The 57,671-nt window shown below is 52.1% G+C and carries 49 protein-coding genes (2 of these 49 running past the window's edge); 22 read left to right on the forward strand and 27 right to left on the reverse strand.

Annotation, left to right across the window (positions count from 1 at the left end):
• The 11 genes in view from cobM to cysG are tightly spaced (at most 17 nt apart) and all read left to right on the forward strand, a layout consistent with a single transcriptional unit that may run on beyond the window.
• On the forward strand, nt 1–633 hold the 3' portion of the coding sequence (gene cobM / locus A1355_RS14540) for a precorrin-4 C(11)-methyltransferase (protein WP_064029373.1). Its footprint begins 177 nt before the window's first position; the window shows 633 of its 810 coding nt (coding positions 178–810); the start codon falls outside the window, past its left edge; the stop codon is at nt 631–633.
• A gap of 2 nt (nt 634–635) precedes the next feature.
• A complete protein-coding gene (locus A1355_RS14545) occupies nt 636–1,457 on the forward strand; it encodes a sirohydrochlorin chelatase (protein ID WP_197471814.1) in 822 nt (273 codons plus the stop codon).
• A 6-nt stretch (nt 1,458–1,463) separates the two neighbouring features.
• Entirely contained in the window at nt 1,464–2,132 is a 669-nt protein-coding gene (locus A1355_RS14550) for a precorrin-8X methylmutase (RefSeq protein ID WP_064029377.1), read from the forward strand.
• Between the two features lie 4 nt (nt 2,133–2,136).
• Nucleotides 2,137–3,240: a cobalt-precorrin-5B (C(1))-methyltransferase gene (locus A1355_RS14555; RefSeq protein WP_231883678.1), complete on the forward strand. Its 1,104-nt coding sequence runs from the start codon at nt 2,137–2,139 to the stop codon at nt 3,238–3,240.
• Between the two features lie 2 nt (nt 3,241–3,242).
• Entirely contained in the window at nt 3,243–4,550 is a 1,308-nt protein-coding gene (locus A1355_RS14560; protein ID WP_064029379.1) for a bifunctional cobalt-precorrin-7 (C(5))-methyltransferase/cobalt-precorrin-6B (C(15))-methyltransferase, read from the forward strand.
• Nucleotides 4,540–5,316 carry a precorrin-2 C(20)-methyltransferase gene (cobI, locus tag A1355_RS14565; protein ID WP_064029381.1) on the forward strand — a complete coding sequence of 259 codons (777 nt, stop codon included), beginning with the start codon at nt 4,540–4,542 and terminating at the stop codon, nt 5,314–5,316. Before A1355_RS14560 ends, cobI begins: the two co-directional genes overlap by 11 nt.
• On the forward strand, nt 5,309–6,046 hold the full coding sequence (locus tag A1355_RS14570; protein ID WP_064029383.1) for a cobalamin biosynthesis central domain-containing protein: 738 nt from the start codon (nt 5,309–5,311) through the stop codon (nt 6,044–6,046). The genes cobI and A1355_RS14570 overlap by 8 nt, the downstream gene beginning before the upstream one ends.
• 4 nt (nt 6,047–6,050) lie before the next feature.
• A complete protein-coding gene (locus A1355_RS14575) occupies nt 6,051–6,443 on the forward strand; it encodes a cobalamin biosynthesis protein (RefSeq protein WP_064029385.1) in 393 nt (130 codons plus the stop codon).
• Nucleotides 6,440–7,801: a precorrin-3B C(17)-methyltransferase gene (cobJ, locus tag A1355_RS14580; RefSeq protein WP_064029386.1), complete on the forward strand. Its 1,362-nt coding sequence runs from the start codon at nt 6,440–6,442 to the stop codon at nt 7,799–7,801. The genes A1355_RS14575 and cobJ overlap by 4 nt, the downstream gene beginning before the upstream one ends.
• Nucleotides 7,794–8,153: a (2Fe-2S) ferredoxin domain-containing protein gene (locus A1355_RS14585; protein ID WP_064029388.1), complete on the forward strand. Its 360-nt coding sequence runs from the start codon at nt 7,794–7,796 to the stop codon at nt 8,151–8,153. The genes cobJ and A1355_RS14585 overlap by 8 nt, the downstream gene beginning before the upstream one ends.
• 17 nt (nt 8,154–8,170) lie before the next feature.
• Nucleotides 8,171–9,559: a siroheme synthase CysG gene (gene cysG, locus A1355_RS14590; RefSeq protein ID WP_064029579.1), complete on the forward strand. Its 1,389-nt coding sequence runs from the start codon at nt 8,171–8,173 to the stop codon at nt 9,557–9,559.
• A gap of 145 nt (nt 9,560–9,704) precedes the next feature.
• On the opposite strand, the gene A1355_RS14595 is transcribed toward cysG, so the two are convergent.
• The 7 genes from A1355_RS14595 to A1355_RS14625 all read right to left on the reverse strand — a co-directional run bounded on the left by A1355_RS14595 (nt 9,705) and on the right by A1355_RS14625 (nt 15,882).
• A complete protein-coding gene (locus A1355_RS14595; protein ID WP_064029390.1) occupies nt 9,705–10,214 on the reverse strand; it encodes a hypothetical protein in 510 nt (169 codons plus the stop codon).
• Nucleotides 10,215–10,217: 3 nt separating this feature from the next.
• Entirely contained in the window at nt 10,218–10,613 is a 396-nt protein-coding gene (locus A1355_RS14600) for a hypothetical protein (protein ID WP_064029392.1), read from the reverse strand.
• Between the two features lie 286 nt (nt 10,614–10,899).
• Complete coding sequence (locus A1355_RS14605) at nt 10,900–12,102, reverse strand: hypothetical protein (RefSeq protein WP_082885561.1); 1,203 nt, start codon at nt 12,100–12,102, stop codon at nt 10,900–10,902.
• Nucleotides 12,099–12,548 (reverse strand): ATP-binding protein, encoded by a 450-nt coding sequence (locus A1355_RS14610; protein ID WP_064029396.1) that lies wholly within the window; start codon nt 12,546–12,548, stop codon nt 12,099–12,101. The genes A1355_RS14605 and A1355_RS14610 overlap by 4 nt, the downstream gene beginning before the upstream one ends.
• A 142-nt stretch (nt 12,549–12,690) precedes the next feature.
• Complete coding sequence (locus A1355_RS14615; protein WP_064029398.1) at nt 12,691–14,454, reverse strand: DUF4942 domain-containing protein; 1,764 nt, start codon at nt 14,452–14,454, stop codon at nt 12,691–12,693.
• 114 nt (nt 14,455–14,568) lie between these two features.
• Nucleotides 14,569–15,066, reverse strand: a complete 498-nt coding sequence (locus A1355_RS14620; protein ID WP_064029400.1) for a hypothetical protein — start codon at nt 15,064–15,066, stop codon at nt 14,569–14,571.
• Between the two features lie 147 nt (nt 15,067–15,213).
• On the reverse strand, nt 15,214–15,882 hold the full coding sequence (locus A1355_RS14625) for a hypothetical protein (RefSeq protein WP_231883682.1): 669 nt from the start codon (nt 15,880–15,882) through the stop codon (nt 15,214–15,216).
• Nucleotides 15,883–16,120: 238 nt separating this feature from the next.
• On the opposite strand from A1355_RS14625, the gene A1355_RS14630 reads away from it, so the two are divergent.
• Nucleotides 16,121–16,417, forward strand: coding sequence for a hypothetical protein (locus tag A1355_RS14630; RefSeq protein ID WP_231883679.1), 297 nt, complete (start codon nt 16,121–16,123; stop codon nt 16,415–16,417).
• Here the strand turns inward: A1355_RS14630 and A1355_RS14635 are convergent.
• The 10 genes from A1355_RS14635 to ssb all read right to left on the reverse strand — a co-directional run bounded on the left by A1355_RS14635 (nt 16,395) and on the right by ssb (nt 25,959).
• Nucleotides 16,395–16,928 carry a hypothetical protein gene (locus A1355_RS14635; protein ID WP_064029404.1) on the reverse strand — a complete coding sequence of 178 codons (534 nt, stop codon included), beginning with the start codon at nt 16,926–16,928 and terminating at the stop codon, nt 16,395–16,397. The two genes, A1355_RS14630 and A1355_RS14635, sit on opposite strands and share 23 nt — an antisense overlap.
• Nucleotides 16,929–17,281: 353 nt before the next feature.
• The gene (locus tag A1355_RS14640; RefSeq protein ID WP_064029406.1) at nt 17,282–19,084 is read right to left on the reverse strand and encodes a VWA domain-containing protein; all 1,803 of its coding nucleotides are present in this window, start codon (nt 19,082–19,084) and stop codon (nt 17,282–17,284) included.
• 84 nt (nt 19,085–19,168) lie between these two features.
• Nucleotides 19,169–20,356, reverse strand: coding sequence for a DUF3150 domain-containing protein (locus A1355_RS14645; protein ID WP_064029408.1), 1,188 nt, complete (start codon nt 20,354–20,356; stop codon nt 19,169–19,171).
• A gap of 121 nt (nt 20,357–20,477) precedes the next feature.
• The gene (locus tag A1355_RS14650) at nt 20,478–21,230 is read right to left on the reverse strand and encodes a hypothetical protein (RefSeq protein WP_064029410.1); all 753 of its coding nucleotides are present in this window, start codon (nt 21,228–21,230) and stop codon (nt 20,478–20,480) included.
• A 2-nt stretch (nt 21,231–21,232) separates the two neighbouring features.
• The gene (locus tag A1355_RS14655) at nt 21,233–22,174 is read right to left on the reverse strand and encodes an AAA family ATPase (protein ID WP_064029412.1); all 942 of its coding nucleotides are present in this window, start codon (nt 22,172–22,174) and stop codon (nt 21,233–21,235) included.
• 109 nt (nt 22,175–22,283) lie between these two features.
• Nucleotides 22,284–22,496, reverse strand: a complete 213-nt coding sequence (locus tag A1355_RS14660; protein ID WP_064029414.1) for a hypothetical protein — start codon at nt 22,494–22,496, stop codon at nt 22,284–22,286.
• 341 nt (nt 22,497–22,837) lie between these two features.
• The gene (locus tag A1355_RS14665; RefSeq protein WP_064029416.1) at nt 22,838–23,839 is read right to left on the reverse strand and encodes a YqaJ viral recombinase family protein; all 1,002 of its coding nucleotides are present in this window, start codon (nt 23,837–23,839) and stop codon (nt 22,838–22,840) included.
• On the reverse strand, nt 23,836–24,171 hold the full coding sequence (locus A1355_RS14670; RefSeq protein ID WP_064029418.1) for a hypothetical protein: 336 nt from the start codon (nt 24,169–24,171) through the stop codon (nt 23,836–23,838). The genes A1355_RS14665 and A1355_RS14670 overlap by 4 nt, the downstream gene beginning before the upstream one ends.
• A 94-nt stretch (nt 24,172–24,265) precedes the next feature.
• The gene (gene bet, locus A1355_RS14675) at nt 24,266–25,315 is read right to left on the reverse strand and encodes a phage recombination protein Bet (RefSeq protein WP_064029420.1); all 1,050 of its coding nucleotides are present in this window, start codon (nt 25,313–25,315) and stop codon (nt 24,266–24,268) included.
• 143 nt (nt 25,316–25,458) lie between these two features.
• Nucleotides 25,459–25,959: a single-stranded DNA-binding protein gene (ssb, locus tag A1355_RS14680; RefSeq protein WP_064029422.1), complete on the reverse strand. Its 501-nt coding sequence runs from the start codon at nt 25,957–25,959 to the stop codon at nt 25,459–25,461.
• A gap of 342 nt (nt 25,960–26,301) precedes the next feature.
• Between ssb and A1355_RS14685 the strand changes: the two genes are divergently transcribed.
• The 9 genes from A1355_RS14685 (at nt 26,302) to A1355_RS14725 (ending at nt 45,560) form a co-directional block, all read left to right on the forward strand.
• A complete protein-coding gene (locus A1355_RS14685) occupies nt 26,302–26,934 on the forward strand; it encodes a hypothetical protein (protein WP_064029425.1) in 633 nt (210 codons plus the stop codon).
• 156 nt (nt 26,935–27,090) lie between these two features.
• Nucleotides 27,091–27,996 (forward strand): DUF4007 family protein, encoded by a 906-nt coding sequence (locus tag A1355_RS14690; RefSeq protein ID WP_064029427.1) that lies wholly within the window; start codon nt 27,091–27,093, stop codon nt 27,994–27,996.
• A gap of 9 nt (nt 27,997–28,005) precedes the next feature.
• Nucleotides 28,006–31,497, forward strand: coding sequence for a hypothetical protein (locus tag A1355_RS14695; protein ID WP_064029429.1), 3,492 nt, complete (start codon nt 28,006–28,008; stop codon nt 31,495–31,497).
• Nucleotides 31,494–32,297 (forward strand): phosphoadenosine phosphosulfate reductase family protein, encoded by an 804-nt coding sequence (locus A1355_RS14700; protein WP_064029431.1) that lies wholly within the window; start codon nt 31,494–31,496, stop codon nt 32,295–32,297. The genes A1355_RS14695 and A1355_RS14700 overlap by 4 nt, the downstream gene beginning before the upstream one ends.
• Before the next feature lie 818 nt (nt 32,298–33,115).
• Complete coding sequence (locus A1355_RS25750) at nt 33,116–34,240, forward strand: hypothetical protein (RefSeq protein WP_197471815.1); 1,125 nt, start codon at nt 33,116–33,118, stop codon at nt 34,238–34,240.
• Entirely contained in the window at nt 34,237–35,757 is a 1,521-nt protein-coding gene (locus tag A1355_RS14710; RefSeq protein WP_064029436.1) for a hypothetical protein, read from the forward strand. The genes A1355_RS25750 and A1355_RS14710 overlap by 4 nt, the downstream gene beginning before the upstream one ends.
• Entirely contained in the window at nt 35,757–41,174 is a 5,418-nt protein-coding gene (locus A1355_RS14715) for an FtsK/SpoIIIE domain-containing protein (RefSeq protein WP_064029438.1), read from the forward strand. Before A1355_RS14710 ends, A1355_RS14715 begins: the two co-directional genes overlap by 1 nt.
• A gap of 49 nt (nt 41,175–41,223) precedes the next feature.
• Nucleotides 41,224–43,620 (forward strand): sensor histidine kinase, encoded by a 2,397-nt coding sequence (locus A1355_RS14720; protein ID WP_064029440.1) that lies wholly within the window; start codon nt 41,224–41,226, stop codon nt 43,618–43,620.
• Nucleotides 43,617–45,560 (forward strand): hypothetical protein, encoded by a 1,944-nt coding sequence (locus A1355_RS14725; protein ID WP_064029442.1) that lies wholly within the window; start codon nt 43,617–43,619, stop codon nt 45,558–45,560. The genes A1355_RS14720 and A1355_RS14725 overlap by 4 nt, the downstream gene beginning before the upstream one ends.
• Before the next feature lie 14 nt (nt 45,561–45,574).
• On the opposite strand, the gene A1355_RS14730 is transcribed toward A1355_RS14725, so the two are convergent.
• Nucleotides 45,575–48,142: a DNA phosphorothioation-associated putative methyltransferase gene (locus A1355_RS14730; RefSeq protein WP_064029444.1), complete on the reverse strand. Its 2,568-nt coding sequence runs from the start codon at nt 48,140–48,142 to the stop codon at nt 45,575–45,577.
• A 195-nt stretch (nt 48,143–48,337) separates the two neighbouring features.
• Here A1355_RS14730 and A1355_RS14735 point away from each other — a divergent pair, with 195 nt between their 5' ends.
• On the forward strand, nt 48,338–48,610 hold the full coding sequence (locus A1355_RS14735) for an HU family DNA-binding protein (RefSeq protein WP_064029446.1): 273 nt from the start codon (nt 48,338–48,340) through the stop codon (nt 48,608–48,610).
• Nucleotides 48,611–48,626: 16 nt separating this feature from the next.
• Here A1355_RS14735 and traN read toward each other — a convergent pair whose 3' ends face one another.
• The 9 genes from traN to A1355_RS14780 all read right to left on the reverse strand — a co-directional run.
• Nucleotides 48,627–51,410 carry a conjugal transfer mating pair stabilization protein TraN gene (traN, locus tag A1355_RS14740; protein WP_064029448.1) on the reverse strand — a complete coding sequence of 928 codons (2,784 nt, stop codon included), beginning with the start codon at nt 51,408–51,410 and terminating at the stop codon, nt 48,627–48,629.
• Complete coding sequence (locus tag A1355_RS14745; RefSeq protein ID WP_064029450.1) at nt 51,410–52,441, reverse strand: TraU family protein; 1,032 nt, start codon at nt 52,439–52,441, stop codon at nt 51,410–51,412. Before A1355_RS14745 ends, traN begins: the two co-directional genes overlap by 1 nt.
• Nucleotides 52,438–53,586 (reverse strand): TrbC family F-type conjugative pilus assembly protein, encoded by a 1,149-nt coding sequence (locus A1355_RS14750; protein ID WP_419866218.1) that lies wholly within the window; start codon nt 53,584–53,586, stop codon nt 52,438–52,440. The genes A1355_RS14745 and A1355_RS14750 overlap by 4 nt, the downstream gene beginning before the upstream one ends.
• Nucleotides 53,587–53,614: 28 nt before the next feature.
• Nucleotides 53,615–54,133: a signal peptidase I gene (gene lepB, locus A1355_RS14755; protein WP_064029584.1), complete on the reverse strand. Its 519-nt coding sequence runs from the start codon at nt 54,131–54,133 to the stop codon at nt 53,615–53,617.
• Nucleotides 54,134–54,137: 4 nt separating this feature from the next.
• A complete protein-coding gene (locus A1355_RS14760; protein WP_064029455.1) occupies nt 54,138–54,455 on the reverse strand; it encodes a hypothetical protein in 318 nt (105 codons plus the stop codon).
• Nucleotides 54,445–56,859, reverse strand: a complete 2,415-nt coding sequence (gene traC / locus A1355_RS14765; RefSeq protein WP_064029457.1) for a type IV secretion system protein TraC — start codon at nt 56,857–56,859, stop codon at nt 54,445–54,447. The genes A1355_RS14760 and traC overlap by 11 nt, the downstream gene beginning before the upstream one ends.
• The gene (locus tag A1355_RS14770; RefSeq protein ID WP_064029459.1) at nt 56,856–57,113 is read right to left on the reverse strand and encodes an RRXRR domain-containing protein; all 258 of its coding nucleotides are present in this window, start codon (nt 57,111–57,113) and stop codon (nt 56,856–56,858) included. Before A1355_RS14770 ends, traC begins: the two co-directional genes overlap by 4 nt.
• Nucleotides 57,114–57,124: 11 nt before the next feature.
• Nucleotides 57,125–57,424: a TraA family conjugative transfer protein gene (gene traA / locus A1355_RS14775; protein WP_020482839.1), complete on the reverse strand. Its 300-nt coding sequence runs from the start codon at nt 57,422–57,424 to the stop codon at nt 57,125–57,127.
• Between the two features lie 131 nt (nt 57,425–57,555).
• A protein-coding gene (locus A1355_RS14780; protein ID WP_157197902.1) for a TraV family lipoprotein crosses the window boundary here: on the reverse strand, nt 57,556–57,671 show its end. Its footprint extends 391 nt past the window's final position; the window shows 116 of its 507 coding nt (coding positions 392–507); its start codon lies off the right edge, out of view; its stop codon occupies nt 57,556–57,558.

A 57,671-nucleotide genomic window follows, 5' to 3' on the forward strand; every position in this document is an offset into this window, starting at 1 on the left:
GATTCCAAAGACATGACCCTGGAGCAGATTAGCGACTGGCTCATCGCACAAGCTAGGCCCGGAAAAATAGTGATTCGCTTGCAAACCGGCGACCCTGGTTTGTATGGTGCGTTGATTGAAATGGTGCAACCACTGGATGCCGCCAACATTGCCGTCGAAGTGGTGCCGGGCGTGTCGTCGGCGTTCGCGGCTATGGCCTGCGCGGTGGAAAGCCTGAGCTTACCGGAAGTCACGCAAACCGTGATTTTGACCCGCGTCGAAGGCCGCACGCCGATGCCGGAGGGTGAATCCCTGCAGGAACTGGCCAGCCATCACACCACGCTGTGCCTGTTTTTATCGATTACCTTGTTGCCCACGATCGAACGCGAATTAAAAGCCGCCGGTTGGGCGGATGATGCCCCGGTCTTGGTGGTCCACAAAGCCAGCTGGCCGGGCGAGCAGCAAATCATCCGCGGCACCTTGGCCGACATTCGCCAACGCTGCCGCGATGCCAAAATCAACAGTCAGGCCATGATCGTCATCAGCCCCACCTTGGGCGCGCGGCACTGGCCATCGTTAAAAAAATCCAAACTTTATGATGCCGGTTTTACCCATCGTTTTCGCCGCGCCGAGCGGCTTCAGTCTCAGGAATAAGCATGACAACCACCGTCCTTCTGGTTGGCCACGGTTCGCGTAATCAGGCCGGTAACGATGAAATTCAAGCATTTCAACAACAGTGGCAAGCCCAACACCCCGATTGGCGCATCGAATTGTGCTACATCGAACTGGCCGACGTGCTGCTGGATGAAGGACTCAGCCGCGCCGCGCAAGGCTCGGAGCGGGTGATCGTGGTGCCGCTGATCATCAGCGCAGCTGGGCATGTGAAGATGGAGATTCCCGAGCATATAGAGGCCGCCCGCGAACGATTCCCCGGCGTCGAATTCATCTACGCGCCACATCTGGGCAGCAACGAAACCCTGCTGGCCATTCTGCAAAAACAGCTCAAAACCGCACTCAAATCTCTGGCGATGCCTGATCCGAAAACCACCGGCGTGATCATATTAGGCCGTGGCTCCTCCGACAAAGTGGCCAACGGCGAACTGGCAAAACTGGCGCGCTGGCTGTTCGAGGCCACCGAGCATGAACTGGTCGACATTGCCTTTACCGGCATTACCCATCCGCGCCTGGAAACCGCCGTGCAACGCCAAGTGCGACTGGGCATGACGCAGATTGCGATTTTGCCGTATTACCTGTTTACCGGCCTGCTGATTGAGCGTATTGCCAAACAGGTTGAGCGTTTGCAAAGCCAATATCCGCAGATTGCATTCGGTGCCGGTACTTATTTTGGTTTCGACCCGGCGATTTTTAAATTGCTGGATCAACGTGTTACTGAAGCCTGCGACCCGGTCGCGCCAAAAATGCTGGAATGCGATGGCTGCCAGTACCGTGAACACGCTGAACACCACCATCATCACTGAGCCGCCATGAGCCAAAATAGCCAGACCGAACAACTCACCCAGGCTGGGCAACAGATCGAGCACGATTCTTTTGCCATCGTCGACCGCGAAGTCGGCGAGCACTATTATTCCGATGACCAATGGCAAGTGGTGCGACGCATGATTCACGCCACCGCCGATTTTGAATTCAATGGCCTGACCGAGTTTTCCGCGCAGGCGGTTGAAGGCGGTATTCAAGCGATTTTAAACGGTGCGCCAATCATCGCCGACGTGGAAATGATTTGTGTCGGCCTGTCGCAGCCGCGTCTGGCGCACTTTGGCATTAGCGCCCGCCAGTTTATCGCCGACGCGGATGTCATAGCCGCGGCCAAACAAGTCAATAGCACCCGCGCGGTGCAAGCTATGCGAAAAGCGCAGCGCCTGAGTTTAATCGATGGAGGCATCGTCGCCGTCGGCAACGCCCCCACCGCCTTGCTGGAAGTGTTGCGGATGATCAAGGAAGACGGCATCAAACCGGCGCTGATCGTCGGCATGCCGGTCGGTTTTGTTTCTGCTGCCGAATCCAAGGATTTACTCGCCGAATTACACGATCTGCCCTGGATCATCACCCGCGGCCGCAAGGGTGGCTCGACACTGGTGGTGGCGGCCATACATGCCTTGCTGAGTCTGGCGGAAACCCGGCAGAAAGACGCCTGACAACATGGCAATGCCCGAACGCAAACCCAAAGGTACCCGTAAGGGTTACACCACCGGCGCCTGTTCGGCGGCAGCGGCGCGGGCGGCCGTGCAGGGTTTGCTGAATGGTCGCGTGCCGGACACTATCGACTGCGTGCTGCCCAATGGACAAGACGTGGCGTTCAAAGTCGAAGAAAGCTTCGTACAGAACGATAGAGCACATGCTGTCATTGAAAAAGATGCCGGTGACGATCCGGATTGTACCCATCACGCTCGGCTGACGGCGGATGTGATTTGGATAGAACAACCGGACACTATCGTATTGCAAGGTGGCGAAGGCATCGGCCAGATCACCCGTCCCGGTTTGGGGCTTGAGGTTGGCGGCCCGGCCATCAATCCGGTTCCGCGCAAAAATATCGAAGATAACATCCGCTTGATCGCCGGCGAAGCCTTAAAAACCAGAGGCTTTCAGGTGACCCTCTCCGTACCGGGCGGCGAAGAGATGGCAAAAAAAACCCTGAACTATCGTTTGGGCATCATCGGCGGCATTTCGATTTTAGGCACCACCGGCATCGTGCATCCGTATTCCACGGCGGCGTTTCGGGCCAGCGTGGTGCAAGGCGTGGAAGTGGCGGCCAATCAGGGTCAGGCTAGCGTGGTGCTGACCACCGGCGGCCGCACCGAGAAATTCGTGATGCGCGAATTGCCCGAGCTGGATGAAAGCTGTTTCGTGCAAATGGGCGACTTTCTAACACCCGCACTGGACGCCGCCGCTCGTTGCGGGATTCGGAACATCATCATCGGCGGCATGGTCGGCAAGCTGACCAAAATGGCCCAGGGTGAAATCATTACTCATGCCGGTCGCGCCCCAGTCGATGTGGAACTGGTCGCCGATATTGCCCGAAGCATCGGTGCGCCGGACGATGTGTGCGACGCCATCGCCGCCCAGGAAACCGCTCGCTACGCCTCCGAATGCATGGCCGAGTTGGGGTTGGAATACGAATTTCATGTCGAACTGGCTAACCGAGTCATCGCCACCTTGGAAAACCGTTATCCCGGCCGTTTTCACATCAGTGTTCTGGTGTGTGATTTCGATGGCAACAAACTGGCCGAAGCCGGAAGGAATTGATCATGCAAGCGATGTGCAGTTTTATCGGCGTACTCGACAACGGCGTCGCCAGCCTGAGCCAGGAGGCCTTGCAGGTATTACGCGAAGCCAAGCATGTCATCGCCGGTAGCCGTCTGCTGGCAACGCTGGCTGATGACATCATTGAAGCTAGACACTACGACTTAACCGGGCAACTCAAACAAGTGCCGGACTGGATCAATGCCGCGTTGGCACGCAATGAAGCGGTCGCGGTACTGGCCACTGGTGACCCCTTGTGTCACGGCATCGCCGGGTTTCTGGCCGGCAAACTGGAATCCAGCCGTGTGCGTATCCTGCCCAATCTGAGCACCCTGCAATTGGCCTTTGCCGAGTTGAAATTGTCTTGGCAAGCCGCCGCTATCGCTTCGATCCACAGTAAGGATGCCGGTGAATGGCTGCGCGGGGCCACGCCGGAGCATGGCTTGTACGAATTGGCTCAGCGCTGCCGCCAACACGATTTGCTGGCGATATTGACCAGCCCGGACAACACCCCGGCGCGTATCGCCCGCTTATTGCAAATCGAAGGCTTGGCCGATGTGTTCGAAATGGCGATTGCCGAAGCCCTAAAGCAACCGGAACAGCGCGTCAGCGCCTGGCTGACCATCGCTGAGGTGGCCCAAAACAGCTATCGAGATCCCAACGTAGTCATTCTGAAACGCAAAGCGGCTGTGCCCGCACCGGTACTGTTCGGGGTCAGCGACGACAGCTTTCAGCAGCGCAAGCCTGAAAAAGGTCTGATCACCAAACGCGAAGTGAGGGCGGTATCGCTTGCCCGCATGCAGCTGACAAGAAGCAGTATTGTCTGGGACATCGGCGCCGGCTCCGGCTCGGTGGGTCTGGAGGCCGCGCGCTTGTGTCCGGACGGGCATGTATTTGCCATCGAAAAAAACGCCGATGATATTGCTAATGTGGAACAGAATCAGGCTTCCTGGGGCATCAACAATTACAGCTTCGTGCAGGGCAAGGCGCCGCAATTTCTCGACACCTGGCGCGATCCGGATGCGGTATTCATCGGCGGTTCCGGCGGGGAATTGGCCGAACTGATCGCCTTGTGTTTAGGGCGTTTGCGCCCGGCGGGTTGGCTGGTGATGAATTTCGTCACGCTGGAGAACCTGTCCACCGCCGTCGAGACCCTGAAACAGCTCGGCGCAGACTGGGACGTCTGCCAGATTCAAGCTTCCCGTAGTAGCCCGATTCTGGCCATGCATCGCATGCAGGCCGAAAATCCAGTGTGGATCGTATCGGCCACTCATCCTTTACAGCCCAAAACCTGCGGTCAAGATGAACACTAAACTCGGCACCCTCTACGGCGTTTCCCTTGGTCCAGGCGATCCTGGGCTCATTACTCGCCGCGCCTGGGATTTACTGACCGGTCCGGGCCATTGGACTTATCCGGTGCGCAAAAAAAACAGCGACAGTTATGCCTTGGACATAGCCTTGCGCGCCGGCCTGGAACTGCGTGCCGAACATAGCGAGCTGCATTTTCCGATGACTCACGATGCCGAGATTCTGGCCCGTTACTGGCTGGATGCAGCACAAACCGTGTTGGCAATATTACAACGCGGCGAGGATGTGTTGTTTCTGGTGGAGGGCGATGCATCAACCTATTCCACCTTCGGCCATTTGCAACGCAGTGTTCGTGCCTTACAGCCGGAAGTTACAGTCGAAGTAGTGCCGGGGGTGTCGTCATTTCATGCCGCTGCGGCGCGCAGTGGCGAACCGTTGGCGGATGTCGATGACACCATCGCCATAGTACCGGCGGGATATGGTATCGCGCAGATCGAGCGCATGCTGAGCGACTTCGATACCTTGGTGTTGCTCAAGGTCAAACCGCTGCTGGACGACATCATCGATCTGTTGCGCCGCCGCGATTTGCTGGCTCATGGCTGGTTCGTGGAAAAAGCCGGGGCGCCGGAAGAACGCATGGTGCACGACATCGCCAGCCTTGAGGGGCAAAAGGTCAATTATCTGTCGTTACTGATCATCAAAAACCCAGGCCGTCAGCGCAGCGAAATGCAACGCGGTTGCCGCAAGAAAAAGGACTCAATCGATGAATGAAGTGCGTGTCGCGCTGGTGGCGATTACCAAACACGGCGCCGGGATTGCCACTCGCCTGGCGCCACAACTCCCCGAAGCGGAGGTGGTGGTGTCGGAGAAACAAGCCAAGCATTTGGGTGATTTTGCCAATCCGCGCCGGGTCTATCAGGGGGCATTGAGCGCGCAAATCGGTGAGTTGTTCGCATCCTACGACCAAATTATTTTTCTGGTGTCGCTGGGTGCGGTGGTACGGCTGATTGCGCCGCATCTTAAATCCAAGGATGAAGATCCCGGTGTGCTGGTGATAGACGATGCCGCCGAATTCGTGATTCCGGTGCTATCCGGCCATGTCGGCGGTGCCAATGCTTATGCCCAAAAAGTCGCCGCGTTGCTAAATGCCACGCCGGTGCTGACCACCGCATCGGATGTGGGCAAAACCATTCCGGTGGACATTTTGGGCCGCGAACTGGGCTGGCAAGTGGAAGCCCCTAAGATTAACATCACGCGTGTGTCAGCGGACGTGGTCAATCAACTGCCGATTGCCTTCGTGCAAGAAGCCGGTAGTTCAAATTGGTGGACGCGGCCATCGCCGTTACCGGCCAATATTCATCTGTTCCAGCGCTTTGAGGACGTCAACACTGAACAATACCGGTCGATTCTATGGGTCACACACCGGGCAATCGATCCGGCTGTTTGGCAACAACTGGCTGAGCGACTGGTGGTGTATAGGCCGCCCAGGGATCAAGCGTAAGCGTATGAAAGTCATGATTGGCATGGGTTGCGACCGCAATGCCAGCCTGGAAACCTTACGGCAAGCCTTGGCTCAGGCTTTGTGGCAATGCGGGCTGGACGTGTCAGCGGTAGCCGGTTTGGCCAGCATCGACAAAAAAAACGACGAAGCAGCCCTGTTACAACTGGCCCAACTACACCGTTGGCCGCTGTATTTTTACCCGGCTGAGGCATTGGCCAGCATCCCGGTACTGAATCCATCCGAGGTGGTCATGAAATACATGGGTACACCGGCGGTGGCGGAAGCGGCGGCACTGAAAGCGGCCAATGCCGAGCTGACGAATTTACTGGTCGAGAAACATAAATATTGCGGTGTGGACGGCAAGAACGCCACCGTTTCGATAGCGAGAATTAAATGACAAAAGCAGGCAAAATTTTACTGGTGGGTATCGGCCCCGGCGCGCATGAGCACATGACTGCTCGCGCTCGCCAAGCGATTGCGGAAGCGGATGTGGTGATTGGTTACAGCACCTACATCAAACTGGTGCAAGACTTGCTCGATGGCAAGGAAGTCATCAAAAAAGGCATGACCGAAGAACTGGATCGTAGTATCGAAGCTTATGAACATGCCAAGCAGGGCAAGATCGTCGCTATGGTGTCGTCCGGCGACATCGGCGTTTACGGCATGGCCGGACCCACTTATGAACTGCTGCTGGACAGTGGTTGGACGCCGGATGATCCGATTCAGGTGGAAGTGGTGCCCGGTAGTACCGCGTTGTCGAGTTGCGCATCCCTGGTCGGGGCGCCGCTGACCCATGATTTTTGTTCGATCTCGCTGTCCGACTTGTTGACGCCCTGGCCGGTGATCGCCCGCCGCCTGGAAAGCGCTGCGCGCGGGGATTTCGTGGTGGCTTTGTATAACCCGAAAAGCGGTCGCCGCACGCAGCATATCGTCGAAGCGCAAACTATATTGCTGCGTCATCGTAGCCCGGACACGCCGGTTGCCATCGTTAAATCCGGTTATCGTGCTCGGCAACACATCCAGCTTGTTCGCTTGGTGGAGATGGCCGATTGCGACATCGGCATGTTGACCACGGTCTTGGTCGGCAACAGCAGCACCTTCGTCCGTGCAGGGTTGATGGTGACGCCGCGCGGCTATGCCAATAAATATGACGCCATGACCGGCGAAACCCGCGCAGGCGAACAGGCAGGTCGTTCGCTGAGCATGGGCTTGGAGGGCTGGAAAGGTTGTGTGCGGCAATATTTGCGCGACACGCCCAAGGTGACATTGCAACAGGCCGCAGCATACTTCGCGCAACCGCTGGCGGACATTCTCGATGCCGTCAGCCAGTCCACGCCGGGCGACCAAGCCGGCCTGTTCTGCGCGCAACGGGCAATCCCGGACAGCCATAATCGTTTGCTGGAATCATTCCAGGCTTGGGGCAAATTACGCGCCGTGGTGCGCAGCGAAGCGGGCGCCGTAGCGGAATTGCTGATCAACGCTGCCGATTTGCAAAGCAAAAACGGCTGGATGAGTATCGTCAACGACGCTTTTCATTTTCACATCGACTGGCGCAAGGCCCAGCAGATCTGGTTTGTGAGCCGACAGAATCAAGCCTATGGCATTCAGGTACTCGATCAACACGGCGACGCCTTATTCAACTTATGGTTAGTCGCTGACGAAGCAGGCTTCGACAGCACAGCCCTACAACATTACCGCGATGACCGAGCGCAATTTAGCGCCCCAACTGTTCTGGAACCTACCCACCATGACTGATAACATCATCCCCATGCCGGAAAAACCCAAAATGGGTGACTACAAACGCCACTTGCTGGTGTGTACCGGCCCCCGCTGCACCGAAAATGGCGAAGCGCAGGCCTTGTTCGAAACCCTGGGGGAGAAATTTAAAGCGGCCGGCATTGATAAAGGCGAACTCAGGGTTAAGCGCACCCGCACCCACTGTTTCGCCACCTGCAAATCCGGCCCCATCCTATGCGTGCAACCCGATGGTATCTGGTATTACAACGTCAATGAAACCAATTTACAGCGCATCATTGATGAGCATTTGGTGGGCGGTCGACCTGTCGAAGAGCTGATTTATCATCAAAGTACTTGCTCGGTTCCATAGCAGTAAAACAAAGCGTTATGGATTATTTTCCTCTTTTCTTAAAAGTTAAAGACCAAACGTGTTTGGTGGTAGGCGCTGGCGAAATTGCGGCGCGAAAAATTGAATTACTGCTCCGGGCTGGAGCCAACATCGTCGTTGTTGCTATGGAAATTGGTAGCGCGGTAGCCGCTATGCAACAGTCAAATCAAATCGTTATCCGTCAAAAAGCATTTACGCATGAGGATATCGACGGCATGGGACTCGTGGTTTCCGCTACCAATTGCCGCTCCACGAATGTAGAGATCTCCAAGTTGGCGAATCAGCGGAAAATCCCCGTTAATGTGGTTGATGATCCGGCGTTATGTTCCTTTATATTCCCGGCCATTATTGATCGTTCGCCCCTACTTGTCGCCATATCCTCAAGTGGTGTATCGCCCGTATTAACGCGACTTTTACGGGCTAGGGTGGAAAGTGCCATTCCGGCATCGTTTGGCCTGTTGGTGCAATTGGCTGAAAAATTCAAATTATTGGTCAAACAACGCATTCCACAACCGAGTCAGCGTAGAGTTTTCTGGGAAAAGATTTTACAAGGGCCTGTGGCTGAATTAGTTTTTGTAGGCAAGCAGAGCGAAGCGGAAGAACTGCTGCGGTCGCAGCTGCAGCAGCCTGACCCTACAGTAAATGAGGGTGAAGTGTATTTAATAGGTGCCGGTCCTGGCGACCCCGATTTATTAACGTTTAAAGCCTTGCGTCTGCTGCAGCAGGCAGACGTTATTGTTTATGACAGGCTGGTTTCTATAGAAGTGCTCGATATGGCCCGACGAGACGCCGAGAAAATCTATGTCGGCAAACAGAGGGATAACCATAGCCTACCGCAGGAGTCGATTAATCAACTGTTAATTGATTTAGCCCTGGCCGGCAAACGGGTAGCCCGATTAAAGGGGGGCGATCCTTTTATCTTTGGTCGTGGGGGTGAAGAAATCGAGTCCTTTATACAACTAGGGATCAGCTTTCAGGTTGTGCCTGGCATTACTGCAGCGGCAGGCTGTGCCAGCTATGCGGGCATTCCGCTGACCCATCGCGATCATGCTCAATCCTGCACATTTGTCACCGGCCACTTAAAAGACGGCAGTATCAATCTCGACTGGCAGCAATTATCTCGTCCCAATCAAACCATTGTGATTTATATGGGACTGGCTGAATTGGCAACCATCTGCCGATCGCTGATCGAGTACGGTTGTCCGGCCAATCACCCCATTGCCGTCATTCAGGAAGGCACGACCCGAAACCAGCGGGTTTTAACCGGAACAATAGCGGATATGCCCAGTCGTGTGGAACAGGCCGAGATGACGCCGCCGACGCTGATTATTATCGGTTCGGTAGTTACACTTCATCAACAATTGGACTGGTTTCAGCGTTCGGACTAATTCACAAGTGGAGGTTAGCATTACCCGAAACTGAGGCTTTTTGGTAAACAGTCTCATTAGGATTAGTTCTGTGGCACAATAAAAAATTATTAAAACGAGCCAATCAACAGACGATAGCGGGTTTATGTTCAAGAACTGACGAAAATCAACCTCGGAGGCGGTGGAGCGGATTTGCATCCAGGTTCCCAGGGCGGTTCGCGATTGTTGCCAGAGATTGGAAATCCCCCACGAGCGTTTCAGATTGTGGAACAAGGGTTCTATCCACCAGCGACGGGCGTAAAACTCGACCATCGCTTCGATCTGACAGTTCGGTTTCAGTCACCAACAACAGGCGCGGCTTTGCCCAGGATTGTTTTTTGTCGTCGTAAAACTCGCACCAGCCGGCCCGCACCTGTGCTCCTTTCAGGAAGCGGGCCAAGGCTAGCGCCGAACGTATTCGCAGTTTTTGCCGTTTGCCATAGATGGTCAGCGACAACTCAATCGCCGGCAAGGTGGTGATCGCCTCCGCCGTCAGGCGTTGGCCATACTTCCGCGGTCGGCCACGACCAGACCTGCCGGACATGTCGGGCGGCAAAAACAAGGCGGGATCGATGCGGGCTTGGGTAATGACCTGGATGCCACGGCTGAGCAACGGCAAAACCAAACGACCGCGCATGAACTATGAGTCGCATAACAACCGTGTCGGCACCGTCAGTGTTGGTGCCAAGACCCGCAGCAAGGCTAATGCGAGGGGCAGCTTGTTACGACTGCCGGTGTCTGACACCAAACGCGAAAAAATCTGCAGCACCAACTTAGCCTTGTTGTGACCCAAGACGCTGACGCTAAGCGTCACCCAACATTGTGCCTGCACGAAATCAGGGCGACTGGTTTTGTGCGCATGATCGTGGCGCACCGCCAGTGTATCGTCGATCACCAAGTTCAGGGTTTGCACCGGCAACACTAGGCAGGCGCGCAGCAATCTGATGAAGTTCGCCCGCGAACGCGGCGGCACGACGGGAAGCAAGGCGGAAATCCATTGGGACAGAAAATGGCTACTACGCAGAGAAAAGGACATGAAGCGAACCCGGAGCAAATAAATGCTCCATGGGCCGCCACTCGACAGTCTATCAATGGGTCGTCGAGTGGCGGCCGCGCGGGTTAGGTACTATATTAACTACTTTTTTACGCTACGTGAAAAAGCCATGCACAAAAAAGCCGCCGACCCTAATGGATCTGGCGGCTGAATGTCTAAAGTTGATTTTTCACTATACATGAATGGAGCTTTAATTTGATTTCATTTGCGGTGATGAAGGAGAGCGCATTATTCGGCTGGATAATGCGCTAATATAAAAGTGACTTAGCTACCTATCAGTTGCAGGTGTTTGTGCTTGAACGGATTGAGCCGCTGGATACGCCATTACCGAAGCCAGTTTACCTTGCTGATCCAACTCCACCACGAATGCTTTACCGTACAGTGCAGGACAGCCGCAAAAATCCGGTAACAAGCGTTGCATGGCATTGGCCGGATCGCTGGCGGTATTGGCCACCACAAAGGCGATGAAGGCATCCGAATCGCTTTCAAAGGTCGATTCCTGAAATTCATCGTATTCGCTTCTGAAGCTGGCCATTTGTTGCAACACCTGATCCGAGCAATCGCCCTTGGGCACAATGATGTCATCAGCGTTTTCCTGGCCTTGGTAGCAAGCTTCATCTGTGATTTCAACAAGATCCTGTCCAAGCCGGATTCGGTAAGCCTCGCAAAAACGCACGTAGACCCAACACCAATCACCTTGGAATTGAGCCTGATGGCTTTCATTGACCGTTTCTATTACCAGTTCTTCATCATTGAGATGCCGAACCAGTGAATGAAGCCAATGGTCTTCATCCAACGTACCGTGGTAGAGCAAATAATCCCGACTCCAGGCAAACATAAAACGCGCAGCGCCGTCTTGCTTGATGTCATCATCAATCGAGACGATACCGCGAGCCGCTATGTCTGCACGAGTCATGGCTTTTTCCGGTCGCTGCTCAAAGCTACCAAAAACTTCGGTATCGCAAACTGGATAAGCAATGATTTCGCGCAAGGCTTCTGGCGGTACTACTGGCACATCGTTGAGTAGCTTCAACAGCTCCCAATGCCGCAGTATTTCATAAAAACCTACGAAATCTTCCGCAGACTGAGTGGCTTTCATCTGGATAAGCCGCTGTTCGATGGTTTGCGCCAGAACGGCTTTAACCAGTTTGATGACATCTGCTTCATCCACCAATTTGTCACGATCCGGCAAGCGGGCGTGAAAACGAGAAGAGTCCAGATGAATAATATGGCGATGCGATGTGTAGCTATGCGAAGAATAAATGGGCAAACCTTGCAGATAAATATCGAACTCATATTGCGCCCCATTGGGTTGGTCCATACCATGCAGATAGATTGCGCCAATCTCGGTTTCCACAAAGGTCAATCCGCAATCCAGCGCGCATGAGCGTTCAAGTAATTGATCGTTGAACAGCACTGGAATGGGGAAACCGAGTACCAAACGCTTTAGAGTCGTGGTAATTTGCCTCATGTCCATATCCACATCCTGCAAGGTAGTGTGATGCCGTTCCAATCTTGGACTGGTGTGATCGTCACCGGCTTAAATGCCAAAATGTGGTCGGTTTCGACGTCAATCGAGCCACTTTTACTAATGACGCTGATTTTCCGACAGGCAAACAGTGCCGATAAAAATCCGATTCCAAACGGATGGTCATGGGCAACCACGTCTGCATCCCAACCGGATTCGGCGACTGTCAGTAGTGTTGCAATCGAGTCGATGCCGCAGCCATCATCCAAAACCTGTAGCGTTTTGGTTTCAGAACAATAGTTAATCACCACCATGGCGGCATGGGCCCGGCGAGCATTTTGGATGAGCTCGCCGAGCACCGTGGTTTTGTTGGTGAAACTGAAGCGTAGACTTTTGACCAAGTTGGCTTGGTTCACTTTCATCGCGACTTCGTTAGTTTGTGTTTTCATGTGTTATATCCGGGTATAAAAAAAGCCCCGAGAACATGAAACAGACTACCCCCTTGGGGAGAACTGTTCATCTCCCCAAGGCGGGTGATACTGGGTTGACCAGTGATTATGTAAGCGTATTGCTTGAGGTTTTGTGCCCTGGCTATGAAGCTAAGGCCAAATTACTGTCAGGCAGACCATCCCAGTCCAATTGTCGGACACAGCCTTGATCGTTATCCAACAAGCTGTCGGGATCGATGCCTCGGCTGGCCAACACGCTGCTCATCGCCTGGGTTAACAGACGCTGGCCTTGTTCCCGTTCCGACGCGCCGCCGTGGTTGATGGCCCAATAGGGATTGAAACGGTAATTCCGACCCTCCAGTTTGGATTGCTTTTTCACTTCGGCATGAAACGCCTTATCGAAGCGTTCCGCTTGTTCGAACTGCTGCCAGAAACCTTGTCCGGCTTGCGTATCCACAGGCGGCAACCAGCGGCGCTGGCGACCGACCCAACGGTTCATCCGATCGATCAAGATTTTGCTTTTCGGAAAAAAGTGGATGGTGCCAACGCCCGGATAATAGCGAACGTCAAAATAACTTCCACCGATCCGTTGCCCGACCCGAAGCGCGTGAAAATGCTGCCGAAACACCGACACCAAACTGACCTTGGCTTCGGTCTTACCATCGAGCAAGGCAAACACCTTGTCGAAGTCGGCCAGCAGCCGTTCCGACTCCCAGTTCAAACCGTTTTGGTAAGAGCTGACACCATGGCCCGGCAGAATGAAGCGCGTGGTCTTGATCCGCATACCCAACGTGCGATGTTTATCATTGGATTTCCAGCCCATGTAAAACACCGCGTTATCGCTGTAATAGCGGGTGATCAAATCAAACACATCGCACACCATGCTCAGTTGAATTTCACCTTGCTGATCGATGATGCCCTGCAAAAAGCCGTAGATATTCGGCACGGTAAATTCCAAGGACTTGACCGTTTCAAAATCCGACTCCAAGCGTTTCTGCGCCGTCGTTGACAAGCGCGACGTCACCTGCGTAGAGCGTAAAATGCTGGCCCAGGCCCGATTCTTCAGATCGTGATAGCGTTTGAACAGCATCCGCTTGACCGCATCCGATGACGAGTCGTCTTCACTGCCGATACCTCCACCGCTTAGTTCGCCGAGCGTTTTACCCAGCATGGACCGATAGCGGCTGGCACGGGCTTCACTGACCACGCCCTGTCGCGCTGCTTCGACCGCTGCATTGAACATCAACACCGCGTTATCGATGAAGGCATTCGGCAAGGCCAACTCATGTGGCAGTTGAAACTCGCCCACTAAATCGTCGGCCTCCCGCCTATCCTGGCGCAAATCGTCCAGAATATTGCCGAGGATGTCCTGTTCGAACGTCGAAGTTTTTTTCAACCAGACCAGGGCCACGTCGACCGGCGTTTTGCGTTCGGCATCCTCGCCGGCGAACATTTCTTGCAGAAACTCGACCTCGCCGTGCTGCTCGATCAACCGTAATAACAACTGGCGTTCTTTCGAAAACGGATTGCGCACGGTTTCGGCATTGAGAATGGCGACGATTTCACCGTCGAATAAAATCTCCCAAGCCTTCAACACGTGTTTGGCGCCTTCGGCAAACGGCGGATTCATGATGATGTGCGAATAGACACTGCCGCTTTGAAACTGCAGAAAATCCATCCCCACCACCGCGTAGCCTTCATCGCGCAGAACCGCATGTTTGCGGATATCGATTTCAATGCAATCGATCGGCAAACGTTTACCGTACTGGTATGGCCCTGGACGAAGCAAATGTCCTTCGCCTGCTGAAGGCTCTAATACCCGAGCGAATTGCTGGTTCTTGAACATCGCCCAAGCTTTACGGCTCAATGCTTCTGGCGTGGGGTAATATTGATAAGGGTCTGTCATGGTGTACTCCAAAGAATCCCCTGACGACCGATTTATCCCTGGCGGGATAGAATCATCCCGCAGGGGTAAAATAAAAAATCTCGGTTTAACCGAGTGTCGAAATCAAACGGCGCCTCAGATCAACGCAAATCGTTTGCCTTGAATGAAGTCCTGATACTGCCGGGCTTCGGTTTTTACTTTGAACCGGGCATGCACGACACCGTCGATCCAGATTTCCCAAGGCAAGCGGTTAAGCTCGCCTTTCACCAGTTCTACTGTGCCAACCCGAAAATCATCGTGTTGGTAAAGTACCTGGCGGGGACTGTCTACACGAACGATGCAGTGATCCAGTAATGCCGGACCGCCGATGTCACCGGGTTCGATCAATAGCGGCACTTTGATGGTGCCAGTTGACCTACCAATCCAGCCAATGACATCGTGCTCATCAAGCCAGGACTGACCGGTGATTGGATCGCCGTAATACAACCGGATTTTGCGTTGGCTATGGCAAAGTTGTTCCAACAGCTCGACTACTGGTTTCGGTGTATCTGCGTGATAACAGGTGCCCGACGGCAAACGCTGATATTGGATGCGATGACCCGTGCCGAAAGTGTGCTCAAAGATTTGTGTCATGATGTTGTCCTCAAAAAAAACGGAAACATCACGAATCCCCAGTGGGAATAGGACATTCCCGTTTTGGTGGATAAAATTGAGCGCCGCATCGAATGACTTGGCTAACTCAGGCTTTTACGAAATGCGCGTCTGAACAACGCGCGCTATTTAGGATTTGTTTTCCAGGGCTGTTTTTCCCAAGGCTTGCAATGCCACAGGAATCAACGGATCCAGATTTTCCCAGTCGACACTACCGCCGTTGGCTTTGCCTTGTTGATAGGCTTCAACCAATCCCCGGCAAACCCGCATGGCCGCTTGCTCTTTCTTCAATTGCCGTACCGAATGATCCGGTTCCGGCCATTGTTCAACTGCAACGCATTCCCAGAGCAGGCTTTCGTCGCCTGATTCATGGTATTCATCGGACAATAACGGCATGGCGACAGTGTCATCCCAAATAGTGGCATCGTTGAATGCCTGTTCGGCAATTTGTTGTGCCGCTTCGGGACTATCCGCTGTTATGCCTACCGAAACGCGATGGACATAATCAATTTCATACGAAACAACAAAGAGTCGATTCATGCCTTTCGCCGGTACCTTGGCTAAGGAGGGGGCTTCGACCGGCGAGCCGGTTTCCGCCGATCCACAATCGATCAATGAGCTTTCATAAGGCTCGATCTCCTTGTTGCAGTGCGGGCAGCGATCGTTACAGGCGCAATCCCATTCATCCTCCCATTCGGTTTGGCAGTAGGGACAACGGTAATGATTCAGATAGCGAACCGTGCTGGTTTCCGCCTGGATTGCGCTAACGTTTGGCTGAGTGATTAATGTCATGGTCATTTCCTCCAAAAAATCGCAGGAACGACCACCCGGCAGGATGGGGTTCCCGCAGGGTTAAAATCGCTGGTCAAAGCCAAAAATTGGCCCATGCAGCGGGGTTGAATTCACACAAAAATCGGTATATTGTGGCTAAAACTCATTAAAAAGCAGAGAAATAGCCATGTTTGACGATATTTTGCGCATTTTTGATTTCCTCAGTCCAAAGCAGACTGAGAGCACGCAACCAGTACGAAAATCGATGGCAATACCACTCGATCCCAGACTGAATGCGTTAAATCTTTGCAAAACCATTTTGACCAAGTTGGATGCCGCGGAAGCCGATGTTTTGCAAAACATCAACGATCCGAAGCGAGCCTGGGAGTTGTTGAGCAACATCCGACAATTGCGACGGGAAACCTTTGAGGATATCCAATCGCTGTTGCCGGAGGGCTTTCGTTTCGACGAACCCAAGGTTGACTTGGCTAAGCCGGTACGCACCGTGATGACGCAAAACGGCGCGACGCTTGCGGTATTCAATGGCGGACAGACTCACTGACCGGCACCGATAAACCATTTCCTTTCAGAGCAGCCCGTAGTTGGGAGACCTGATGCGGAATTTTTTGGGTTGCTGCGTCAGTGACCGCAACCGACTGCTTTTTCGAGCGCCGAGGCTTTTTCATCTCGGGCTCGGGACTGTCGATCACTGGTTTGATCTTCAATAATTCCCGTTCCAGCTTAGCGATTTGAATATTCGCCTCATAGATCTCGATGGTTTTTAACTTAGCCTGTAATTGCGCTTCCAGTCGAACAGCCTCACGATTGACACCGTGATTGCGCGTCTGAATTTCCTGGCGCACCGAATCTGACATCGCCAACCAATCCACTTCATGACGGAACTGGGGCAAGATCACCGGTAATCGGTTTCGGGCTAGGCGCTTTGCACGATGGCTGTGAAACGTTTGAGACGCATGTTTCAATGCGCCCAGCAGTTGCAAAGCTGTTGCCCAAATCACCCGCAAGGCGAGGATAAACATAGCCAGTAGGATGATGCCGAAAATAAAGTTCATTGAAGTTCCCCTTTGAAAATTTAAGAAAACACTTCGAATGAACAGCGCCCAGTCGGGCGATGGTCGCCCGAAGTGGGATGAATTGCAGACAATTTGCCAGGGCAAACTGCGATTAACATCGGGCTTAACGCACCCGACACGATCACGGCTTAACGTGCTCGCCGTCTAAAGACGGAACGCCGACCGAAGTCGGATTCAGCATTCTTTGAAAAGAACGCATGAAATGTCTGTTTGTCGAATGGGCTCCAGGAAGTGAGTACATTCGACAAACTAAGGCTGAAATCAGCTACCCATAGCCACAATCCAAGGCATTAAGCCAAGGATTGGGCTACGGATAATTGACTGGCCGAGATTTAAGCCGCCAACAACACCGCTTTCGAGAGTTCGAACAATTGTGCTCTCAGCTCTGATAGATCGTTAATGGTGATGGCAATCGGGAATAGATGACTGACATCCAGTCCCAAACCAATGCCCACCGTTTCGATACCGCTGTCCCGGCAGCGCTGCAAAATATCCAGCGTGCTCAGCGTATCGTTGGGTTGACCATCGGTCATAACCATCAGCACTTTGCGCGGTTCTCGACAACGCAATAGCGACGCAGCACCAAACCAAATCGCTTCGGTCATCGGCGTACTGCCGGTGGCTGCCAGCGAAAAGGCACCGGTGCGGACATTCACCCGTTGACCATGCTCCAGCAACTGGAACACCGAATCATCCTGATGCCCGGGAAACGCAGTGACGCCAGGATTAACCCCCGGAATACCTTCAAAGGCCAACGCCAGCGCCAAAGTGGCTTCCAACGCAATCGGCATTCGCGATCCATTCGGTTGTCCTTGGCTATCGGTCACCTGATAACCCATGCTTTCGGATTTATCCAGTAACAGATGAATCGCGGTATTGGGTGCTGCTTTGACCTGCTTACGCTGAAACACCTTGGTTTCGCCAAGCGGCAAGCGGTGTAAGCGCTTGCCATCCATCCGCCGTCCACGACAGGCGTGTTGCGAGCGGTTGAGGTTTTGCGATTGCACCAAGCCTTGCAAGGCGGCGCGGATTTTCCCCGATTCGCTTTGCACCTTACGGAGCAAAAATGCACCGGCTCGATCGTCCATAGGCGGCTCATTACCGCTCGGCATCAGCAATTCCGATACATTTTCGGAGGCTAACGACAACGCCGATTTCAGCGATTCAAACAGGTCTTGGTCGATGTCACTGTCACCAGCGGACAACAAGGTTTGCAAAACGCCCATTGGGTCGGTCATCTCCGTGTTATCTTCGTCATCACCTTGCGAGTTGGCTGAAGAACTACCGGATGGTGTTGTCGGTTCATCGTCAGGATTTCCTGGATTCGATGCATCATTACCATCAGATTCTGAAGACTGATCGTCGTCAGTGTCGGTCGGTAAACGTTCATCTTGTTCCGTTGAATCCGAAAGCTCCGAATCGGCTAAGGCAGCATCTTGATCTGCATCATCCGATTCAGGCGACGTGTCCTCATCTGCCGATTGCTTGGCCTGATTGCGCTGCCGTTGTTGCTCGAACTCCTGCTCAATCATGGTCAGGATGCGATCAGTCAATTTCAGGCAATCGGATTCCGATTGCAAACCCTCCGGGACTTCGGACAACAAGCCTTTCAAACGTGTCACAGCGCCGGTTGGGAACGTTGCCTTCAAAGCGGTTTCAGTTGCTTCGACCAACGGCCGTAACGACGACTGACCCAATACCCTGGCACGCAAGCTTTTCAAGACAAAGCTGTACAGAATATTGGCCGGATGGTCGTCGATACGGCTGGCGACAAAGTCGCCTTTGGCAATCATCTTTTCAATTACCGTGCGAATCGTCAGCCGAGTTCCCGGAAAATCCTTGGCCAGTTCATACTCGATGCGGACATCTTCAATCGCGTTGCAAAGCCGACGGCGTAATACTGAATTACAGTAGCGCAGAGTAAAGTCCGAATAACGAATGTGAGCCGCTTCGTGGGCCAACAGCCCCCAGGCCACATCCTGATATTCCGCATCGTCACCGTCATAAGCCGGCAACTGAATGGATTTGCCATCGGTATAGGCTTGATTCCCACCGACACTGACTTTGACGCCAAAGCGGTTGCCGATGGCGGCCGCCACGATGGGGAATGCGTTGTGTAAGGTTCTATTTTTCATGGTGTGCTCCAAATGTTAGGGGCGCACCATGACCCCAGCGGGACATGGTTTGCCCCAGTGGGTGAATGGTTAAATGGCGTCAGATCAGAACCAGTAGTCCTGGTCGGAATCGTCCGCTTCCTCATCGTCTCCTACCGTCACCGTTGCCGGTTCCGCTGCGTGGTTCGGATCAGGGTCTTCTTCGGTACTGTGACCGGTTTCCAGATCGGACGGATGCTTATCCAGCAAGACGTCCAACGCCCAGTCATCCGTAGTCGATTCCGCATCGATTGCATCATCAAAGATGCCGTCAAACAGATCGGTAAAATCCGGAACGTCTTGAGCTACCTCAGTGATGAAGGAGGACGGACAAGCAGACAACATGGATGTTTCCGGCTCCTCTGAATGGAGGTTTTCTTCAACATCATCACCGGTCTGGATCGCCGGCGCTTGCACCGCCAACAAACCTTCACCGTGCCGCCGGGTTTTATCCGGATCGGCCAGCAACATCGCCGTGGCTAGGATTTCCTGCAGCAAACCGCCTTCGATCGATCCCCGAGTCGGAATTTTGCCCAGCAAGTTGTCGATGGTCGCCACCACTGGCGCCACCCGATGATCCAGAAAACTCAAACCATCGAGTTTGTCGCGGATGCGTTTGATCGGCCTGAGCGCGTTGCGGGTGACTTGTTCCTTGCCCAGTAAAGATTGCTCGACCAGCAAGTTGGCGTCCACCGCAATTTCATGGAACATCTGCTCACTCAACGAACCGATTTTGCTTTCCAGGCGTTCGACTTCCTGTTTCGGCAACTGTTCTGGTAACGCCACGGATACCACCAGGTAATCGAACGCCAAGCGGGTGGCGACCAAGGCCACCGAGTCGATGGCTTTCTCGATGATGCTGGCAAATTCCGGATGTTTGACCATCCAGTCTTGGACCGCCGCATCGTAGCCATCCAAAAACTCGGCCCGCGCCTGAGCAAAGTCCCCGGCAATCCGGTCCAGTTCCGTCGTGACCAGCGCCGCTGCTGCGACTGGTACGATAAACCCGCCCAGAAACCGAGTGCCGACGCGTAAACAAATGCGTTCGGCTTCCTTTTTCAACCGGTTGAATACCGATAGACGGTCCGGATCGAGCAAGCGCTTCGAGCCCAAACTGGCCAAATCCTCAGGCGGCAACTTGCTGCCATCGGCCAGGACCAGATCCTCTTTGTTGAGCTTTTTACGCGCGCCGTAAATCGTGGCGTCGACTTTGATCAAGACCACTTGGTCCAGAATAAGTTGAGTTTGTGTCATGTGAACCTCCTAGGGAAGAAGGCACACCGACCCCATGGGGCAAATGGCCCCTTCCGGGTGAATGTTAAAAAATCTGCAACGAACCGTTCGCTACAGGAGTCAAGGCTTGGCTTTTGGCTAATCAAAACCAGTGATCAGTTTGATCGGCCATGGCCAACGCCAGATCGAGCCGGGGTTTCAACAGGCCCAAGTTTTCCGCCAGCGGCCTTATGGCTTCGACGTCGGTCTTGAACAGCGCCAAGACCTCGGTTTCGGCTTTCAGATCCGCAGACACGTCGCGCCCGCTTTCAGTGGCAATGCCGACCGAAACGCCGGGAAATGCCGCATGCTTCAAGGCCATCAACCATAACCAAGGCAACACCCCGTGTTCGAGGTGGATTTGCCCGCTGAGGTCGAAGGCTTCATCGCCCAGACTGGCATCGATCAACCGTTGCCAACCGGACCAGTCGCTTGCAGTCAGTCCTTGGGCCTGAGACCAGGCCTCCAGATTGCCCAGCCAGCACCGTAACGCGATACCCATGTCGAGCAAGGTAGCGTGTCCAGCGCGACAATCGATATGCCAATACAGTTTGTCGATCGGAGCCGACGGATTTTCACTAGGCATAGGTGAAGCATCAGCCATCGGTGCGGACCGGGGTAACCGGATGTTGCCTTCGCTATCGATCTCGACTTCGCCGACAAATACATAGCCCTTGGCCTGTTTTTGCCGTTCGATATCGTGCTGGCGTATTCCTGATCGTGTGTTGATACTTGGCAGACGAGAAGCCGTTTTGCCCCAACGGGTCGAGATCGAGCCGTCGGCATTCGTCGTGATGGCCCAGTCTTTGGAACTGCCATCGCTGTAGCGATAACGGAATAAACTCCATACGGCCATGACTACACCGCCCAATCGTCACCGAACACATCCTTGGCGATGCGATGAATCGCTTCGCGTTCGGCGGGTTCGGCTCTGAAGGTCAAGGCACGATCCAGCGAATACGCCAAGGCATTGGGCGCACTTTTGAAGGTGGCCACCAACGATGCCCAGCGCACTAAGCCGCGCGTCGATAAGGTCACCGACAACATGCCGCCACCATCCGCACCGCCGATGAAGACTTTACGAATCTGGTTGGCGACCTTGATCATGCTTTCCCTTACCGATTCAGGCATGGTCGGCACCACATCCGCCAGCAGTTTCATCTCGTCCTCGGGCTCGGGGTAACCGACTTCCATCAAACGAAACCTGTCTAAAAACGCCAAGTTTTGCCTTAACACCCCTTGATACAATCCCGACTGATCACCCGATCCGGCACTATTACCGGTAGCGACCAAACGAAACTTGGGATGTGGGACAATCACGTCGCCGGTCTGCGGAATCGATAGAGGCTTCCCTTCGACGATTTCATTCAAGCCAATCAGCTCGGCTGGATCGATGGCATCGATTTCGTTGATCAATAACACATGACCCAGGCGCACTGCCAGGGTCAACGGACCATCGACCCACTTCATCGCGCCGCCGTCGACTAACATGTACTGACCGAGCAGATCGTTGAGTTCCAATCGACCGTGACCGGGAACCGCATTTACACCCCAATTGAGACGTGCCGCAACTTGTTCTAACAATGAGGTTTTTCCTGAACCGGTGGGACCGGTCAGGTATAAGCCATCGCCGTTATGCGCGCCTAAAAACGCCAACACGTCACGTAAGTGATCCTTACGAAACACATAGGGCTTGATGGTCGGTACATAGGGGTTATTGGTCGGGGCAAAACCTTCCACTTTCATGGATGCCGGGGCCTGAATGCCGAAGGTGTCGGCAATGGAATATTGTTGATACATGGTGAGCTCCTTGAGGACTAGCCTCAGAAAACAAGGGGCACACCGCCCCGAGGGGTGATGAGCCCCAACGGGTGAATAAAGCCCTGGCATGCCAGGACGGATTAAAAAATCAACGTAGCTGCATGACGCAGTACATCGCCCATTCGGCGCGGGCCAACAGCTCCCGATCCATCAGGCGCAGGATGCGCTGAATGTCGCTTCTCAAACCGGGGTCCGAGATTTGACGATGCATTTCAAGCAGCAACCGTTTTTTGGCTTGGATGTCGTTGCTATGGGCAACGTTCAGCCAGCCATGCAAGGTTTTCCAAAAGTCTTGATTCATAATGACCTCCTTCAAAAGTGAAAAGGGGTCACCGGTTCCCGCAAGGGTGATGAACCCCAACGGGACAAACTAAACACACCAGGCTTGACGCACCTGGCACACGAGGCAAACGCTCATGCCGCTTAACAACGGAACGCCGGTCGAAACCGGATTCGGGATTCCACGAAGGGAATACCTGAACGATGCGGGTTTTGGGTTGGACTTTTTTAAAATCCCAGCCTAAAACCGACATGCCTAAACTAAAGGATTCCATGAGGTGTCCGGCGTCAACTCTCTTAATCGATCGTCTTCAATGAACACCCCGTAACCACTAGGGTTACAGGATGTCTTGAAACGAACCCTCAAAACCAAAAGTCCGCACCCGCCAGGTCTTTCAGGGCTTGTGCATCGAACGGCACTTCGGCATGTTTGCCGTCGTCATCCCGGCAGGTCACGCGAACTCGAGTGGCCGAGGGTTTTCGGTAAACTTCCAGTGCTGCAGCCTGAACATCCGGTTGCAAGGCTTGCAGTGCAGCCTTGTAATCGATGGCACCCTGGCTTTGAAACCGGCTGATACGTAACCCGGAATGCTCCGCGGCCACGTAATCACCCATTAGCAACACCAACGTGTTTTCAATGCGCGACTGCTCATCTTCCAACTGGTTGATTTGGCTTTTCAGGTCCTGGATAGTCAACGCTCGTTGCCGATACGTGGCCGCCAGTTGTTGCCATTGCTGTTCTGCTTCGCCGTTCGGCAAATACAAATCGCGCTCGGGATCCTTGGGAGGTTCCTTTTTCGATTTGACCGCCAACCAGAAATCCATCGCGGACTCGACCAGCTCAGTGAGAAAGCGCTCATCGCGTTGAATCTCGAACTCGATGTCCTGGCCTTGGTGGTAGAAAAACAAAAAGCCACGCCCAGCATCGGCGACCAGCAATTGCTGTTGCACCTGACACCAATACAACTGATAGGCCGCCGAGGTTTCCCGATTCAACAGCACATCCAAGAACGTGGTCTCATGCGGACATTTGATTTCCACGGGTTCATTCGCGTCGGACAAGCCGTCGAACGAAGCCCGCATCAAGGGAAACTGCTCCGACTCGCCGCACAGCGGCAACAACATCAGATCGTGTTTATCCTCGAAGCGTTGCAAAGCCTCGGGCTCTTGCTGGATGCCGGCGAGGATCAACGGGTTGTTGTCCAGACTGGCTTCCAGCACCAGGCCGATTTTCTCCGCCCACAACCTCCACGGGGTTTTGTACGGCGAACGATTCATGACGATGGCCGCTTCGCTGGCACTGATGCCTTGTAAGCGCCACTGCCGCCAGGCGTCCGAACGCTGAGAAACGTCGATGACCTTCATCGCGAAAATCCGGTCAACTGCACCTGGCAACCGAAGCGCACGGTCTCAATGCCTAGCTTGTGCAACTGGGTCTGGCAGCGTCGGGCCCAATAGCCATCGCCGAACAGCAACAGCAGTTCGTCTTGAGCCGGTAGACACACGCCGCCAAAACTCTCGGCCAGTGTCGTCAGTTCCGGTTGGCTCAATAGACGGGGATCGGGTTCACCGGGCTGGGGTCGCCACAGGCGTTCCAGAAAGCCCCGGCCGTGACGGCGTAATACCGTGGGGGAATCGTAACGTTGCCAATCGGTATGACAGGGCACGCGGTTCAATGATTGATCGTTTGTGTTCATGACCTCTCCTGATAAGTGAAGAGCGTCATGTCCGACCCCGTGGGCGAATCATGACGCCCTCGTGGGTGGTTTGGGAATGTTGGGTAGCCGCGTATTAGGCCGCGTTACCCAAGGTTTGACGGGCCTGATTCATGGCCATGTCTTTCGCGGACAAAGGTGGCATGCCGGCACTGTTGGTCTGGCTCAAGGTCGGTGTTGCCTTGGGTTCGACTTGCGATACCTTATCCAGCTCGGCCAAAGCAAACGTCAGATCTATGCCTCTGAACTTCTGGTGGGCATAGTCGTAGGCCGCTTTCCAGGCACCTGCCGCCGCAGTCCGTCTAACCAACTCAGCGACGGCTTTTTGTACCTTGGGATGGATTTGTGAAAAATCGACCACGTGCGGTTTAGGCTCGGATGCCCCGGTAAACCGATCATCAGCAGGATCAACATGGGTTTCCCAATGCGTCGCCTCGCCATCGATCACGGTACCGTCGGTGATGTCGTCGAGCGTTTTGCCATCCATTTCCTCGGCGGCATAGCCGCATTCCTCCGGAAAGGCAGCTCGCAAAGACGCCGCTTTACCGCATTTGGCCAATTGCCCCTTAGGCCTTTTGATCCACATCGCGGTCGGCACTTGCGAGTTTTTACCGCCGGCCGTGCTGTAGGCTTCCAGCCAATACACTTCCTCGGTAAAGGCGCAACGTTTACCGCCGACGATCCGGTACACGGTGACCGCCACCCATTCGGGAAAGGTCATGGTGACACTGGATTCCTGCCATTGCTCGTTGTCGTCCTTGTAGCGGCCGGTAAAGGTTTTGGTGACATCAGGCCCCCAAACGGGTCTGTCCATGCCAGCCCAAACGCCGGTTCTGGACGCGGTCGTCTGGATTTCCATGATGGACGGCCAGACGGTTTCGACATTGCGTCCAAGAGCGGCACTCCACATTGGCACGATATGCACCGGCTTTTTGAAGATGTCGAGCTTGCGGGCCTTGCAATAATCCAGAGCCATCAGAATGGCTTCCGGGGTTTTGGCGGTTGGGAAGGTCACTTCCGTCAGTACTTTCCAGGACTGCTCCGATAGACCGTAGCTCTGTTGCACAACGGCCGGCATTGGCAAATCACGGGTTTTGGGTAAGGTGTTGCGGTTGTTTTGGCTCATGGTGGGTCTCCTTCAATAAAAAAAGGGAACGCCATTGCCCGCCGGGGAATGGAATTCCCCTTGGGGTTGAAATACCGAAGCCTGAAAAGGATCGGCGGTGTAAACGTTAAACCAACGAACGCCAATAATCGGCGCGACTAGGTTTAATGGATGGGCATATCGCTATATTCGTCATCCCAGTCGGCGTCCTCAGGGGCCGCTGGCGATGATGACGAACTGTTGGCGACTGCCGATGCGTTAGGGCGATCCAGCATCTGCAATTCAAAGGCGGCGATTTCGGTTCGGTACCGCTTGTCATGTGCTTGGCCCCATTGCTGGGTACGCAAACGACCTTCGATGTAGATCTGGCTGCCCTTATGCAAGTACTGCTCGGCGGTATCGGCGAGTTTTTTGAAAAACACCACTCGATGCCATTCGGTCCGCTCCTGTTTGCCGTTTTTAGGATCGTTCCAGATTTCACTGGTTGCCAAACGGACGGCGACGACTTTGCCGCCGTTATTGGGCATAAAGCGAACATCCGGATCGGCGCCGAGCCGGCCCAGCAAGATGACTTTGTTCACGCCGCGATTGGCCATGATGACATTCCTCCTGTCGGCCGCGCCCGACTCAACGATAACAATACCCAGCGGCGCGGCGATGGGCATGCCGGAACGCCGAACCCCTACTGGGAATCGAGACGCCCGGCAGGGTAAACAATAAAATCTCACATCAGGCTTGACGCACCTGACACGCCGATGGACAACCACCGTCGCCGCTCAAAAGCGGAACGCCGACCGAAGTCGGATCAAGGCGATCATGAAAGACCAGCCGAGAAAGTTTGGGAAGAAGCGAAAGGCCGATGGCCAACCGATTCCGTTGGCGGGTATTGAAGCAGAATTATTTTGAAGAGCTTTTGCAGCTGACGCCGAATTCGCCATCAGCTGCGGACAGGTTAAAAAAAATCTGGCTTACGATCACTGCCCATTCGTCCATATCAGGAAACAGTCATGTCCGAAACAGCTCCACAGCCTAAATCAGTCCCGCGACGCGCTATCAGTCGGCCGATATTTGAGCGTACATTTAGCATCAACAGCGAACAAGCCATTCGCGTGATTCGTAACAGCTATCATCGATTGATGGTGTCCCTGTACGCCATCGACGTGATTCTGCGCATCATTGGAAGAGAGGAAACGGTCGATGAAATTGAAGGCATTGTTAGCCAGATGATTGCCGAATGCGCGGAGCAACTGCAGCAGGAAAAACTACGCTTGGAAAAACTCAAGGCCGACAACGGCATCACCGAAACGCCCACGTACACGCACCCCAGGGAATTTGTGGCGAAAATCGCCTCGCCGCAGATTGCGCAATTCGTCGAGTTGATTCGTTTGCTGGATCAGTTGATGATCGTGATGGACACCTTGTGGCTATGCCAGGTCATCTCCAACAAGCATTGCATTGAGGCCCGTTATCAGTGGCAGCAGCGATTGCAACGACTGGCAAATAAAATTGTGACTATGGAAAAACATGCGCATCAGGCGGCGTATGAGCAGGGGCATGGTGAAGAACTCAGGATTGCAAGGGAAACTGAGGGGCTAACCGATGAACCAGAGGCAATTTCAGCAAATGCAGCTGAATTTTGACACACCATTGCGCTGGCAGCTCTTAGCGATTCAAAATGAATCTTATTAAAATCAATAATTAAAAGCTTTCGGAGCTAAACAGATCTCCAATAAAGGGCATTGAAAAAGGATGAGCTGATTTATAATGGTACATCTAAAAAATCTAGGATTTCATAAATGATTCCGCTGAGGCCTGATTGCTACTCCTTCGGTCGCCACGAAACTTTTCCATTACGCTTTGGTTGGCTCACTAAGGGTTATCAAGCTTGGTTGTCTACGCCTGGCGTGTTTGAAGACGATGATGCTACAGTTAAGCTCGGTGTAGGGAAAAACATGGTTTCTGCGATTAAATATTGGCTTATCGCTACGCAGATGATTAACTGTGATCGCCAATCTATCATGTCATCAGAACTAGGAGAACGTATCTTCTCCCCTAATGGATGGGATCCTTACCTTGAAGATGATGCAACAATTTGGCTTTTGCATTGGCTGATTTCTTCAAATCCTGCTGAAGCGACCACTCCATTCTGGTTTTTTAATCGTTTCCATAAGCCAGAGTTCACTATGAAGGAGCTCATAGATGCTCAGAAATATTTTGTCTCGGAACATCTTTCGGCTAAGGTTTCTGAAGCCACTCTCAAACATGACCTGACCTTGCTAGTTCGTATGTATCAACCTACGTTGAATTCAAAATCTGTTCCTTCAGAAGAAGGTTTAGATTCCCCTGTGGCTATGCTCGGATTAATGGAGATGGCTACAGGTTCGAAATATCATGAGTCCAAACCCGAATTTCGCTCAGTACCAGTGGCAATTTTTGCTTTTTCTGTTGCCCAAGTGCTTGTGGAATCAGGTGCACCCAATTTACCGATCGAGCGTCTCATGCGTAGTGATGGCGTTCTTGCCGCACCTGGCTCTGTGTTTAGGCTCACGGAGGAATGTCTCATCACTAAACTTGAGGAGATGATTGCTTGGTATCCTGGTGTTTTCAACCTAAGAGAATCAGCGGGAATTCATCAGCTATATCTTCTCAAGGAACTCGAACCGATTAGTTTGTTACGTCGACACTATATTGGAGCACACTAGTAGATCATTATGTCAATCGCCCAATTTATAAACGTCAATACAAGCTATACCCGTTCAATTAATATAGAGCGCGACAGCGAATATCAAAATAGTGTTCGTCCTTATATCTTAACGAGCAGAGCTATACAGGTGCTCGATCGCTTTACAGATACATTAAAGCCAATTGAGATTCCTCGCGCATGGGCTCTAGTGGGGCCTTACGGCTCAGGTAAATCGGCTTTTGGCTTATTCCTATCGCAACTCTTAGGCAATAAAGAAGATGAGACGACTCAGCACGCTATTGCCGGCTTGCAGCAAGTCGCCCCCGAGTTAGCTGAGCAGTTCAAAAAAAATTGCGCAGCACCAAAAGGCTACTGTATTGCTAGTATTGCCGGCACTCCGGAATCGCTTGGGCACCGTTTATTACAAGCATTAAATAAGGCTGTTTTGCGATACTTTGGTGACCATCGCGATGATCTAAATCCGCAATTGCTTTCCCTGCTAAAGGAAGTTACGAATGAGATCAATCCAAAAACGAGCGATATCCTTGCTCTCATCTCTGAATTACAGAGCGCAATCACCAAAGTAGGTGGCGCTGGTCTCCTAATTGTTGTAGACGAACTTGGCAAATTTTTAGAATATGAGGCTCGTCATCGGAGCAACTCGGAAATTTTTCTATTGCAGGCCTTAGCCGAACATGCTGTTCGCCCTGATGAAGCACCTCTCCAACTAGTCGTACTGTTACATCAATCCTTTGAACAATATGCCCAGACCCTCGGCGACCATCTTCGCAATGAGTGGAAGAAGGTTCAGGGGAGGTTTGAAAGCATCCCCTTTGTCGAGACTGCCGAACAGGTCATTCGAGTCATCAGGGCTGCACTCGTGCAGAATCTTGACCCACGCATAAAGACTAAATTAGATGCTGAAGCATTCCAATTTGCTGCAGCTTTGGATCAACATCGAGCATTGCCTCCAGGCTTATTAGTGGATGATGCTGCTGCGTTGTTTACGGCTTGCTACCCGTTACATCCTATTTCCCTGTTGGTATTGCCAGCACTTTGTCAGCGTGTAGCACAGAATGAGCGGACTCTTTTTAGTTATTTGGGAAGCCAGGAACCGCACGGTTTTATGGAAAGTTTGAGCCGACTCAGTGTCAAGAATGATCGGTTAGATTGGATATGCCCATGGGAAATATACGATTATTTCATTCTGAATCAACCTGGTTTAGTCACTGATCCACATACGCATCGTCGCTGGGCAGAAGTTGTAACAGCCGTTGAACGGCTTGGCGATGCACTTGCAAGTGAAATATCCTTGCTTAAGATGATAGGACTTATGAATATCGTTGGTATTCAAGGTGGGCTCAAGGCTTCATTTGAAGTGCTATCACTATGTGATGAGAATGCCAAAATCACAAGCTCCACTCTCGATGCTCTGGGTGAGCGTTCCCTAATTACCTACCGTAAATTTAGCGGAGAATATCGTGTGTGGCAGGGAAGCGATTTCGACTTAGAAACCGCTCTCTCAGAGCAAATTTCTCAGATTGGTCAGGTCGATATTGCTGAGTTATTGAACCAAGCTAAGCCGCTAGCTCCAATCGTAGCCCGTCGACATGCTATTGCTACGGGCACTCTTCGCTATTACCAGCCAGACTTTGTTAGCGCCCCTAGCATTAGCCGAATACGGCCCATGGATAAGCCAACATTATTTATTTGTCTTGCGAATACGACGGATGAAGTAATTCTGTTTAGGCAAAAGCTTATTGAACTAGGTAACGGGCACACTATTGGGGTTATTGTCGGGAACCCTGAGTCCCTGCGCGAGGCGGTATTAACCATATTCGCTCTATCACGGATACAGCGCGAAAATGCCTTACTTGCCAATGATCCAGTGGCTCAACGTGAACTCAAAGATCGACTAACGGCTGCACAAAAAAACGAAACTGCAATTATTGCTTCGATCCTGGAGACTCCTAACCAATCTGAGTGGATAGCTCAAGGGCGTATACCTTTGATCGATAATAAACGCCAGTTACAACAAAAATTCTCCGCAATATTGGATGAGGTTTATTACGCTGCCCCTTTATTACATAACGAGCTAATAAATCGCGATAAGCCATCCCCCAGCGCAATGGCTGGGCGCAATAAGCTGATCGCCGCAATGTTTGAGCATGGCCATGAGGAAGATCTTGGGATTGAGAAATATCCTGCTGAAAAATCTATGTATCGTGCTTTGCTCAAGGCGACAGGATTGCATTACAAAAATGGTGATGGTTGGCAATTTGGTTTATCCCCCACTTTAAAGGATAAGTATCGAATTCGACCCGTTTGGAAGGCTATCGAGAAAGAGTTTGACGATTCCGAAACCAATCCGATTCCTGTGGCTGACTTGTTTGCTCGTCTAGTTCAGCCGCCATACGGCTTAAAAGCTGGCGTAATCCCGATTCTATTTTTGACAATTTTTCTAGCTAATAGAGATGAATTGGCGTTATTTGAAGAAGGGAGCTTTATCCCATTTCTGACTGTTGAGATATACGAGCGGCTTCTGAAAAACCCTAAGTCTTTTAGTCTTCAACGTTTTCAAATAGATTCTCTACGAGAAGCTTTATTCAGACGTTATGCCGAAATTGTTTCGGGAGAAATACCGAACGAAGCTACACTACTCACTGCAGTCAAACCGTTGGCTCAAATGATGGTGAATCTGCCAGATTACACGAAACGGACCCAACGCCTGTCTCCTGAAGCGATTTCAGTACGAAACCTATTTTTCGAATCGAAATCGCCTGCACAACTTGTCCTAGTCGATCTGCCAAAAGCATGTGGATTCAGTTCTCTCACTAGCATTAAGCCTGAAGAAGAGCAATTGCATATGTTCTCCCAAAAATTTCAGAGCGTAATTGGAGAGTTGAGAGGTGCATACCATAGTCTGCTTTGGAATGTTATGAACATGATCAAAAAGGCGTTTGGCATCGAAAATGATGTCCTGATTCAGGATCTTCGCGACATGCTGCGTGGTCGATGTATGCAATTAGAGAATTACACAATCGATATCCACGGATTGCGAGCATTCATAGGACGCATTGTAGATCCTTACGGGGAGGAAACCCCTTGGCTAATTAGCATTGCGAGTTTCCTTGCCCGTAAACCGCCTGAGAAATGGACTGATGATGATATTAATGCTGTGGAATATCGTATAACTGAATACGCCAAACGTATTCGTGATTTGGAGCGGTTGCGTTTCGTCCATCAAGACCGAATTTCTGATTTCGGTGATGATATCGAAGTAATGTTACTTAAGGGAGTACAACAGCAAACTGGCGAAACAGAGCTGTTTGTCGTACTAGATTCAGCCAAAAAACGAGCAGTGGCAAGTACTGTCAGTAAAATTTCTGATCTTCTCTCTAGTTTAGATGATGTCAGCTTGAGGCACGCAGCTCTTGCGCTTAGTTTTACCGCAGCTACGTCTTCGATCCCTGAAGCTGATAGGAATAATGAATATGTTGCACTGGAAGGTAAATCATGAGCGCTAGCATAGTAAGTAACAAACCAATTCGCCACGTTCTCGGCATCTCCGGTGGTAAGGATAGTGCTGCTTTGGCAATTTATATGCGCGATAAGGTGCCAGAGATGGAGTATTTCTTTACTGACACTGGTGCTGAGTTGCCAGAGGTGTACGATTATCTTGATAAGCTCGAAGCCTACTTGGCTAAGCCAATAACTCGGTTAATGACTAATGGCGATTTTGATCACCTTCTAAGTAAGTACAACAATTTTCTTCCGTCACCGAACACAAGATGGTGTACTCGCGAGATGAAAATTCGTCCGTTCGAGGAATGGGTAGGGATTGATCAAGTAATTACATATGTTGCGATACGGGCTGACGAAGATCGCGATGGCTACCGCAGCACAAAAGCAAATATCCAACCTAAATTCCCCTTTAAGGTTGACGGGATTGTGCGGTCAGATATTGAGCGAATTTTGATCAATGCGGGAGTTGGTTATCCAAAATATTACGAGTGGCGTAGTCGATCAGGATGCTATTTTTGTTTCTTTCAACGCAAGAATGAGTGGATTTCACTAGCTGAGAGACATCCCGATCTTTTTGAACGTGCTAAGAAATACGAGAAGTTAAATACTTTAACCGGTGAGCAATACACATGGACACAGGGAGAAACGTTAGAGCAGTTGGTCGCAAGAGCGAGTGATATCAAAGCTCAGGCTAACTCACGTAAAATCGTAACAAGACGTATGCCCTGGCAAGAACTGTTAGCCAATCTCGCTGATGAGGAAGATAACGAGTCTTGCCTCATTTGCACTCTTTAAAATAATAAGCCAATACTCTTCTCTATTTAGCCCTCATTTTCTGAATAATGGACGATTCTATCACTCGTACTTTGCAAACATCTGTGAGCCCGCCAGCTAGCTCGTGGGTACGTTTTTTACGCTCATATGGTCCCACCCCAAACAATGCAAGTTTGTTTGACGAATATGTTTCGGCGGCTCTAGCTAAAGCCAAAGTTGCCCCTATTCGGCTCAATAGCCCTCAACTAAGTAATATCTTGGAGCGTGTTAGCTCCGGTGTGCCTGGCTCTGTCCTGATAGCAGGGACCGCTGGAGATGGCAAGACATACCATTGCCGAAGCCTGTGGTCTGAGTTAGGAGGCGAAGATCGCGTTTGGTCTGATCCTGAGCCAATCAAGAAACAATCAATTGATGGCGGTCGAATAGCCATATTCGTAAAGGATCTTAGCGAACTCAGCGACGAACAAGGCGACGAAGCTCTTAGCATGTTAGAGCGATCAGTCTTAGGAGAGGAGGATAAGGAATTCCTAGTCTTAGCTGCTAATCATGGACAGATATTGGAGCGGCTCAGGTCACTTGGTAATCGCCAGGGGCGTTCCCATCCATTGCGCAAACTCATACAAGACGCCTTCCTGCAATCGGGCTCTCAACATGAAAGGCTTGCCGTCTTCGACTTGAGCAAGACTGCCCACCGACATTCGCTCGAAGAATCACTCGACGCCGTCTCTAGGCATCCCGCTTGGTCAAATTGCTTGAGCTGTTCCCTGGATATGGATGGGCGCGTCTGCCCAATTTCCGAAAACCGTAGGCGATTACTTGGCGAGAACGACGGTCGCCGAATGGCCAAGAGATTAGGTGATCTGGTTGAGATTGCTAGATACAACGGCGCCCATCTACCAGTTCGCGATTTGCTAGCTTTATCCGCGAACATGATCCTAGGTCATCCAACCGCACGCGAAGGTCTCATGTCCTGCTCGGATATCGTCAGAATTCAGGAAGCGGGATCCGTCGAGAACGGCAGTATATACGGGAACGTTTTTGGCGCGAATCTCCCTAGGCGAAGAACTTTATCTCGCCCAGTTTTTCGGGTATTGACTGGTTTTGGAATTGGGGAGGAGACTTCGAATGCTATAGATGGCCTGCTCGTATATGGAACCGACGACAGCAAGCTTTCAGATGCCTTCGCCCGCCTAGTAGCGTCCGACGCCTTTTATGGAGCAACGCAATCGTATTTAGCTGCCCAAAGGAGATATTTGGAGGGCGATGAGGGGGCGAGGCTTGACGAGGGCGCTTCGGCTTTCCTCAAGCGCATGGAGAGTCAGCGCCAGCGCCTATTTTTCACTCTTCCCGAGACTGAACCGGACTTCCGATTCTGGGACCTGACTGCGTTTCGCTTCGCCGGAGACTATTTGGAAACGGTTGCGGCCCTTGTCCAACGAAAAGCTATCGCAGAGTCTGCCCGCGCCCGCCTAGCGCGAGGACTTAACAGGATTATGTCGGGCTTGCTGCTAGAGAATACAGATAAGATATTTGTCGCTAGTTCTGGAGGCTTTACGCATTCAAAAGTTAGCGTACTTTGTGATAGCGAACTCCCTGCACGGAAAGTATCTGGCGGCCTAGGCATGGCGATTAAATTGGACGAAATTACCGGTCAACCCCGCATTGATATCACGGTCGTGTTTGGAGCAAGCGACGAGGTTTCCCTCCTCCTATCCCCCATTCGTTTCGAATTTCTCTGCCGAGTTGCCGAAGGAGCCCTGCCGGCGAGCTTTTCCAACGAGTGCTTGGAAGACTTGATGGCCTTCAAGGCACGGCTACTACGCCAAGCCGAACTATTCCGATCCGGACTGGAACTAGATGGGGAGCCTCTTCCCGATGACGGGACTCTTTATCTTAACTTTATCGAGATCGAGCACAATGGCCATGGCTTTTCGAGACCAATTGCAGTTAGGGTTGGAATATGAGGGAGCGGATCGATAACGTCGACTTCACGGTCGACGAACATATCTGGGGACATCGACTCTACGACGAGCAGCTCCCACATTTTGCAGTCCTGGAGTTTTTGGGAGTTCTCGGCTCTAACAAGGACGCCCCCTTGATTGAGCTTCCTGGCGATAAAGTTCGTTACAAGCCTCAGCGACAGATCCGATTACGCTCTTTGCTGTTTAACAATCCCTATGTCCAGACTGTTCGCGACCGCACCATATCGGACAGCGATAAGTGGGAGCAATGGCGAGATCTGTTTGTAGCCGAAGCAACTGGACATGGTGATGAGAATATCGACTATCTACGTGAAGTCTTCCTCTCCTTTGATGACTTTGCCAAGGCGATCGAACTCCTAAGGTCTTCCGCTTTCGAGGCTCGCAGCAACAAGCGCTGGAGTTCCAAGTTCATTTTCCCGTTCGGGCCGGATGCCCTTTACGAGGATTTGCGCATCGATTCATCAAGCGCCACGAACGATCGGCGATTCTTCGCGAGGACGGGGGAGCTGCTTTATCTGATGCTATGTCGATCTGTCAATGGTCGCCTGCTCGGTCAATTGCTCGTCGAGCGTCTTTTTGTCTCCTCTTCTCCCCTCAATCGCCTCGCTCGAGCACTGCAAGGAGACACTCAGCATGCACCAGAACCGAGGGCAGTTGGGTATCTGCCACATCGCACGCACTCACGGTTTGACAGGCTTTGCGACGATTGGCTGGCTATCCTCTCGCGTGACATGCCCATGTATGATGCCTTGGAGCATCTCATCTCGAACGCCGGACTTAACCTTCTGCTTTATTTCCTCGACTGCTCAAAAGCAGAAGTGGGAGACACCGACCCGGTCGAGATCGTTTGCGAAATCGTCTCTCGTGAGAGGAGCAAGGTTCGAGCTCTTTCGGCTGAGTGCTACCAAGCAAATCAGTCACTTTCTTTGAGGGCGGTTCGAGCCTCAATAGAAAGTTTCCTGCTCACTCCGGAATGGGAGAACGCATTGTCCTCAATCGATCAGAGCACACAATGCATACTCGCGTTGCGAGACCGCTTTCAATGGCCGTCTGCGGAGAGTGACGAGGACAACGATTATAGCCAGATGACTGGTGAAGAGATGGCCGCAGTGCTAACTGAAAAGGCCCTCGCTAGGCACGAACAGCATTTTGGCAAGATTCACGCATCCTGGTCGCGCGCCATAGGCCTTAGCTCTAGAAGGCTTTCTCGCCGCTATCGCTACGCTCCTAATGATCGCTTGCTTAAAACTTTGGTCGTTTCCATGGTCGACGAGAGAATGCAGTTTGACGATTTTCTCCATGAGGCCAAGCGCCGATATGGTCTAGTGATAGGCGACACCGAAGGAGGACATCTGATACGAGAGGATCAAATCGACCAGGAAGCCCTTAGCGACAATCGCGAAAACTTAGAGTCCCGTCTTATGAGTCTCGGCCTCGTTCGCAGACTCTCGGATTCCTGTTCATTCGTTGAGAATCCATTTGCAAGAGGAAAAAATTGATGTTGACGGATCGCATCATTGGTCGCGTGGGCGCTGACATCCTGCGCCGACGCCTGGACGAAGCGCGCCAAGGTGACTTGTTCGGAGACGAGAGTACCGCCCTGTTCAGGCTCGACAAGCTATCGCCTGCCCAGATCGCTGCCGTGGTGCGGGAGATTCTCGCTAACCCCGATTTGGCTCGCAGGGTTGATCTTCGTATACCCATGACTTTGGTTGAGGGTGAGGATCTTCCGATACAAGCGCTAACTAGCCTCAACGCTGGGGCTGTTAGAAACGGAGGCACGACCCGAGAGGCATTGCTCACAGCCAATGGGAACGAGCACAACCTGGCCGACACTTTGGGCCACGTTTCGGCTCTTGGAGCTAAGGAGCTTCGAGCCAATGAAGATGCATGGGTTGAAGCGTCTTGTCATGTAGCCGGCATGTCACCAACTCCAGAAGATCGGGCGATCTTTCGCGCGGCTCTGAAAGGACTTATAGCTGCCACCGAACTCTCTCTGAACGATTTGGCGGAATACTGCTGCATGATCAGCGAAGCCACGACATCACACGGGCATCCCATCCGTCACGCTTTGGGCTGGGCGCTTCACTGCGTTGGTCTTCCTCGAGACACCTTGCTCTTCGCCAACACAAAATCCTATAGTTCAGCTTCGACGTCTTGGCGCAAGGCTTTCGAAAAACTTTATGCAACACGGGCCCCTCTGTTGAAAAGGCTTCGGCCAAACGGTCAACCGCTGGACGCCGACGAGATGCGTGAGCGCTTCGAGCAAAATGTCGACGATATAGCCGAGTCTGCGCAAGACACGATCAAAGCATTCATTGAGGCTGTTCCCGGGAATTCACAGACTGCGGTAGATTTGGCTGTTTTTGAATGGGAGCAAGACGGGGTCCATCACATATTCGATAAACCCCGAGCCAGGCAGCTTGGCCTTGCCGAGGCGACGTTGCATTTTTTCGAACACGATTGTGATGAGGAATGTTTGCTAGAAGAGCGCTGGCGAACTTACTTGGACGAGTTTAAGGGCAGAGAACGTCGATCGGAGGGAAGTGACGAAGACGACGAGTCATTTTTCGATTTACACCGCCGCTATATGGAGCAAAACCCGGCACTGCATTCGCGCTGGGAAAAATTTATCTTCGGTAAGCCAATTGAATGCAATGACTTCCTAGACGGCTTAGCCACCGTCACTCATCGCCTGATCGCTAGGGCCGGACTTTCAGCTTCCGGGAAAGAGAGGTTCCTTCGACTCACTGTTAGTAAAGGCCGAACGGAGTTGCGTGAGCGCTTCAACCATGATGTCGGAACTTTCTTTTCTCTGATGTATCGAGGCCTACGTGATTTAATGGGGGATAAGGTCGAGTGGCCGGCCATACGAGGAGCTACTAACCTACCTGATCCAATCTTCGAATTCCCTTTATTCGCCGCTAAAGAGAAGGAAATCCGAGGTAAAAAATTCAAAAAAGTCGTTTCACTGGCTCGCCAAGCTATCCAAATTAAATTCGAGGTCGCTCTCATTGAGGGCCGTGGCGACAGTCAAACTATCTTGGAAAAGACTCAGCTACTCTGGACATTCAGGTCTGAGTCGATCGGGCTTTCGCTACTTGATGACATGCGTCGTCTCCAAGAAAAAGGCACGGTTGCCTGCACCGAGGTTCCTCGTCGGATGGTAAGCAAAAAAGGGGGTGTGCAGAGCGTGTCGCTGCTTGACACCAGCACGATCGAGGCTACGTTTTCGAGAGACGCAGGCTCTTTGGTGCCAGCGTCTTCGAAACTGAAAAGCTTGCGGAACGTGATCAAGACCGCGATCAACGGACTAGCCTCAGAGAGTCGTCTAACTTCGGAGCAACGCGATGAGTTGCGGAGTGCTTGGGACGTTTTTGAGGCTGACTATAGTCAGGCAGTAAAAGACTTCATTGAAACGGGACTGCATGGAGAGGCTGTTTTGCGGCAAGCTGACTCTTTTGCGACCTTTCTAAGGGCGTTACTGACCCACGCTCGAGGCGATATCTGTCGGTCAAAGCTCGTTTCCGAAACCATTTCCATCGGCACAGTCCGCGTTTTGGGAGACCAGCCTTGTGTCATCATCCCTCCTTGGCATCCTGAGCGGATGAAAGCTCTTGCTGTCAAAACCCGCCGAGTAGCGGGTTTGATCTCTCATATGTTAGGCGGAACTGCCGTTTCCTTTGGAGATAGAAATATCTTCTTTCGAGAGTTTTCGGCAGAGCTAGCCCATCCGTTCTATCCGGAGATTGCCATCGCTACGAGTGGTGGCAGCGCGGTTTTGGTTTCTGAAACTAGTACGGTCAACGGATATAGCCTTCTTGAGCGCCCCATTCGTGGCGAGGATAGTTCAATGTCTGACGTGGATCCCAGCATAGCAGCAAAGCAGGTAAAAGAACTCATGGAACGCTATGTTGGACTCCAGCCACATGAGGCTGCCAACCTTAGCATACTTCTCTATAACTCGGACGCAGCCGAACTTCCAGTGTCCGTCGTGCGTGAACTCGCCGGGATGCAAACTAATGGTGGGTTCCAATGCGATATCTCTGTGCGGCATCGTGATCCGGAAAAACTGCGTCGGGTCTATACGGAACTTGTCGCCAAGGCTAGCGATGATCCCGACCTTCCTGTGGTCAGTGAGACCTCGGAAAACTTCATATCAAAGCTGCGCATGTCGGCTATACCCGCAACATCGACACCGCCTTCCTCCTCTTCTGCGGGGTTCCGACCCTTCGATATCGCCTTTTTGCACGATGTCATTTCCAGGACTGCTGTAGTGGAATGGATCTCCGTCGATTGGAGTAACGATCGCCCGAATTTGGAACACGTACCTTCTCGATGGTCTTACCGCAGTGTCTCCGGCGAGAACGAGCTTAAATCGACGACTTTTCTCACATGTCCGCGCCAGACCGCGTCTGGCTGGGCTTATGTGAATACTGTCGCCTCGGTCGCGAGGCAGTTAGATGCCCCCCTGAACACCCAGTATCTTCCTGCTCGTAGGATTTCCCTGCAAAGCGAAGCTCTTCACGAGATTTTGGACGACGCGCACTCTCTGGCAGAATGGGTCGCCACCTACGATGAATTATTGGACAAGCGCCAGCTACAGGCCAACGGAATCACTGTCGTTCGCTATAGACGAGCCACGACAAACGGCCGAAATATGATTGTGAGCTCCACATCGGAATTGCGTCTATTAAGCGTTCTTTTACGACGGCGGCTAGAAGAAGTTGTGACGCTAACCCCCGACCAGCTCAATGAAGTCACCAATCGTGCCAAAAGAGACGCTCTATCGATCTCGGGAGATATTGTCCTGCGAGCGGCGAAAAGAGGCGTGTCCGCTGGAGAAATGATTGGCTTGGTGATGAGTCGGTATCTCGTCGAGCGGGAACTGAAAGGACTTGCCGGCAATGGAGCGCGACCAGCTTTCACCGCCTATTTTCTGCTGGATGACTATGCCGACTGGCTAGCTCAGCGGGAGAGTAGAATCGCCGATATATTGGGGCTTTGCGTGGAAGAGTCTGACGACGGGCCACTGCTGCATGTGGCCGTTGTTGAGTCCAAATATGTCTCAGTGCATGGCGCTGCGGAGGCCCGACGATCCTCTAAAGCTCAGCTTCTGGCTACGCTAAGCACGTTTCGGGATGCGCTTTTCGGCGATCCTGGTCGCCTCGATAGAGATCTCTGGCTCTCTAGGCTAGCCGATCTGCTCATCGACTCTGACATCCCGCCAGGATGTGCGGAATTACTTGAAAGGATGCGGGCTAAATTGAGGGACGGAGAAGCTAAAATCTCCTTGCGAGGCTATTCGCATATCTTCATTCATTCCTCTGACCCGACCACACAGTCTCCAGGATCCGAAAGACTGCTGTTGGATAATTCTGATGGGATCGATGCGTGGCAAGAAGTTTTTGACAGACCCGATCTGCGTCGGCTTTTAGAAGCCTACTCATGCAAAGAAGATCCTACACCAATCAGGGAGTCCTTTGGCTTTCAGACCCCATGGACACTATCCGATCCTCGTTTACCAGCGGCTCGAGTGGCATGGTCCGCTATGGTTGAGAGACTTACGCCAGTAGTCGAGTCTTACGCAGAGGTAAGAAACGAGGTGACTCCTGTTCAGCTGCCTCCCGATACTACCGTCGAGACATCACCGCTTAAGACTCCAAAGGAGTTTAAGCCGACTGTATCCGACGAAAATCCACTCGCCGAATTCGAACACGGTCACACCGAATTTGCACGGCTTGTTTCATTAAAGGCCGCCAGCTTGTTCGCTGCGGAGGATGAGCGCGAATCTTGGGCCGAAGAAGCTACTAAAAAACTGAAGACAGCACTCAACAGCTACGGCTTACAGACTTCTGTTCTAGGGACACGCTTAACCCCCAATGGCTGTCTGATTAGGCTGGCTGGATCTGACCGCTTACGCGTCGAGGACATAGAGACAAAGCGCACACAGCTATTAACAACACATGCACTTCGTTTGGTCACAGTTCAGCCAAAACCAGGGGAGATTGTGATTACACTGGCGAGTGAGAAAAGGCAGTCGGTTTCCATGTGGGATCTTTGGGCGCACAGAAAACTCAATAGGAACGCCGCTGGAATTAACACCTCCTTCATCCTCGGCCTCCAAGAGATCAGCGGCTCCATACTTTATCTCAATTTGGGAGGGGAATTCGGGGGCCTAGCGGCTCATGAACCCCATTCTTTGGTTGCGGGAGCCACGGGAAGTGGCAAATCGGTTTTAATCCAAGCCATTTTGCTGGATATAGCCGCGACCAATCCTAAAGAATTAGCACAGATTGTCTTGATCGATCCCAAGATGGGGGTCGACTACGTTGCTCTTGAGAACTTACCCCATTTACGCGAGCCGATGGTTACTACGCGGGAGCGCGCTGCCGAGGTTCTTGCTGGATTGGTCGAGGAGATGGAAACTCGCTACCGGACATTCGCGGCAGCCCGAGCACGAGATTTAGCTACTTACAACGCCAAAGCCACACCTGATAGCAGACTTCCAATGATTTTTCTTGTCCATGATGAATTTGCTGATTGGATGCTTGATGATGGCTACAAGGCGGCAGTAGGAGCAGCAGTTCAAAGGCTAGGTGTCAAGGCTCGCGCGGCCGGGATTCATCTAATTTTCGCAGCTCAACGCCCAGATAAGGATGTGATGCCTATGCAGCTTCGGGAAAACCTAGGTAACCGGTTAATTCTCAAGGTAGCCAGTGAGGCAACATCTAAAATCGCTCTTGATCGACCTGGAGCCGAGTTACTGCTTGGCAAAGGTCATTTAGCTGCGAAGTTGAATGGGGAACAAGGCCTTATTTTTGCTCAAGCTCCATTTCTTTCGGATGAAGATATAGGAGCAGTCGTAGAAGCAATTAGCCAATGTTCTAATGATTTGTGCCTGAAACAGAAATAGTTTAGAGCAATACTGCGCAACACAAAATTTATTGATTTATGGATCATATATGTTCAGGGTTACTGCACGAACTGTTTTAGAACTTGGCTCAGAGCTAATTAGCTCTGATGCCATTGCTTTTTATGAACTCATCAAAAATGGGATCGATGCGGGCTCTAAGAACGGAATAACGATCAATTTCGATATTGTTATGGGGCATCGGGACTACCTAGAATCAAAGTCGCAGATCCGCAACGCGATAGAGGAGAAAGAATATAGCCATGATCTAGATATTGATGCATTTAAGTATGAGTTATTAGACAAGCTCAACACTGAAGCAGAAGATAACTGGAAAAAAGCCAATACGCTCATTCATGAATCCAATACTTTCGAAGCCTTGCTGGAGGTTCTCGAGGATATCAACGGACTGAATTCGATCACAATTTCGGACACTGGATCTGGCATGTCCTTGACTGAGCTTGACACCGTGTTTCTTGTAATCGGAACTTCGTCCAGAAAGAGTGAGATCGATGCAGCTGTTGCCAATGGCAAATCGCATGCCCCCTTTCTCGGAGAGAAAGGCATAGGGCGCTTGTCAGCGATGCGGCTTGGTGAGCGTCTCTCAGTATGCACAGCAAGACTGAATGACAGCAATTACAATCTCATCGATATCGACTGGTCAGATTTCGACGACGCTACAAAAATGATTGAAGACATTGATGTCAAACCAAGAACAGGAATGAAGAAGGACGATCCTGATTACAGTGGCACAGAAATCAGAATCGAAAAATTAAACGCAGACTGGAGTGAGAAGCGCGTCGATCGTCTTGCGATTGACGACTTCTCATTGCTTGTGAATCCTTTAGGTAAGATCTCAGGGCAACGCCTTGCCGTGTTCTGGAATGGCAAGAGGATCAACATTCGACGGCTTGAAAGGAGTTTTCTGTCTCACGCCAATGCTTTAGTTCGTGGCAAATATCGCATGGGCAATGACGGCCCGGAACTGGAGCTTCGGATTGAGTTGAACAATATCGGTTTTGAGCACCCACGCGAAATCAGCATCGAGACTGCTACAGCAGATATTCTACATGGTGCGCTAGTTGGTCCAAAGGCAAAGCGCCGGAGGATGAACAAGCGTGATATTGACTATACCGCGCTGAGTAGTGTCGGACCTTTCGATTTCGAGCTTCATTGGTTCAATCGTTCAATTTTGCGCAAGGGCAAATCAACGGGGGAGTATCAGGCTTTGCGCAATCTACTTGATCAATGGATGGGCGTTCGCTTATACCGAGATGGATTCCGTGTCTATCCCTACGGCTCTGAAGATGACGATTGGCTTGAACTGGACAAGACTGCTCTCGCTTCAAAAGGCTACGCGCTTAATCGAATCCAGCTCGTAGGGCAAGTTGAGATCGGTCGTCTGCAAAACCCCCAACTTATCGACCAAACAAATAGGGAAGGCCTACGGCAAACGCCTGAAGAAGCGATTCTGAAAGAGACTGTTCAGTTTTCTGTCGAACGTCTCCGAGACGAAATGAACCGCATTACTCGGGAGCAGAAAGACGCCAAGGAGCTCTTCATTGTCGACGAAACTAAGACTGTAGATCTCGAAAAGAGGATGAAGACGGCAATTCAGTCAATTCGAAAAGTTATACCGCCGGAGCATAGGGAGGTTGTCCAAGAGCTCGAGCTGATGAGAGAGGAGTTCGCGCGGTATGCTGCCCAAGCTCGAGAACGAATTGCTGACATGGAAAAAGATGCAGATGAGATGCTTGCTATGGCTGGGATTGGGTTGATGGTGGAGGTTGTTGCCCATGAACTAACACGTTCGGCCGAAGACGCACTTGATGTATTAAACAGCCTGAAACATAAAACTGTCCCTGAAGAAATCCGTCGCCGACTTGAAAGTCTGAGAGCGTCGATGACGAGCATAAGCAAGCGACTACGAATCCTCGATCCCCTCAGCGTGACTGGGCGACAACGTAAAGAGCGATTCTATTTGAACGATCTTTTGAGTGAGATTCTGGAAGCTCATGAAGTGCAGTTTGCTCGTCATCAAGTCAAACTAAACGTATTGCTGCCGGATCGGTCGGTACAGGTATCTGCGGTCAAAGGAATGGTTGTTCAGGTTATCGAAAATTTAATCTCAAACTCATTGTATTGGATGGATGTTGAGAGGCAGCGAAAAATGTCTTTCAAGCCAGAACTCACGGTTTCGGTCGAAGACAATCCGCCACGAATACGCCTGTCTGATAATGGGCCTGGAATTTCAAAACAGTATAAGGATCGTATCTTTGATCTATTTTTTTCACTTAAAGACAAAAGTCGGCGTAGAGGCCTCGGCCTCTACATCGCCCGCGAAGCGGCGGAACACAATGGTGGATCTTTGATGTTAGATCAGGATGTATTCAATGACGAAGGACGTTTTTCTACCTTTGATTATCTGGTTGTCGGGGAAGAGTCTTGAGCGATAAGAAGTTGGTACTCGATGCAGGGATACATTCCGCAATCATCGTCGATGATGGTTATGACGAGACTCCTCAGGTGGCTGAACTCCTCGATCAGGATGGCTGGGATATCCTGTTTGATGATGCGCAAGGCGATGAAGCAGGGAGAATTGTTGCATTGTTTCCCGATTATGTTCCAGAAAACCGGGAGGAGCTAAAATCGAATCAAGAGTTTGTCGACGCTCTTTGGCAAGGTCGTGGGGGAATTCAGGATTTGCTCGGCGGACTGTTTGACGTCTACGAGCAAAAAATTCAGGACAACCGCCCGTTCCTAGAGACAGTAGAAACCGCCCTACATACACTGGGTATTCCTTTTGAAACTTGCGGCAGAGATTTTGTCGAGGCAGCCATTGATGCAGATTTGATCATTATTGACCTGTTCCTCGGTATCCAACAAGGTGCAGCAGAGCGCCAGCTGACGGTCGATCGTCTCAAAGAGATAATCTGCCGCCGCGACCATCCTCTTCCTTCGATAGTCCTAATGTCGCAAGTGCCAGGGATAGATGATTTGGCGAAACAGTTTCGCCAAGATGTGCAACTCCATGCCTCCACTTTCCGACATGTCAGAAAAAATCATTTGTTGAAAGTAGGAAGGATGGAAGGGCTGATCCTCACTCTTGCATCTCATCGTTCAGATAGTCAAGCGTTAGCTAAATTTGTTGAAACTTGGGAGAAAAAGGCTATTGAAGCTGTCTCTACAGCCACTGAAACATTGCGTAAAATCGACATCGACGATTTGCAGCACATTCGGAGTATGCTGCTCCGCTTTGAAGGTCTAAACACTTCGAGTTATTTGCTTGACGTCTTTGATCGTGTGCTTCAATACGAGATCGAGTCTCATAGCGAAGTACTTGATGCGGCGAGCAGACTTGATGAGATTGCGGACGCTCCAGCCCCATTGATGATCTCAAATGACCGAGATACCTACACGGTTCTAGAACAGACCCTCTTCGTTAATCCTAAACGACGCTGCCATGCGACCGGCGCTGAGTGGCCGATCACTTTTGGCGACATCTTGGGACCAAACCCACGCGGTCAGATAAAGCCTCGCGGTTTCTTTTCGGGGCGGACTGACCTCGTTTTTTTCGTCGCTTCTCCAGAATGTGATCTGATTCGGAAAGATGGACTGACTACAGCATTACTAGTGGCAGGGGCGCTAAAGGAAATCGACATAACCAAGCCAGACCTAGCCGTGACAGCAAAGACTACTCCGGTGGTAACGCTGGACGAAGGCCGCCGCTTTCAGATTGATTGGAATTTTGGTGATCTCCGTACGATAAATTTGGCTCAGATAAAGCGGTTGATCCACCCGGTTCGTGGCGACGTGGCGGTGTTTGCACGGCTTCGGGAAGGGGCTGCGCTCAGCTTACGCCAGCAGTTTCTCAGCAATGTCGGACGGGTTGGAGAGCTTGCCCCACTCCCTAGATCATTGAAGTTTCGGGCAAATCTTTTTCTACCTCTACAACAAGGCGGCACAGAGCGGATCGAAATGCCTGATGGTGTAACTATCACCGGAAACGTACTGATTCCCCGGAGGGGAAAGTTTGCGACGGCAATCATTGACTCCAACTCCGAAGAAGATTTGACGGCAATCTTACTCAGCTTGGATCTTCAAAATGTGGCGAGTAAGAGTAAAAGAATGTTTGAAACACTCAGGGAGCAGACCCGGATTCGACAGATATTCAGGTCAGGTTTTCAAGGGCTTGACCTGCCCCTGAGTGAGCCTCGTAGCGCCGGGTTGCTCAAACTTGGTGAGGAGCAGCCGAATTCCGACGAGAAGAAGCCAAAGATTGACAAGGTTGCCACGATTGTTAAAGGAGCTGATTTTGAGGATGTACTGGGCGATAAAACAAAAGAAGCTGGTCTGATACTACAGATTCACATTGAATCTGATAGCTAGTCTAGCCAGTTAGGCTAAATTTCGTTTTGGAAGTTACTCATCGGAGTGGGGATTGCTGAGGCAAGTTTAAAAGAACGGGGAACAATTTTACCATTGCAAAGTGACCTTAATTCCCATGCTTCAGCATTGCTTGCTGCTGAATAGCTTATATGGATCGGACGATCCGGTCCATAAAAATATAACCTGTCAAAAGGTAGATTTGCCATAATCCAGTAAGCCACTTCTTTCATATCCTCGCCTTCCACAATGAAGTCCACTGCAGCACCTAATCGAGGGCATACAGGTTTTCCCATGCGGTTTAGTTCGTGCGCTGCATGCTGATCCAATTTGGGAGCAATTCTCACTTTGATATGTCTGCTGAGTTCTGGAGAGCAGAAACCATAAGTGAGTTTTATCATGCCGTAGTAGTCGATTAACGGATCCAATATTTTCGTTGCCAGTTCAAAAAGTGCGTTGTAGCTATCTGCTTCTTTTGGGAGATTTGGAAGTCCAATACGCGCTTGGGTTTCTCCGCATTCAATCAACTGTCGGTAAGTAAAATATTGTCCGCATGGGACATCTAGATCAGGTATTGAACGGCTACGAATCAGTTCAAAGTCATCAATTTCCCATCGAGCTAGGGCTAAGGTCTGCCGAAACTCTTCGGGTTGGGGGCCGTAGCCGCTCAGGTCAAATAAATTTAATGCTTTTAACTGCTCATCAAAATTTAGCTGATTGGCGAAGTGCGGGAACTCCTCGTTGATAAAGCGGGATTTTAAATACAGGTTGGTGGGTACGAATGCGTCGCCGTACTCGTATAGATCGAACGTTTGTTCTCGCAAATTGATTTTGACTCGCTCCAGCAAGCGTGGGATAGGCTGGTTCTCAAAGTCGTCGTAACGCATCAGGCTTAATTTGCCGGATTGGATATGTATTTTTATTAAATCCGTTTGTTCGATATCACCATACAAAATCGTGGCGCAGCCAATGTATATCCTCAGCAAAGCCGGCAGTTCCTGAACCATGCTGGTGTGCAGATGTAGAGCCTCGCCTTCATCCAGAAATCCTAGGCCTTGCTCTGTCGCGTGTTGACAGGCTTCGGCAATGAGCTCGGCATTGCTGATTTTGAATAAAATCGATCTGGCTGTTTCGATGGCATTTTGATGATCGCCGAAAAAGGCCTTGATGTCTTTTTGCAGCCCCGATTCTAAATGTTTGTACGGCTTGCGTTTGGAAAAGGCCTGTAACGCGAAATAGGTGATTAAGTCTTCGATTTTGCTTTGTCGGGCATGCTCGAATAGCGCTTCTTCGTTGTTTTCCAGGGTAAAGCGTATGGCTTTGCTGATGTTGCCAAAGGCTTCGGTGAGTTCGATCAGCGAATCGATTTCCGATTTGTCGGGTAGCCGCCCAAGCTCCAGAATTTTCTGCCACAGTGGATCGATAAGGTGATTGTAAGCCAGATATTTCTTCTCGTTTCGAGACAGTTTTGGCTCTGCGGGTGTAGCGGGTCTATGCGACAAGCGTAAAACATTACTTTGGCCACGTTGACGGCCGAGCAAAAACCGCTGTTCCGCATCTTGATTTTTAAATACAAAAAAGATGCCAGGCGCGACAGGAATGGCGTCCGTTTCTAAGGAACCCGTTAAAAATTCTTTGAGCTCGCTTTGGGTATAGTATTTTTGGAAGGTATTGCGCTGAGTAATGACGCCATCATTAAAAGCCTGGCCTTTAAATGCATTTTGGTTGAATAACATGGCGGAAACCACCAACACTTGGTTAGCCAGGTTATATGCGCCTCTCAATGCTTCCAGTCTTTCCTGATAGTTTTCGATGACATTGATCACAAAGCCCAAATTGACAATGTCGGCGGCTTGCTTGGGTTGATCAGCTGCGTAATGCGGGTCCCAGCCGGACACCGGAATGGCATTTGCCGAAAGATTACGAATGTCGTCGCCTTTGCCGCAACCGTAATCGAATACGGTTAGCGAGCCGCCTAAAAATCCGTGACGCGCCAGGCATTGCATCGGCGCGGATAAATTACTGCGGGAAAGCGCCGTCAGGTGCCTGGAAATGCTTGTGCTTTCAATCGATTCAAATGTTAGGCTATCGGTGGATTCATCATTGCCAATCGGCAGAAATTGGTAATCGATGATTTGAAAACCTTTTTCGCGGATTAACGCGTCCCAGGCTTGTTTGAAGCCAATCCTGATTGTGTCGTCGAATAGCCCCAGTTGTTCGGCGGTCTCGGTTAATTGGGTAAATTGCTGATAGTTTGGCGCATCGCGGCTCAGTAATAATTCCTTGCGATGTAAGATCGGCGGATTTAACGAGGTCTGATAACTGCGCTTTTCGACTCTTTGCGTTGTCAGATCAATCCGAAAACTCGTCTCTAAGGCAGGGAATGGCTCTTCGAAGAAATTGGGATACCAAAGCAAAGACAGCATGCTTGATTTGCCGTCATACTTGATGACGTTGTAATCAAGGCCCGGTTTTAAATGAGCCAAAATCTCGGCGGCCTTGACAGTCTGCTGTATTTCGTAATGTTGAGAATCCGTTAGACTGTAATGCCAATAAACATTGTTTAGAACTTTTTTGCCGAGCATAGGTTTAAGCCATATTACAATTTATTTGAAGGGTTGTCGGCCATTAATCCATAATATTTACCTTCCCTTGGCATATGCAGTTTACGCATAATTGAAATATTGCTAACCGCTTTTTACAACCTATCACCCTGTTGCTACAGATGTGTAGCTTATCGTATCTAAATCAATTTTTTATCTTAAACCTACACCTAATTTATGAACAAATCCGACCTCATCGACGCCATCGCCAACCACGCCAACCTGACTAAAGCCGACGCCGGCCGCGCACTGGACGGTATCACCAAATCCATCGAAGCTGCTCTGAAATCCAATGATTCAGTAGCGTTGGTGGGCTTTGGCACCTTTGAAGTGAAAGAACGCGCCGAGCGTGCTGGCCGCAATCCACAAACCGGTGAAGCGATTACGATTGCCGCTGCCAAATTGCCATCCTTCAAAGCCGGTAAAGCCTTGAAAGACGCGGTTCAGTAGGTTCTTGACTGCGAGTTTATTGCGGTCCCATGCCCCAGCCTTCCAGTTCCGACTGCCGTTTAACAGTAGGGACATCCAGATCGGTCATGCGGCCTTGGGTCCGGGTTAATGTGTCTTGTCGTCCGCTGGAGGCCGCACCGTATTTCTGCGGATTGAGTCGGCTGCCTGTACCGGTGAGTTGATCCAGATTGAGCATGGATGCGGCATTGGCGGCGGTCGGTAAATGCCCGGTCTGCGCCAGAATTGCCAACCATTCGTCCAGATTGACCTGGGTCCAATCCACACGGTCCAGATCCGCGACTTTGATGCCGGTACAACTTGGACTTTCCGGCGTGCCAAAATCCATGCCCAGCTGCGGTTTGATTTGTTCGTTGAGGATGCGCGCAAGCGGCGAGTTGTAGCAGCAGTAACTTTCCTTGCGCACCCAACACACACCAGCCACCTTGCTTTCGCAATAGGTGCCAAGGTCCGTGCAGACCTTCAGTTGTTTCTTCGCTGCGAGTTCGTACTCCGGTTCTTCGCAGGAATAGACGATCTGGATAATCATGATGATGATCATCACCACCGTATAGGCCGTCATCAAGGTACTGAGCAACTCGCCGGCAACCGCGGCACCGCCACCCAACTCGACGCCACCCGATTCCGCGGCCGGGGTTAGATTGCCCGCCGAATCGAAGGCAGCCTGACCGCCAGCGCTGAACAAGGCATTGCCGGCCGCTTCGCCAAAGGTCTGGCCGATCCATTCCGCCACGGACTTCATTAATTCACCTTTGAGTGAATCCAGTAAACCTTGCGAGGCAACATCGCTGGTACTGAGCATGTCAGTGCCGACCAAGTCATTCACGGTCGAGGCAAAATCCGCCTGAAAACTGTTCCAGGCATCGCCGGCCAACGTGAATGGTGTACGCATGGTTTCCCAGGCGCCTCTAATCGCCGAGGTACTGTCCATGGCCATGACGGCGCTATCCATCTGACTGGTGGCGATCAGCAAATCAATGTAACGGCCCAGCCCCATCGCACCCGAGGGTGTTTCGCAGCAATCGACCAGACTGAGCGCGCCGCCGACCATTTTGCAACTGGCGGGTTTTCCCTGAAATACCTGACAGGTGGTCGGATCCTTTTGCTGTAGATCGGCATTGGCGTAGTCGCAATGCAAGTCCATCGCCATTTGCTGAGCGCTGTTGAGTAAGGCGACCGCCTTGCTGAAATCCTGACTCTGGGTGCGATTCACGGTGATGCAGTCTTCCCCCATGCACCGAATCGGCCCGGCACATTGCTGTTGGGTGTTGCTTTGAATGCCGGGAATGCCCACCGTTTGCCCGCAGTCATAAGTATCGATGCTGTCCCAGCAGGTGCCTGAGGCTAGTACACTGGTACATTGGCTTTTGATGAACGAGCAGCCTTGGGTTTCCAATGACGCGCAGGTCTTGTTGGGGATTCCGTTCGCCGGTGGTTCCAAACAATGTGTGCCTGCGGTATCGATCCAGCATTGGCCGTATTGATTCAAATCGCAGTTCCCTGAAGCTTGAATATTCATACAGGTATTGCGAATCCCCGTCGAACTGGCCACCGGGGCTTGGGCTAAATCGGAACCACAGACCATGACTTGCGCGGTGGGATCAACGTAGCAACCCGACGCATTGGCGGGATCGTTCGTGCAACTCAATTGGCTGCCAGCCCGGCAAATGCCGTCGGTGATCGCATTGGCCAAGTTTTGGCAATTGGGTCCGCTCCAGCTCCATTCGTCCTGGGTGATCAGCTTCGATAAGTCATAACGCAGTCGTATTCGCGAATAGCCCTCGCCATTACCGCCGACCATGGTGTCTTGTTTGAAGACTTTATGGCCGGTACTGTTGAAGGCATAGGTGACGTCGCGATTGGGATGGTCGACCCAGCTATTACTGAGTTCGCATGAGCCGCCCCAGCCGGTGGAGCCTGTATAAATCAGGTTGCCGCCGTAATACACTTGAGCATGGTCGTCGAACTCCACATCCTCTAGTGTCGCGCTGACGATCGCTTCTGGATGCAGGACGTTATAGGTCACTTGCCAGGTAAACACCGCGCATCCGGCCGACCAGTAGTTGTCGCCGACCCGGCCGACATACAAGTCCATGCAACCCGACCCGCAACTCGACATGCCGCCGTCGCCACTGACGAAGCGGATCAAAGGCTCGACATTGACTTGATGCGTGGCCGTGCAGCTTTGCGGTACCGTCGGTTGCCTGAGGCAAAGCTGATAGTCGGGTACCCGCACCGATTGCTGGGTTTCGGTTTGGGTCGTGATGGTCGTGCAGTCCGAAAACGATTGGGCCCACGGCGTGAAGTCGCTGAATACCTGATCGCCGTTGTGCCAGATCGGATCAGCTTGTAAGTCCGGGTGCGACTGGTGAGCGTTGTCGATCAAGGTGCGATAGGCTTCGCCGGTGAAGCTGGATTCGCCGTTCAGGGCGGTCTGTGCATCCAGACCCGCCGCCAGTGTGCCGGGGTTATTGCCGTAGAGATTGGCAAAATCGCTGGTCGTGGTTGACGTGCTATTCGTATCCGGAAACAGCGTGCCGATCGAAATGGCGCTTTCCTGGGATGTCCCCGGATTCAAGGTCAGTGTGCCATTGCCGGTGTCGACCGGAAATGCAAAACCACCCAGTACTTGCTGTCCGAGCTGTTGGCCATCCCGTCCGGCGGCCTGAATCGCATCGGCCCAGGATAAACCAAACGGTGTCCAGGCCAGGGTCACGCACAATATTCCAGACAGTGTCTGGACAAACCTCCGCTGAGGTTCGAATAAGTCCCTGGCTTCCATCACAATCCCACGCAACAGTCCTGCCAGCGCCACAGCAGGTAGAGATGATCTTCACCTGGCCCCGGATACGTGCGCCCCGCACCCCATTTGAAAGTGGTTTCGCCGATGGCGTGATTGGAGTTGGTTTCGGCGACCGGATAAAACATCGATAGCCGGTATTGGGATTTGGGGATGAAGGGATAGATGGTGCCGCCGCATAAGGCATCGTTGCCTGAAGTTTTCCAGGCTAGACCACGGCGATGCAAAGAGGCCGTAGCGCGCGTGGCCAGCAAACTGGTGATACGTGGATCGGTGCCGTAACTGGTCGGCGAGATGCCGGATAAGGGATACATATGCCCCCAGGCGCCGGCACACCAGAACAAGGCATCCAATGGATTACCAGTTGCCGCCGCCGTGGCATCGGCGACACACGCCGAAATCGCTACCGGATTGGCAAACAGCGCCGTTTCGGGACTGGTGAAGAACGCCAGTAAATCGTTGTTCCAGGTCGGATCCAGTTCCGAGACGTACAGCAAGTCGAAATCCCGGTAGCCATCGCTGTTGCAGCGACCATCCCAGAACAGATCCAGCAAAATGGTCAAGGGAAACGCGAAATAGTGGTAATTGAAAAACGCCATCTCGCTGGCATCGAAGTCGGCTTTGCCGGTGGTGGCGATCAAACGTACGTTCGAGGCGCTGAACTTATGGCCTCCCAGCGCCGGCGAACACCACGGATTGCGGACGATTTCGATTAGCCGGGCCGGATTCCACAGGCCCATGGTCATGCCAAGCTCCGGAATACCCATCGGATCGGTGCAAAAACAGAACTTCTCGTCGGTGGCGATACTGGGTACGCTACCGCCGCCCAACGATGCCCCGGCGGCCCGAATTGGAAACAGACAGCTCCAGCAAATATCGGTGATCAGCTTGCCGGACCACAGTTCGGCGTCCGAGCACAACGGATCGACGCTATTCGTAGTGGTTTCGGCAACAAGCGGAGTTGCCAGTGTTATCAAACCGCCCAACACCCAAGGGAAAACGAATCGTTTCATGATCGTTCTCCCGTTGCGGCAGGCAGTTTCCGTTCATGAACCAGCAGACGGTTACCGGATTGTTCGACGACAGCCGGCACATGCTGTAATTGAAATCGGCTGCGCACATCTGGCGTCAGTAGATACACCGGTGCCTGAAGCGCGGTCTCCAGACGCTTGAAACTGTCCCAACCTTCCTGACGCGGGAGCGACGTGGCCAAGTACATGATCCGAGCCTGTTTGTCCTGGCAGGACTGATGCCGAATCAGCTCAAATTGAGCCGGCTCCGTGGCATCGAACACCATCAGGCATAAGCCAAACGGCATCTTGTCCAACGGATTGACGGTTTGTCCGGCTCGGATGATCAGCTGTCCATTGGGTGCCGTCAGATCGCGCGGGGCGGTGATGGTCAGATCTACGATCCGTTCACGATCGGCCTGAGCCGTGGGTAAGTCTTCGAATTTTTGTTGTCCCCAAAATCTCTCAATAGCTTGTCGTTGCTTTTGTTTCCAGTCGATGGCCGCCATCCGGCGTTTGATCTCTTCGAGCAAGTCGATTTCAGCAATCTCGCCGACATCGCCCAAGGTTCCCAAATCACCCTGTTTGCCGGTTTTGAGTTGCTCGTCCAGCCAAGACAGACTGGCGACACCTCGAACGTGTAAACTGGTTTTACCGTCCTGTTCGACGACGATGTCAGGCACAGATGAAACCGACCAGCGCTGAAATCGGGTGGGATCGATGACGATGTTGGGCAGAGGATCAATACCTTTCAGCAAGCGTTTGAGGTCGGCCATCAACGCCGGTAGTTTTTGGCTGGGCTTTGGACCGCGAAACACCAGCAACACATCGTCTCGGCCTGCGGCTTCTTCAAAGATGCCTTTCAGCGCGGACTCACCCAGCGAGAAGGACACAAACAATTGCGTGAGTGGTTTGTTCAAAGGGACTGTCGGCAGGCCACTTGTCGATAGCGCCTCTGTTTGGATCGTCTTCGAGGCTTCCATAACTTGTTGCGCATGACGTTTTACATCCAACTGTTCCGACTGACCATACAACCACTCCGGTCGAGGCTGGCCTTCTAAGGCTTTCAAAATCGCCTGAGAGCGTTGCAGCCACGCTTCTTCAGCCTGAATCGTTTGCACACCGAACCAGCAGAGCAAACAGACCACCGACTGACGCCAAGGATTTTGTGGGAGCTCAAAACAACGCATAGGCCCGTCCAATGACTTGATGGTCGTAGACATAGCCCCAGTAACGCGAATCGAAGCTTTTGTCGGTTTGCCCGGTCACCCAATACGCGGCGGGTGGGATCGTTTCATGGCGGTTAAAACGGGTAGCCGGCTTTTGGAGTTTCTCGGTCAACGGCAAGCCATCTATGATCCGTTCACCGTTGATCGTGGTGAGCTGCGGATCGACGTGAATGGTGTCGCCCGTGACGCCGGCGGCGATTTTGACGATGATCTGGCCATCCTTGAAAAACGGTGCCATGCGCTCGGCGCGAAAGGCAATTAAGTCGCCGCGCCAGATGTCTTTGTTGTGAGTGTCGATCAGGTACACCCATTTGTCCGGCAGGCAGCGATCGACCTGGTCGTCGCCGCCGATCAGAAAGCGTTGACCGATATAGCGCTCCACGGCCAGCACGAGTAACAAAATTGGTACCGACTTGAGCAGAAATTGGCTTAAACGCGGTCGAGAATGGGCCCGTGGTTTGTTCATACGTTTAGCGTCCGGCTTGTCGAACATAGACATCCTCCGGCGCAGCCACCACCGCAGTCGAATCGATCACCAGATAACCCGCATCACTGAGTTTTTTGGCTTGGCCCTGCCAGTCATCGACGATCTTGGCCATTTGCTCCTGGCTGGCGTTGGGCGGTATCGATTGAATCAATTTGGCTCTGTCGAACACGAATACCGGCGTCACCAAATTCAAGCGTTCTAAGGGCTGTTGTAATTGCTGTTGCGCAGCCAACCAGCCACCGAGACATCCCAGACAAGCCGCGATTAAAACGGTGCTGAGCCATTGTGATTTAGCGTCCATGATTCAACTCCCGTGTTTTAGACTGGCGGCTGTCAATGAGTTGTTGAATGGCATCGCCCAGACTCAAACCTTGCCGGCGCAGTTGCTTCAAGGCGTTGACGTCTTCGGGTTTGGTCGAGAACAGAATCCGTTTAAAGGGATCAACGATCAGTCGGCCGATACCGGAACCCATCTCGGTGATGAAGAAGATTTCAGAATAGGCACCGGGCAAGGTATGTACGGTTTTTAGTAACTCGTAGCCGCCATCCGAAAGTGGCAATCGTCGATCCTGCTTCATGCCTTCAATGACTTCGGCTTTTTGACCGAGCAAATACATATTGGCTGAGTTCTCGACGATGGCTCGGCCTGCGGCGTTGCGGTACAAGTCGTTCACAGACTGGGTAATGGTCACGGCTGCCCCGCCGTATTTGCGAAACCGCCGATAGCCATGTTCCATAAACTTGGCCACATCGCCTTCGGTGAGCAAATCCCAGGCTTCGTCGATAATGACGATCTTGGGACGGTTGCGCTCGCCCAGATACATTTCCTGCTGGATTTGGTAGATCAGTTGCAGCAATACGACTTGTTGCAGATGCTTGCGGCCCTTGAGCTCCTCTAGTTCCAGCACGGTAAAGTCATTGGTGAACTTGGCGTTGTTGTGGCCATTGAAGTAGCGACCGTATTCGCCTTGAGTGGTAAACGGAAACAACTGTTCGCCGACATCTTTTAAACGTTGATCGTTTTCAGCGCAGAGCTGCCGGGCAATGTCGTCGACGGACATGGCCTGAGCCTTTTCGGTCCAGAGTTGTTTTAATATCCGCTTCAGACCAGCCGTCTGGAAATCGGTTAGTTTCTCGGTCGGTGCCGCCATCTGGCTGACCAATCCGGCCAGCATGTCAGCTTCTTCCTCGAAGTTCTGCACGATTTCAAACGGGTTCATGCAGATGCCGGAGCCGTGGGTGAATTTAACGAAATCGCCTTCCAGCACCTCACAGAGGTTTTCATAGGAGCGACCGACATCGATCGCCCAGATTTGTGCGCCTTCGGTCAGGTAGCTGACGATGATTTCATTGGTCAGAAACGATTTGCCTTTACCCGATTCGGCAGCGATACACAGGTTGTAATTGCCAGTGGTATCAAACAGCGATACGGCCATGTGTTCGCCGTTACGCGACACAAAATTCAACGTCGGCGTACCGGTGCCGGCCCAATCGCCGAATAGCGGTAACAACGGAATCGCATGGCGAGTGGCCAGGGTGCGGTAACGTTTTAGATCGGCGATCGCTGAACGCTCGGGCCCAAACGGCAAACAATTCAGGAAAAACGGCAGGCAGAAATACTTGTCTTCCAAGAGTTGAAAGCCAAGTTCCCGAAAATACACCCGCGCATTCGAAACGGCTGCGGCTTCTTCGGCTTCGTCGCAAAACAGCAGCACGCCGAAATAGGCTCGGATTGGCCGATCACCGTCGCGGTAGGCGTCGAACAACACGTCGAAATGGTGTTTACGCTGCACCAGGACTGGTAAAAAGCGTGCAATCGGCGTATTGACCTGGTTGGTGATGAATTGCCGCACACCTTCCTGGTGGGTACGGGTCGATTCAGCGTCCGGGTAATGCAGGGTCAAGCTGAGCAAGGTGTTTTGCCGAATGCCTCGGGTACCGGACAGAATGTCGCCCAGATAACTTTTGGCGCTGCCAAAGTAAAAATGATCGGGTGTGCGTTTGGCAGATAAAGTCTTGACGCGTTTAATCCCGAGCCATAGACCTTTTTCATCGAGTTCGAGCGCGTTGTCGTAATCCAGCAATTGGTCGCGGATCAGTTGGGTCGGATCGCATTCGGGTACGACGCGGTCTTTCCAGCCGGCATCGAGCTGCCAGTTGAGCAGCGTGTTGAGGATGCGGACATACTGATCGGCTCCCAATATTTCCGGATACAAGCCTATGGTCGACAGCGATTGCTGGGTGGCCAATTGCAATTCGCTGGCTCGACGGATGTCGGCTTCACTCGGCCGGGGGGAGGCCATCGGTAGTTTGACCGTGACCAGAATGTGGCTGCGCCGCAATCGGGCGCCCGAAATCGCTTCCGGCGCTTTGTGGGTGCCGCGCCGAAGAAAATCGATACTGGCCTGAGTCATGGTTTTATAGGTCGGCTTTTGCTGCTTCAAGCGTCGGGTCTGCATTATGGCCAGCGATTCTTCGATGTCCGGCGAGGTCCACAGTGAAACTTGTAATAGCGTTTCGGGCGGCCAGTCCTGATTCAGCAACACATTGACCCGCGCGGAAACACTGGCATCGGCACCCGTCATCGGCCGGCATAGAAAGCCGAAGCCAATGCTGCTATCGGCCATCAAGAACAGATGATGGTCGTATTCATAAGCCAGTATCGGGAACAGCTGATCGGCACGGGGGCGTTGCGCGGTGGTCATGGGGTGGTTTCCTCGGCATACAGTTGTTGCATGGCTTCGGTCTGATGCTCGGCATGCAGGCGAATCGTAAAGGGATGTCGGCAAACCCGAATCACGCGTTTTTTGCGTAACAACTCTCGCGCCCTGGCTGGATGGCAGGGGTTGAGCGGGTGGCCATTGGCGGCTTGAACCTGAACGGTTCTGCCGTCTTTGAGGCAGCGCGACGGGCGACGGTTGCCCATCGCAGTCTCGGTATCCGATAAGTCACCGGTCATAATGGACAACCTTAAATCGTCGCGGTGACGATGTTGGTGATGATGGTCGGTGCCGCAAACAGGCCGACACCGCTGGCAATCCCGAGCACAAAACCCATGATGCTGCCGCGCACGACACCGGCGACCAGACCGACGATGACAAACACGATGGCAATGATGCGGCCGAGCAAGCCTTCGACCCAGCCAGTCAGCAAGGTCCAGACGTTGTTGAACTCGGTACCGCCGGCACCGGCCATGGCGTCGGATGCCATCAACATAAAAAATAACGATGCCAGGGCTACCAAGACCCCGGTTCGAGTGGACGATTTCATTCAAACGACCTCGATTGTTAAGAAAAGGACAGTTGCCCGTCCGGCCTCGGAAATGCAATTCCGGCGCTTGTTAAGCGGTTGCCCGCTGAATCTCGCAGATGGTGTGGCCTGCGGTGAAAAGGGATGATGGATCAGGGCAATTGTTTGCCTAATCGGTTTGCCGGATTGTCATCTTCAGGGGTATCGACGGTCGGCCGCTTCTCTGACGGACGTTGCTCGATTTGTAAAGGAATCAACGACGAATTGG

Source organism: Methylomonas koyamae (genome assembly GCF_001644025.1).
Taxonomy (GTDB): Bacteria; Pseudomonadota; Gammaproteobacteria; order Methylococcales; family Methylomonadaceae; genus Methylomonas; species Methylomonas koyamae_A.

What these genes read in the sequence shown, in the direction of transcription:
- ssb (WP_064029422.1), bottom strand. Translation starts at nt 25,959, where the DNA reads ATGCCCATCGCCGCGCCGCTGGGTATTGTTATCGTTGAGTCGGGCGCG.
- traC (WP_064029457.1), bottom strand. Translation starts at nt 56,859, where the DNA reads ATGACCACCGCGCAACGCCCCCGTGCCGATCAGCTGTTCCCGATACTG.
- A1355_RS14600 (WP_064029392.1), bottom strand. Translation starts at nt 10,613, where the DNA reads ATGTCCTTTTCTCTGCGTAGTAGCCATTTTCTGTCCCAATGGATTTCC.
- A1355_RS14735 (WP_064029446.1), top strand. Translation starts at nt 48,338, where the DNA reads ATGAACAAATCCGACCTCATCGACGCCATCGCCAACCACGCCAACCTG.
- A1355_RS14560 (WP_064029379.1), top strand. Translation starts at nt 3,243, where the DNA reads ATGCAAGCGATGTGCAGTTTTATCGGCGTACTCGACAACGGCGTCGCC.
- cysG (WP_064029579.1), top strand. Translation starts at nt 8,171, where the DNA reads ATGGATTATTTTCCTCTTTTCTTAAAAGTTAAAGACCAAACGTGTTTG.
- A1355_RS14640 (WP_064029406.1), bottom strand. Translation starts at nt 19,084, where the DNA reads ATGAAAAATAGAACCTTACACAACGCATTCCCCATCGTGGCGGCCGCC.
- A1355_RS14595 (WP_064029390.1), bottom strand. Translation starts at nt 10,214, where the DNA reads ATGCGCGGTCGTTTGGTTTTGCCGTTGCTCAGCCGTGGCATCCAGGTC.
- A1355_RS14695 (WP_064029429.1), top strand. Translation starts at nt 28,006, where the DNA reads ATGTCAATCGCCCAATTTATAAACGTCAATACAAGCTATACCCGTTCA.
- A1355_RS14570 (WP_064029383.1), top strand. Translation starts at nt 5,309, where the DNA reads ATGAATGAAGTGCGTGTCGCGCTGGTGGCGATTACCAAACACGGCGCC.
- A1355_RS14585 (WP_064029388.1), top strand. Translation starts at nt 7,794, where the DNA reads ATGACTGATAACATCATCCCCATGCCGGAAAAACCCAAAATGGGTGAC.
- A1355_RS14720 (WP_064029440.1), top strand. Translation starts at nt 41,224, where the DNA reads ATGTTCAGGGTTACTGCACGAACTGTTTTAGAACTTGGCTCAGAGCTA.
- A1355_RS14685 (WP_064029425.1), top strand. Translation starts at nt 26,302, where the DNA reads ATGTCCGAAACAGCTCCACAGCCTAAATCAGTCCCGCGACGCGCTATC.
- traN (WP_064029448.1), bottom strand. Translation starts at nt 51,410, where the DNA reads ATGGAAGCCAGGGACTTATTCGAACCTCAGCGGAGGTTTGTCCAGACA.
- A1355_RS14555 (WP_231883678.1), top strand. Translation starts at nt 2,137, where the DNA reads ATGGCAATGCCCGAACGCAAACCCAAAGGTACCCGTAAGGGTTACACC.
- A1355_RS14730 (WP_064029444.1), bottom strand. Translation starts at nt 48,142, where the DNA reads ATGCTCGGCAAAAAAGTTCTAAACAATGTTTATTGGCATTACAGTCTA.
- A1355_RS25750 (WP_197471815.1), top strand. Translation starts at nt 33,116, where the DNA reads ATGGCCAAGAGATTAGGTGATCTGGTTGAGATTGCTAGATACAACGGC.
- A1355_RS14630 (WP_231883679.1), top strand. Translation starts at nt 16,121, where the DNA reads ATGGCAATACCACTCGATCCCAGACTGAATGCGTTAAATCTTTGCAAA.
- A1355_RS14760 (WP_064029455.1), bottom strand. Translation starts at nt 54,455, where the DNA reads ATGGACGCTAAATCACAATGGCTCAGCACCGTTTTAATCGCGGCTTGT.
- A1355_RS14635 (WP_064029404.1), bottom strand. Translation starts at nt 16,928, where the DNA reads ATGAACTTTATTTTCGGCATCATCCTACTGGCTATGTTTATCCTCGCC.
- A1355_RS14690 (WP_064029427.1), top strand. Translation starts at nt 27,091, where the DNA reads ATGATTCCGCTGAGGCCTGATTGCTACTCCTTCGGTCGCCACGAAACT.
- A1355_RS14605 (WP_082885561.1), bottom strand. Translation starts at nt 12,102, where the DNA reads ATGAGGCAAATTACCACGACTCTAAAGCGTTTGGTACTCGGTTTCCCC.
- lepB (WP_064029584.1), bottom strand. Translation starts at nt 54,133, where the DNA reads ATGAACAAACCACGGGCCCATTCTCGACCGCGTTTAAGCCAATTTCTG.
- A1355_RS14655 (WP_064029412.1), bottom strand. Translation starts at nt 22,174, where the DNA reads ATGTATCAACAATATTCCATTGCCGACACCTTCGGCATTCAGGCCCCG.
- traA (WP_020482839.1), bottom strand. Translation starts at nt 57,424, where the DNA reads ATGAAATCGTCCACTCGAACCGGGGTCTTGGTAGCCCTGGCATCGTTA.
- A1355_RS14770 (WP_064029459.1), bottom strand. Translation starts at nt 57,113, where the DNA reads ATGACCGGTGACTTATCGGATACCGAGACTGCGATGGGCAACCGTCGC.
- A1355_RS14745 (WP_064029450.1), bottom strand. Translation starts at nt 52,441, where the DNA reads ATGAAACGATTCGTTTTCCCTTGGGTGTTGGGCGGTTTGATAACACTG.
- A1355_RS14620 (WP_064029400.1), bottom strand. Translation starts at nt 15,066, where the DNA reads ATGACACAAATCTTTGAGCACACTTTCGGCACGGGTCATCGCATCCAA.
- A1355_RS14550 (WP_064029377.1), top strand. Translation starts at nt 1,464, where the DNA reads ATGAGCCAAAATAGCCAGACCGAACAACTCACCCAGGCTGGGCAACAG.
- A1355_RS14575 (WP_064029385.1), top strand. Translation starts at nt 6,051, where the DNA reads ATGAAAGTCATGATTGGCATGGGTTGCGACCGCAATGCCAGCCTGGAA.
- cobJ (WP_064029386.1), top strand. Translation starts at nt 6,440, where the DNA reads ATGACAAAAGCAGGCAAAATTTTACTGGTGGGTATCGGCCCCGGCGCG.
- A1355_RS14645 (WP_064029408.1), bottom strand. Translation starts at nt 20,356, where the DNA reads ATGACACAAACTCAACTTATTCTGGACCAAGTGGTCTTGATCAAAGTC.
- A1355_RS14625 (WP_231883682.1), bottom strand. Translation starts at nt 15,882, where the DNA reads ATGACCATGACATTAATCACTCAGCCAAACGTTAGCGCAATCCAGGCG.
- cobI (WP_064029381.1), top strand. Translation starts at nt 4,540, where the DNA reads ATGAACACTAAACTCGGCACCCTCTACGGCGTTTCCCTTGGTCCAGGC.
- A1355_RS14660 (WP_064029414.1), bottom strand. Translation starts at nt 22,496, where the DNA reads ATGAATCAAGACTTTTGGAAAACCTTGCATGGCTGGCTGAACGTTGCC.
- A1355_RS14610 (WP_064029396.1), bottom strand. Translation starts at nt 12,548, where the DNA reads ATGAAAACACAAACTAACGAAGTCGCGATGAAAGTGAACCAAGCCAAC.
- A1355_RS14545 (WP_197471814.1), top strand. Translation starts at nt 636, where the DNA reads ATGACAACCACCGTCCTTCTGGTTGGCCACGGTTCGCGTAATCAGGCC.
- bet (WP_064029420.1), bottom strand. Translation starts at nt 25,315, where the DNA reads ATGAGCCAAAACAACCGCAACACCTTACCCAAAACCCGTGATTTGCCA.
- A1355_RS14700 (WP_064029431.1), top strand. Translation starts at nt 31,494, where the DNA reads ATGAGCGCTAGCATAGTAAGTAACAAACCAATTCGCCACGTTCTCGGC.
- A1355_RS14650 (WP_064029410.1), bottom strand. Translation starts at nt 21,230, where the DNA reads ATGGCCGTATGGAGTTTATTCCGTTATCGCTACAGCGATGGCAGTTCC.
- A1355_RS14715 (WP_064029438.1), top strand. Translation starts at nt 35,757, where the DNA reads ATGTTGACGGATCGCATCATTGGTCGCGTGGGCGCTGACATCCTGCGC.
- A1355_RS14615 (WP_064029398.1), bottom strand. Translation starts at nt 14,454, where the DNA reads ATGACAGACCCTTATCAATATTACCCCACGCCAGAAGCATTGAGCCGT.
- A1355_RS14670 (WP_064029418.1), bottom strand. Translation starts at nt 24,171, where the DNA reads ATGAACACAAACGATCAATCATTGAACCGCGTGCCCTGTCATACCGAT.
- A1355_RS14710 (WP_064029436.1), top strand. Translation starts at nt 34,237, where the DNA reads ATGAGGGAGCGGATCGATAACGTCGACTTCACGGTCGACGAACATATC.
- A1355_RS14665 (WP_064029416.1), bottom strand. Translation starts at nt 23,839, where the DNA reads ATGAAGGTCATCGACGTTTCTCAGCGTTCGGACGCCTGGCGGCAGTGG.